The 57671-nt window shown below is 42.4% G+C and carries 53 protein-coding genes (1 of these 53 only partly in view); 49 read left to right on the top strand and 4 right to left on the bottom strand.

What is annotated here, in order from left to right; all coding sequences use genetic code 11:
* Positions 1 to 2253 carry the 3' portion of a preprotein translocase subunit SecA gene (secA, locus tag PQ474_RS08445; RefSeq protein ID WP_273841861.1) on the top strand. 264 nt of this gene lie to the left of the window's left edge, so 2253 of the gene's 2517 nt are visible here — the last part of the coding sequence; its start codon lies beyond the left edge, outside the window; its stop codon occupies positions 2251 to 2253.
* Positions 2254 to 2314: 61 nt separating this feature from the next.
* A protein-coding gene (gene prfB / locus PQ474_RS08440; RefSeq protein WP_273841859.1) for a peptide chain release factor 2 occupies positions 2315 to 3437 on the top strand; the annotation gives its coding sequence in 2 pieces (ribosomal slippage) (positions 2315 to 2386 and positions 2388 to 3437; 1122 coding nt in all).
* 59 nt (positions 3438 to 3496) lie between these two features.
* Here prfB and PQ474_RS08435 read toward each other — a convergent pair.
* A complete protein-coding gene (locus PQ474_RS08435; RefSeq protein WP_390186300.1) occupies positions 3497 to 5431 on the bottom strand; it encodes a heavy metal translocating P-type ATPase in 1935 nt (644 codons plus the stop codon).
* 500 nt (positions 5432 to 5931) lie between these two features.
* Between PQ474_RS08435 and PQ474_RS08430 the strand changes: the two genes are divergently transcribed.
* The 9 genes from PQ474_RS08430 to PQ474_RS08390 all read left to right on the top strand — a co-directional run bounded on the left by PQ474_RS08430 (position 5932) and on the right by PQ474_RS08390 (position 14951).
* On the top strand, positions 5932 to 6804 hold the full coding sequence (locus tag PQ474_RS08430) for a YitT family protein (protein WP_390186389.1): 873 nt from the start codon (positions 5932 to 5934) through the stop codon (positions 6802 to 6804).
* 71 nt (positions 6805 to 6875) lie between these two features.
* A complete protein-coding gene (locus PQ474_RS08425; protein ID WP_273841852.1) occupies positions 6876 to 7241 on the top strand; it encodes a c-type cytochrome in 366 nt (121 codons plus the stop codon).
* Between the two features lie 246 nt (positions 7242 to 7487).
* A complete protein-coding gene (gene ftsE, locus PQ474_RS08420) occupies positions 7488 to 8174 on the top strand; it encodes a cell division ATP-binding protein FtsE (RefSeq protein WP_273841850.1) in 687 nt (228 codons plus the stop codon).
* Positions 8164 to 9057 (top strand): permease-like cell division protein FtsX, encoded by an 894-nt coding sequence (ftsX, locus tag PQ474_RS08415; RefSeq protein ID WP_273841848.1) that lies wholly within the window; start codon positions 8164 to 8166, stop codon positions 9055 to 9057. The genes ftsE and ftsX overlap by 11 nt, the downstream gene beginning before the upstream one ends.
* A 143-nt stretch (positions 9058 to 9200) precedes the next feature.
* On the top strand, positions 9201 to 10565 hold the full coding sequence (locus tag PQ474_RS08410) for a PcsB-like coiled-coil domain-containing protein (RefSeq protein WP_273841846.1): 1365 nt from the start codon (positions 9201 to 9203) through the stop codon (positions 10563 to 10565).
* Positions 10566 to 10907: 342 nt separating this feature from the next.
* Positions 10908 to 12365, top strand: coding sequence for a S41 family peptidase (locus PQ474_RS08405; RefSeq protein WP_273841845.1), 1458 nt, complete (start codon positions 10908 to 10910; stop codon positions 12363 to 12365).
* A gap of 131 nt (positions 12366 to 12496) precedes the next feature.
* Positions 12497 to 13684, top strand: a complete 1188-nt coding sequence (locus PQ474_RS08400) for a PDZ domain-containing protein (protein ID WP_273841842.1) — start codon at positions 12497 to 12499, stop codon at positions 13682 to 13684.
* A gap of 351 nt (positions 13685 to 14035) precedes the next feature.
* Positions 14036 to 14251, top strand: coding sequence for a helix-turn-helix transcriptional regulator (locus PQ474_RS08395; RefSeq protein ID WP_273841841.1), 216 nt, complete (start codon positions 14036 to 14038; stop codon positions 14249 to 14251).
* Positions 14241 to 14951: a DUF3169 family protein gene (locus tag PQ474_RS08390; RefSeq protein ID WP_273841838.1), complete on the top strand. Its 711-nt coding sequence runs from the start codon at positions 14241 to 14243 to the stop codon at positions 14949 to 14951. The genes PQ474_RS08395 and PQ474_RS08390 overlap by 11 nt, the downstream gene beginning before the upstream one ends.
* Before the next feature lie 85 nt (positions 14952 to 15036).
* On the opposite strand, the gene PQ474_RS08385 is transcribed toward PQ474_RS08390, so the two are convergent.
* On the bottom strand, positions 15037 to 15360 hold the full coding sequence (locus tag PQ474_RS08385; protein WP_273841835.1) for an antibiotic biosynthesis monooxygenase: 324 nt from the start codon (positions 15358 to 15360) through the stop codon (positions 15037 to 15039).
* Positions 15361 to 15563: 203 nt separating this feature from the next.
* Here PQ474_RS08385 and PQ474_RS08380 point away from each other — a divergent pair, with 203 nt between their 5' ends.
* The 7 genes from PQ474_RS08380 to PQ474_RS08350 all read left to right on the top strand — a co-directional run bounded on the left by PQ474_RS08380 (position 15564) and on the right by PQ474_RS08350 (position 24753).
* Complete coding sequence (locus PQ474_RS08380; RefSeq protein WP_273841833.1) at positions 15564 to 15782, top strand: DUF2198 family protein; 219 nt, start codon at positions 15564 to 15566, stop codon at positions 15780 to 15782.
* Positions 15783 to 16074: 292 nt separating this feature from the next.
* A complete protein-coding gene (gene uvrB / locus PQ474_RS08375) occupies positions 16075 to 18054 on the top strand; it encodes an excinuclease ABC subunit UvrB (RefSeq protein WP_273841830.1) in 1980 nt (659 codons plus the stop codon).
* A gap of 4 nt (positions 18055 to 18058) precedes the next feature.
* Positions 18059 to 20932: an excinuclease ABC subunit UvrA gene (gene uvrA / locus PQ474_RS08370; protein ID WP_273841828.1), complete on the top strand. Its 2874-nt coding sequence runs from the start codon at positions 18059 to 18061 to the stop codon at positions 20930 to 20932.
* A 266-nt stretch (positions 20933 to 21198) separates the two neighbouring features.
* On the top strand, positions 21199 to 22314 hold the full coding sequence (locus tag PQ474_RS08365) for a DUF4097 family beta strand repeat-containing protein (RefSeq protein WP_273841826.1): 1116 nt from the start codon (positions 21199 to 21201) through the stop codon (positions 22312 to 22314).
* A gap of 49 nt (positions 22315 to 22363) precedes the next feature.
* The gene (locus PQ474_RS08360) at positions 22364 to 22567 is read left to right on the top strand and encodes a PspC domain-containing protein (RefSeq protein WP_273841823.1); all 204 of its coding nucleotides are present in this window, start codon (positions 22364 to 22366) and stop codon (positions 22565 to 22567) included.
* Positions 22564 to 22911, top strand: coding sequence for a phage holin family protein (locus tag PQ474_RS08355; protein ID WP_273841820.1), 348 nt, complete (start codon positions 22564 to 22566; stop codon positions 22909 to 22911). Before PQ474_RS08360 ends, PQ474_RS08355 begins: the two co-directional genes overlap by 4 nt.
* A gap of 336 nt (positions 22912 to 23247) precedes the next feature.
* Positions 23248 to 24753 (top strand): ATP-binding protein, encoded by a 1506-nt coding sequence (locus PQ474_RS08350; protein WP_273841818.1) that lies wholly within the window; start codon positions 23248 to 23250, stop codon positions 24751 to 24753.
* Between the two features lie 59 nt (positions 24754 to 24812).
* Here the strand turns inward: PQ474_RS08350 and PQ474_RS08345 are convergent, their stop codons facing one another.
* The gene (locus PQ474_RS08345; protein ID WP_273841816.1) at positions 24813 to 25139 is read right to left on the bottom strand and encodes a winged helix-turn-helix transcriptional regulator; all 327 of its coding nucleotides are present in this window, start codon (positions 25137 to 25139) and stop codon (positions 24813 to 24815) included.
* Positions 25140 to 25307: 168 nt separating this feature from the next.
* On the opposite strand from PQ474_RS08345, the gene PQ474_RS08340 reads away from it, so the two are divergent.
* The 30 genes from PQ474_RS08340 (at position 25308) to PQ474_RS08195 (ending at position 55018) form a co-directional block, all read left to right on the top strand.
* Positions 25308 to 26228: an aldo/keto reductase gene (locus PQ474_RS08340; RefSeq protein WP_273841814.1), complete on the top strand. Its 921-nt coding sequence runs from the start codon at positions 25308 to 25310 to the stop codon at positions 26226 to 26228.
* Between the two features lie 110 nt (positions 26229 to 26338).
* Positions 26339 to 27175 carry an aldo/keto reductase gene (locus PQ474_RS08335; protein WP_273841812.1) on the top strand — a complete coding sequence of 279 codons (837 nt, stop codon included), beginning with the start codon at positions 26339 to 26341 and terminating at the stop codon, positions 27173 to 27175.
* A 21-nt stretch (positions 27176 to 27196) separates the two neighbouring features.
* Positions 27197 to 28189, top strand: coding sequence for an L-glyceraldehyde 3-phosphate reductase (mgrA, locus tag PQ474_RS08330; RefSeq protein ID WP_273841809.1), 993 nt, complete (start codon positions 27197 to 27199; stop codon positions 28187 to 28189).
* A gap of 134 nt (positions 28190 to 28323) precedes the next feature.
* Complete coding sequence (locus PQ474_RS08325) at positions 28324 to 29508, top strand: pyridoxal phosphate-dependent aminotransferase (protein WP_273841806.1); 1185 nt, start codon at positions 28324 to 28326, stop codon at positions 29506 to 29508.
* 201 nt (positions 29509 to 29709) lie between these two features.
* The gene (gene hprK / locus PQ474_RS08320) at positions 29710 to 30648 is read left to right on the top strand and encodes an HPr(Ser) kinase/phosphatase (protein WP_273842149.1); all 939 of its coding nucleotides are present in this window, start codon (positions 29710 to 29712) and stop codon (positions 30646 to 30648) included.
* 189 nt (positions 30649 to 30837) lie between these two features.
* The gene (gene lgt, locus PQ474_RS08315) at positions 30838 to 31698 is read left to right on the top strand and encodes a prolipoprotein diacylglyceryl transferase (RefSeq protein WP_273841804.1); all 861 of its coding nucleotides are present in this window, start codon (positions 30838 to 30840) and stop codon (positions 31696 to 31698) included.
* A 25-nt stretch (positions 31699 to 31723) separates the two neighbouring features.
* Complete coding sequence (locus PQ474_RS08310) at positions 31724 to 32680, top strand: nucleoside recognition domain-containing protein (RefSeq protein ID WP_273841802.1); 957 nt, start codon at positions 31724 to 31726, stop codon at positions 32678 to 32680.
* Complete coding sequence (gene ppaX / locus PQ474_RS08305; protein WP_273841800.1) at positions 32670 to 33317, top strand: pyrophosphatase PpaX; 648 nt, start codon at positions 32670 to 32672, stop codon at positions 33315 to 33317. Before PQ474_RS08310 ends, ppaX begins: the two co-directional genes overlap by 11 nt.
* The gene (locus PQ474_RS08300; RefSeq protein ID WP_273841798.1) at positions 33314 to 33796 is read left to right on the top strand and encodes an acyltransferase; all 483 of its coding nucleotides are present in this window, start codon (positions 33314 to 33316) and stop codon (positions 33794 to 33796) included. Before ppaX ends, PQ474_RS08300 begins: the two co-directional genes overlap by 4 nt.
* 863 nt (positions 33797 to 34659) lie before the next feature.
* Positions 34660 to 36291, top strand: a complete 1632-nt coding sequence (locus tag PQ474_RS08295; RefSeq protein WP_273841796.1) for an ATP-binding protein — start codon at positions 34660 to 34662, stop codon at positions 36289 to 36291.
* Positions 36284 to 36988, top strand: a complete 705-nt coding sequence (locus PQ474_RS08290) for a response regulator (RefSeq protein ID WP_273841795.1) — start codon at positions 36284 to 36286, stop codon at positions 36986 to 36988. Before PQ474_RS08295 ends, PQ474_RS08290 begins: the two co-directional genes overlap by 8 nt.
* Before the next feature lie 9 nt (positions 36989 to 36997).
* Positions 36998 to 38053: a TRAP transporter substrate-binding protein gene (locus PQ474_RS08285; RefSeq protein ID WP_273841793.1), complete on the top strand. Its 1056-nt coding sequence runs from the start codon at positions 36998 to 37000 to the stop codon at positions 38051 to 38053.
* 152 nt (positions 38054 to 38205) lie between these two features.
* On the top strand, positions 38206 to 39282 hold the full coding sequence (locus tag PQ474_RS08280; protein ID WP_273841791.1) for a TAXI family TRAP transporter solute-binding subunit: 1077 nt from the start codon (positions 38206 to 38208) through the stop codon (positions 39280 to 39282).
* 173 nt (positions 39283 to 39455) lie between these two features.
* Positions 39456 to 41438 (top strand): TRAP transporter permease, encoded by a 1983-nt coding sequence (locus PQ474_RS08275; RefSeq protein WP_273841790.1) that lies wholly within the window; start codon positions 39456 to 39458, stop codon positions 41436 to 41438.
* Positions 41439 to 42034: 596 nt separating this feature from the next.
* On the top strand, positions 42035 to 43207 hold the full coding sequence (locus tag PQ474_RS08270) for an ATP phosphoribosyltransferase regulatory subunit (RefSeq protein ID WP_273841788.1): 1173 nt from the start codon (positions 42035 to 42037) through the stop codon (positions 43205 to 43207).
* Position 43208: 1 nt separating this feature from the next.
* On the top strand, positions 43209 to 43847 hold the full coding sequence (gene hisG / locus PQ474_RS08265; protein WP_273841786.1) for an ATP phosphoribosyltransferase: 639 nt from the start codon (positions 43209 to 43211) through the stop codon (positions 43845 to 43847).
* Entirely contained in the window at positions 43844 to 45115 is a 1272-nt protein-coding gene (hisD, locus tag PQ474_RS08260) for a histidinol dehydrogenase (protein ID WP_273841784.1), read from the top strand. Before hisG ends, hisD begins: the two co-directional genes overlap by 4 nt.
* A gap of 1 nt (position 45116) precedes the next feature.
* Positions 45117 to 45707, top strand: a complete 591-nt coding sequence (gene hisB / locus PQ474_RS08255; RefSeq protein ID WP_273841782.1) for an imidazoleglycerol-phosphate dehydratase HisB — start codon at positions 45117 to 45119, stop codon at positions 45705 to 45707.
* Position 45708: 1 nt separating this feature from the next.
* Positions 45709 to 46353 carry an imidazole glycerol phosphate synthase subunit HisH gene (gene hisH / locus PQ474_RS08250; protein WP_273841780.1) on the top strand — a complete coding sequence of 215 codons (645 nt, stop codon included), beginning with the start codon at positions 45709 to 45711 and terminating at the stop codon, positions 46351 to 46353.
* Entirely contained in the window at positions 46346 to 47080 is a 735-nt protein-coding gene (hisA, locus tag PQ474_RS08245) for a 1-(5-phosphoribosyl)-5-[(5-phosphoribosylamino)methylideneamino]imidazole-4-carboxamide isomerase (RefSeq protein WP_273841777.1), read from the top strand. Before hisH ends, hisA begins: the two co-directional genes overlap by 8 nt.
* Before the next feature lies 1 nt (position 47081).
* Positions 47082 to 47840, top strand: a complete 759-nt coding sequence (gene hisF, locus PQ474_RS08240) for an imidazole glycerol phosphate synthase subunit HisF (RefSeq protein ID WP_273841775.1) — start codon at positions 47082 to 47084, stop codon at positions 47838 to 47840.
* Positions 47837 to 48463: a bifunctional phosphoribosyl-AMP cyclohydrolase/phosphoribosyl-ATP diphosphatase HisIE gene (gene hisIE / locus PQ474_RS08235; protein WP_273841773.1), complete on the top strand. Its 627-nt coding sequence runs from the start codon at positions 47837 to 47839 to the stop codon at positions 48461 to 48463. The genes hisF and hisIE overlap by 4 nt, the downstream gene beginning before the upstream one ends.
* Positions 48464 to 48587: 124 nt before the next feature.
* Positions 48588 to 49640 (top strand): tetratricopeptide repeat protein, encoded by a 1053-nt coding sequence (locus PQ474_RS08230; protein ID WP_273841771.1) that lies wholly within the window; start codon positions 48588 to 48590, stop codon positions 49638 to 49640.
* 93 nt (positions 49641 to 49733) lie between these two features.
* Positions 49734 to 50678 (top strand): thioredoxin-disulfide reductase, encoded by a 945-nt coding sequence (gene trxB, locus PQ474_RS08225; RefSeq protein WP_273841770.1) that lies wholly within the window; start codon positions 49734 to 49736, stop codon positions 50676 to 50678.
* A 399-nt stretch (positions 50679 to 51077) separates the two neighbouring features.
* Positions 51078 to 51551, top strand: a complete 474-nt coding sequence (locus tag PQ474_RS08220) for an NUDIX hydrolase (RefSeq protein WP_273842146.1) — start codon at positions 51078 to 51080, stop codon at positions 51549 to 51551.
* Positions 51552 to 51563: 12 nt separating this feature from the next.
* Positions 51564 to 52454: an RNase adapter RapZ gene (gene rapZ / locus PQ474_RS08215; RefSeq protein ID WP_273841768.1), complete on the top strand. Its 891-nt coding sequence runs from the start codon at positions 51564 to 51566 to the stop codon at positions 52452 to 52454.
* The gene (locus tag PQ474_RS08210; RefSeq protein WP_273841766.1) at positions 52451 to 53401 is read left to right on the top strand and encodes a gluconeogenesis factor YvcK family protein; all 951 of its coding nucleotides are present in this window, start codon (positions 52451 to 52453) and stop codon (positions 53399 to 53401) included. Before rapZ ends, PQ474_RS08210 begins: the two co-directional genes overlap by 4 nt.
* A gap of 72 nt (positions 53402 to 53473) precedes the next feature.
* Positions 53474 to 54433 (top strand): DNA-binding protein WhiA, encoded by a 960-nt coding sequence (gene whiA / locus PQ474_RS08205; protein WP_273841764.1) that lies wholly within the window; start codon positions 53474 to 53476, stop codon positions 54431 to 54433.
* Positions 54434 to 54455: 22 nt separating this feature from the next.
* Positions 54456 to 54710, top strand: coding sequence for an HPr family phosphocarrier protein (locus tag PQ474_RS08200; RefSeq protein ID WP_273841761.1), 255 nt, complete (start codon positions 54456 to 54458; stop codon positions 54708 to 54710).
* Positions 54711 to 54757: 47 nt separating this feature from the next.
* On the top strand, positions 54758 to 55018 hold the full coding sequence (locus PQ474_RS08195; RefSeq protein WP_273841759.1) for a hypothetical protein: 261 nt from the start codon (positions 54758 to 54760) through the stop codon (positions 55016 to 55018).
* 3 nt (positions 55019 to 55021) lie between these two features.
* On the opposite strand, the gene clpP is transcribed toward PQ474_RS08195, so the two are convergent.
* Positions 55022 to 55606: an ATP-dependent Clp endopeptidase proteolytic subunit ClpP gene (gene clpP, locus PQ474_RS08190; RefSeq protein WP_273841757.1), complete on the bottom strand. Its 585-nt coding sequence runs from the start codon at positions 55604 to 55606 to the stop codon at positions 55022 to 55024.
* A gap of 541 nt (positions 55607 to 56147) precedes the next feature.
* Here clpP and rpoN point away from each other — a divergent pair.
* Positions 56148 to 57464, top strand: coding sequence for an RNA polymerase factor sigma-54 (gene rpoN / locus PQ474_RS08185; protein ID WP_273841755.1), 1317 nt, complete (start codon positions 56148 to 56150; stop codon positions 57462 to 57464).
* The last annotated feature ends 207 nt before the right edge of the window (positions 57465 to 57671 follow it).

Below are 57671 nucleotides of genomic sequence, written 5' to 3'. Positions count from 1 at the left end.
GGTGCGATTGCCCTTCATCAAGGGAACATCGCGGAAATGAAGACAGGGGAAGGGAAAACGCTCGTGGGGACACTTGCGGTTTATTTAAATGCACTCTCGGGAAAAGGGGTTCATGTTGTAACGGTTAATGAATACTTAGCTCGTCGTGACTGTGAGCAAATGGGAGAACTCTTCCAATTTTTAGGTTTGACGGTAGGGTTAAATGCATCGGAACTGTCGAAAGAAGAAAAACGAGAAGCGTACTTAGCTGACGTCACATATAGTACAAACAACGAATTAGGGTTTGATTACTTACGTGACAACATGGTGCTGTATAAAGAGCAAATGGTACAACGTCCGCTTCATTTCGCCTTAGTCGATGAGGTGGATTCGATCTTAGTCGATGAAGCACGGACGCCGTTGATCATTTCTGGTTCGGTTGAGCGTTCGACTCAGCTTTACCAACAAGCGAACTCCTTTATCCGCGTGTTGAAAAAAGAAGAGGACTATACGTTTGATGAGAAAACGAAGAATGTTCAGTTAACCGAAGAAGGGGTGAATAAAGCAGAGCGCGCCTTTGGCATCGAGAATTTATATGACCAAAAGCATGTTCAGTTGAACCATCACTTAAACCAGTCTCTAAAAGCATATGTCGTGATGCACCGTGACGCGGACTATGTCGTTGAAGATGGCGAGGTTGTGATTGTTGACCAATTTACGGGTCGTTTAATGAAAGGACGTCGTTACAGCGATGGTCTTCATCAAGCAATTGAGGCAAAGGAAGGCATGCAGATTCAAAAAGAAAGCATGACTCTTGCTTCGATTACGTTCCAAAATTACTTCCGTAAATATCAAAAATTAGCAGGGATGACGGGTACGGCGAAAACCGAGGAAGAAGAATTCCGTAACATTTATGGGATGGATGTTATGGTGATTCCGACGAACCGTCCGATTGCTCGTATCGATAAGCCTGATCTTATTTTTAAAACGATGGAAGCGAAGTTCAAAGCGGTTATTAATGAAATTGAAGAAAAATACAAGAGCGGCCAGCCTGTATTAGTTGGTACAGTTAGTGTTGAAACGTCAGAGCTTGTCTCGAATTATTTGAAAAAGAGAAAGGTTCCTCACCATGTGTTAAATGCGAAGAACCATGAAAAGGAAGCAGAAATCATTGAAGGCGCAGGTCAAAAGGGTGCCGTTACGATCGCAACCAACATGGCTGGTCGTGGTACAGATATTAAACTTGGTGAAGGTGTCATTGAACTCGGCGGACTTCACGTACTTGGTACCGAGCGTCACGAGAGTCGCCGGATTGATAATCAGCTCCGTGGGCGTTCAGGTCGTCAAGGGGATCCAGGGTCAACTCAATTCTACCTATCGATGGAAGATGAGTTAATGCGTCGCTTCGGTTCAGAGCGAATGGGTGCGATGATGGATCGTCTTGGGATGGAAGAAGATGAGCCGATTGAAAGCAAACTGGTTTCTCGAGCGGTTGAAACGGCACAGAAACGAGTCGAAGGAAATAACTTTGACGCTCGTAAACAAATTCTTCAATATGATGACGTCATGCGTGAGCAACGTGAAATCATTTACAAGCAGCGTATGGAAGTTCTTGAATCTGAGAATTTACGGTCCATTGTAGAGACGATGATTAAATCGGTGATTGACCGTACGGTTCGTTTGCATACACCAGAAAGTGAAGTGCCAGAGGATTGGGATCTTGCTGCGATTGTGAACTACGTAAAAGCAAACCTTCTGAACGAAGACGAGCTAACGGAAAAAGAATTAAAAGGCAAAGATCCGGAAGAAATGATTGAGTTAATCGTTGAAAAAGTAACGAATAACTACAATGCAAAAGAAGAGCAGTTCACACCTGAACATATGCGCGAATTCGAGAAGGTTATCATGCTACGTACGGTTGACCGTAAGTGGATGAACCATATCGACCAAATGGATCAGCTTCGCCAAGGGATTCATTTACGTGCATACGGTCAAAATGATCCGCTTCGTGAATACCGCTTCGAAGGGTTTGAAATGTTTGAAGCGATGGTTGATTCGATCGAGGAAGAAGTGGCGATGTACATCATGAAAGCGCAAGTTCAACAGAACCTTGAGCGTCAAAAGGTTGCTGAAGGAAAAGCGATGCAACAAAGCGAGAACCAAGAACCGAAAAAACGTAAGCCGATTCGCAAAGGTGTGACCGTCGGTCGTAACGACGCGTGTACATGCGGAAGCGGAAAGAAATATAAAAACTGCTGCGGAGCAGGCCAATAAAAAAGAAAGATGTGGATTTGCCAGTAGATGCGTCTACTGGCAATTGCCCTGAGGTGAGAAAATGGAATTAGTAGAAATTAAGCAAGAACTGGCACAAGTGGAAAAGCGACTAACTGAATTTAGGGGGTCTCTTTGACCTCGATGAGAAGCAAGAACGAATTGCGGAGTTAGACGAAAAAATGACCGATCCTGAATTTTGGAATGATCAGGATGCTGCACAGGTTGTCATTAATGAAGCAAACGCGTTGAAAGAACAAGTGAATACGTTTTTGGAAATGGCTGAGAAGTTTGAGGACTTAGAAGTTTCCTACGATCTTGTAAAAGAAGAAGCGGACGAAGAGCTGCAAAAAGAACTTGAACAAGGCGTTAAAGCTCTGACTCAAGAAATGAATGACTATGAACTTCAAATGCTACTAAGCGAGCCTTATGACAAAAACAACGCGCTATTAGAGCTTCATCCAGGAGCGGGTGGAACCGAGTCACAAGACTGGGCTTCGATGTTACTGCGGATGTACACGCGTTGGGCGGAGGACAAAAGCTTTAAAGTGGAAACGATGGACTACCTACCTGGAGATGAGGCTGGCGTGAAAAGCGTGACTCTTCTTATTAAAGGGCACAACGCATATGGCTACTTAAAAGCTGAAAAAGGCGTGCATCGCCTTGTGCGCATTTCGCCATTTGATTCTTCTGGTCGTCGTCATACATCATTCGTTTCGTGTGAGATCATGCCAGAGCTAGATGATAATGTCGAGATTGACATTTCACCGGAAGATTTAAAAGTCGATACGTACCGTGCAAGCGGGGCCGGTGGTCAGCATATTAATACGACGGATTCTGCTGTTCGGATCACGCATTTACCGACCAATACCGTCGTGACGTGCCAAACGGAACGCTCTCAGATCAAAAACCGTGAGCGTGCGATGAAAATGATGAACGCGAAGCTTTACCAGCTGAAGATTGAAGAGCAGCAAGCACAGCTAGCTGAAATTCGTGGAGAGCAAAAAGACATTGGCTGGGGAAGCCAAATCCGCTCATACGTTTTCCATCCATATAGCATGGTGAAGGATCACCGGACAGGATTTGAGATTGGAAATACGAATTCCGTCATGGACGGCGATTTAGATGGGTTTATTGATGCATACTTGCGTCTGTCGTTAGGACAGGGGCGGAATGAGACCAATTAATAAACTCGCAAAAAACGAGTGTGAAATCATATTGATTTTACACTCGTTTTTATTTTGCCTTAGCCTCTTAATAGTCTTAGTCCGTTTAGAATAACGAGGAGGGTGCTGCCTTCGTGTCCGATTACACCGAGGGGCAGTGAAACGTGGCCGAGGAAGTTTGAGATGATTAATAAGACGATGACCGAGATCGAGAAGGCAATATTTTGTTTGACGATTCGGTTTGTTCGCTTGGATAATTGAATGGCTTTTGTGATTTTGGTTAAATCATTTTTCATTAAAACGACATCAGAAGTCTCAATGACGGCATCGGTTCCTCCACCCATGGCAATGCCGACATGCGCTGTAGCTAGAGCGGGTGCGTCGTTAATACCATCCCCAACCATTGCACTCATTTGATAGGTTTCGTTCAAACGTTTGATTTCATGAACTTTTTGTTCGGGTAAGCAATTTGCCACATACTCATCTAAGTCGGTCATCGCTTGAATCGCGTTAGCTGTATCCTCGTGATCTCCTGTTAACATGACGGTATAAATGCCTTGCTTTTTAAAGGATTGGATCGCGTCAATCGTTTCTTTTCGGATCGTATCTTGAAGAGCGAGGACCCCGGCGATACCGGTCGCGTCTGTTACGTAGACAAGCGTTTTTCCTTCCTTTAATAGTTGGCTCGTTTGTTCATTGAAAAATAAATGAGCGTTTTCTTCTCCTACAAAACTACGCTTTCCGACTTTCCAATTCTCACCGTTAATGGTGGCGTCAAGCCCAAAGCCGATGACATCTTCCATCTTTTCGACTTCACCAAAAGAGATGACACCATTCTTTTTCCCATAGTTAACGATGGCCTCTGCTAGCGGGTGGTTTGATAAGTTCTCAATGGAACAGGTCATTTGTAAAAAGTAGTCTTGGTTCATATCCTCGCGGAGGATCAGGTTAGTTACCTCGGGTTTTCCATTTGTGAGCGTCCCTGTTTTATCCAAAGCGATGACTTTTAATGAAGCTAATTTTTCAAGATGAGTTCCGCCTTTAAATAAAATCCCTTGGCGTGCGCCGTTCGAGATAGCAGATAAGGTAGCTGGCATGATTGAGGCAATGAGGGCGCAAGGGGAAGCGACAACGAGTAGAACCATTGCACGATAGAAGGTTTCTGTCCAGCTCCAGCCGAGCAAATAGTGAGGCATGAACATCATTAAACCGACTAATAGTAGAACGACTTTGACATAGGTTCCTTCAAATGTTTCAATGAATTGCTGCGAGGGCGTTTTTTCGTCTTTGGCCGTTTGAACCAGATCAATGATCTTTTGAAAGAGGGATTGGTCGCTTTTTTTCATAACGGAAATGACGATGAATCCGTTTTTATTGACTGTTCCAGCGAAGACCTCGTCGTTGATCTTTTTTTCGACGGGAATCGGTTCTCCACTTAAGGCGGCTTCATCAATCAATGTATGACCGCGCAGGATTTTACCGTCAGCAGCCATTCGCTCTCCTGGTTTGATGAGAACATGATCTCCAATGGAAAGTTCGGAAACGTGAACGGTACGCTCTTGTTCATTGACAAGCAGAGTGGCAGTTTCAGGCTGTAAATCCATGAGGGCTGAAATCTCACGGTGACTCTTATTGACTGTATACGTCTCGAGCGCGCCACTAAGAGAGAAGATGAAGATGAGAATGGCCCCTTCCATCCAGTAGCCGATCAAAGCAGATCCGATGGCTGCTAAAATCATCAATAATTCTACGTTCAGGGTGCGATTGTCAATGAGATCTATTAGCCCTTCTTTCGCTTTGTAGTACCCACCTATTACAAAGGCAGCGAGGAAGAGAGGCACAGATAACGAGTAATAATGGAAGTGTTGGAGTAGCCAGGCGCTAAGGATGAGCGCACCACTTGCTAGGGCAAAAATAAATTCGATACGGGTAGTAGAAGGGCTCTTGGAACCCCGTTCTGTTTCGTTGGTCACACGATGACAAGACTTTGATGAAAGCTGTGTATCGCTGTTCATAGCAATTCCCCCTTTTTAACGCTTTATCCATTTAAATGAATTGATAATGATTATTATTTATAATTATTATAAATAAGTGGTTTCTTGTTCTTTATGTTATAGAGTTAGATGGCTGAAGTCAACGTGTTTTTGGTTAAATGGGCAATGTATTTTAATTGATAAAATCTAAATGTAATTGATAATCAGTTGCGATTAGATCGGAGTCAACTCGATCCAAGCTCTTTTAGATAGAGCAAGAAGAAAGCACTTAATCGCAACTTCTGAAATTGATTAGCGACTTCGTGTTTATTCGCAACCATTTCGCTGTCATGAACATTCAAATGGTTTTATCCGTCCATTTTATGAAGATATTTGCAAGTAGACCTAACTCCACCGCCCCACTTCACCGATTCACCTCAACACCGTATTAGCGGAGTGTCATTTACACATTTCAAAGCTGGTGCTATACTACGCAAGGATTATCTGGTTATTCTAAAGGTAAGGAGTGAACGAGCATGATGATGATGAAACAACGTAGAGGGCAGCCACCTCCTAGTACAACCGTGCAATTATTGATGGATTATACATATATCTTAGTTGGGGCAGCGGTTGTCGCGATTGCCTTTAACTTGTTTTTACTTCCGAATAAAATTGCTTCTGGTGGCGTGAGTGGGATTAGTACAATCATTGCTCATGTGTTTGGGGTCGAGCCTGCTTTTACGCAATGGGCGTTTAATATTCCTTTGTTCATTTTAGGGATTGCGTTATTGGGTGGCTTTAAGTACGGGCTAAAAACGCTTGTTGGGACGATCTTTTTACCACTTGTTGTTTTTGTGACAAGAGACTGGTCTGTTGGCTTTGCTGATCCGTTGCTAGGGGCTTTGTTTGGCGGGATTGGAGTAGGGCTTGGAATTGGACTTGTCTTCCGTGCGAGTGCGAGCACAGGAGGAACCGATTTAGCGGCGCAAATCATTCAAAAATACACAGGGCTTTCACTTGGAGTCGCTGTTTTCATGATTGATGGGTTGATTGTGATGACGTCGGCACTCGTCTTTGGAATCGAACTGGCCCTTTATGCGTTAATTAGTTTATTTGTTACTGGAAAAACGGTTGATATTGTACAAATGGGGGTAGGATATGCAAAGGTAGCTCTCATTATTTCCAATCACCAAGAGGATGTACGGCAAATGATTTTGCGTGACATTGATCGTGGCGTGACAAAGTTAAGTGGGTATGGTGGTTACACAAATGAGCAACGCGATGTGTTAATGTGTGTCGTCAACCAAACGGAAGTCACAAAATTGAAACAAGTCGTTAAAGCGGTTGATCCAAAAGCGTTTGTCATTGTTGCCAACGCAACGGAGGTTCTTGGTGAAGGGTTTAAACGCGCTTAAAAGATGGCAAGAGGGTTATAATGCTAAGGGAGTTTCTCCTTAGTTTTTAAAAATGAAAGGGGGTTAAAAAAATGAAAAAGATGTTACTTGCACTAGGTTTGGTTGTCGCTTTATCGGCATGTGGAGGCGGTGACGAAGCAGCACCTGCACCTGAAGAAGCAGCACCAGCTGATGAAACAGTAGCAGAAGATGAAACAGTGGCAGAAGAGCCTGCTGGTGATTTTGATGCAACAGCTGCTCGCCAGACGTATGAAACGAGCTGTATTTCTTGTCACGGAGGGAACTTAGAAGGCGCTATGGGCCCTGCATTAGCAGGTGAAGGTCATACAGCAGAACAAATTGTTTCCGTTATCCAAAATGGACAAGGAACGATGCCTGTTATTAATCTTCCGGCAGAGGAAGCAGAAAATCTAGCAAATTGGATTGCTGCACAATAATCACCAAAAACCCATTCTCACATTTTGAGAATGGGTTTTTTTACGTTCATTACAAGATTTTTCAAGTAGTTGAAATGAAATTGTAACATAAATGATCAACCTATTTTTAGTTAGAGGTGTTATAATGATTTAGGAAACGACATAAGTTGCGAAATTCCAACAGCCTTTTTTGTCGTTTTTGGACAAGCGCGTTAACCTGTGCTTCATCGTAGCACAACTTTTTAGAAACGCAGGGATGTGATAGTAGTGATTGAAATGAAAGATGTTTGGAAGTCCTATCCCAATAACGTAAAAGCGATTAACGGGATTACTATATCGATTAAAAAAGGTGAATTTATCTACGTAGTCGGTCCAAGTGGAGCGGGGAAATCTACCTTTATCAAAATGATGTATCGTGAAGAAAAGCCGACAAAAGGCGACATCTTGATCGATGAAACCAATTTATCTACATTAAAAGAAAGAGCCATTCCCAAGCTTAGAAGAAGAATGGGAGTTGTCTTTCAAGACTTCAAGTTGCTTCCAACTCTATCAGTCTATGAGAATGTAGCATTTGCTTTAGAAGTAATTGAAGAAAGTCCAAGTATGATTAAACGTAAAGTAATGGATGTACTAGATATCGTTCATTTGAAGCATAAGGCTAGATCGCTGCCGAATGAATTATCAGGTGGAGAACAGCAACGAGTGGCGATTGCCCGTGCGATTGTGAATAGCCCAGAAGTATTAATTGCGGATGAGCCAACAGGAAATCTAGATCCAGACACTGCTTGGGGAATTATGGACATCTTAGATGATATCAACCACCGTGGGACGACGATTATTATGGCAACTCATAATAAAGATATCGTAAACACCATTAAGAAACGCGTCATTGCCATTGAAGGTGGACGAGTGGTCCGAGATGAAGTAAGGGGGAGCTACGGCTATGAAGCTTAGAACCCTTGGTCGTCATGTTCGAGAAGGTACACGTAACTTAGGGCGAAATGGTTGGATGACATTTGCTTCAATCAGTGCGGTTGCTGTGATGTTGTTTGTTGTTGGAGTCTTTCTACTTCTGATTATGAACGTCAACAATGTGGCAAGTGGGATTGAAGACGATGTTGAAATTAAAGTTTACATTGAGCTAACAGCAACAGAAGAAGATCAAGCGGAACTACTCGCTGAAATTGAGCAAATTTCTAATATTGATACGGTGACGTATGTCGATAAAGAAGAAGGGCTCAATCAATTGATTGATAGTTTAAATGATAGTGGACAAGTGTTTGAATCAATTCGTGAAGAAAACCCGTTGAATGATTCTTATGTCGTCCGCGCAACGACACCTCAACTAACAGAGCAAGTCGCGAGCAAAATTGAGCAACTCACTTTCGTTGAGCGTGTGAATTATGGTCGAGAATATGTCGAGCGCCTCTTTATGGTGACGGATTTCATCCGAACTGTTGGGTTGATTTTAGTGGCTGGGATGATGTTCACGGCAATGTTTTTAATTGCTAATACGATTAAGTTAACGATTGTGGCGAGAAAAAGAGAGATCCAAATTATGAAACTCGTTGGAGCGACAAATAGTTTCATTCGTTGGCCGTTTTTTATTGAAGGAATGTTATTAGGTGTAGTAGGAGCCTTAGTTCCTATTCTCATTATTGGGTTTGGTTATTCGTATCTCTATACTAACTGGGGATCGCGGATTGAGATCATGCTCTTCTCGTTAGTTCCTGTATTCCCATATATGTGGCAAATAGCAGGGTTGTTAATCGCGATAGGTGCTTTTATCGGGGTATGGGGAAGTATGATGTCGGTTCGAAAGTTTTTAAAAGTATAAACCATAAAGTAGCTGCTGAAAAAAGGGTGTGAGGGCAGACTCACACCTTATACATAGTCGGCTACTGCTCAAGTAGCCAATGCAAGGATAAAAGAAAAGGTCTGATCAAATAAAAGGAAGCAGGAAAAAGGGGGAGCGACTAGATGAAAAGGAAAATCGGGCTAGTAGCTGTAGCTGTATTACTGACCGTTGGATCTTTTGGATTAGAAGGGATTAGTCCAAAAGTTTTAGCAAACAGTGAGCTTCGTAATGAAATATCGGATGTCGAAAAAGAACGTCAACAATTGAAGTCGGAGCAAGCAAAAGCTCAAGCCGAACTAGACAAGCTTAAAGAGGAAATGCAGGAATTAACGAATGAAATTAAACGTATAGATGAGGCAGTAGCTGAAACGAATCAAAAAGTACGTGAGAAGCGAAATGAAATTGAAGAAGTACAAGCTGAGATTGAAGAGCTTCAAGAAGAAATTAAAGTATTAGAAGAGCGAATTGCAGAACGTGATGAGCTTCTAAAAGATCGTGCTCGCTCGATGTATCAAACGGGTGGTTCGGTTAATTATTTAGAAGTTATTCTTGGTGCGAAAACGTTTAGTGATTTCCTTGACCGTGTGAGTGCGTTATCTGTTATTGCTCAACAAGATCGCAATATCCTAGATGCGCATATTGAAGATCACCTATTGCTTGAAGAAGCTAAGGCACAGGTTGAGTTAAAACTTGAAAAACTAGAAGGTCATTTAGAAGAATTAGAGAATCTAATGGCTGAATTAGAATCACAGCGCAAGGAAAAAGACCGTGTTATGGGTCAACTGCAAGATAAAGAAGGCGAACTTCATGCTGATCTTCAAGGACTTGAAGGCGAAGATGAAATTTTACGCTTACAAGAAGCGGCTTTGAAAAAAGAGTTAGCGGCAGCTGAAGCTGCAGAAGCAGAGCGTAAAAAACAAGAAGAAGAAGCAGCTGCAGCAGCTGCAGCAGAGTTAGCATCACGTAGCTCGAGTGGTTCAAGTTCAAGTTCGAGCTCAAGCTCAAGCTCAAGCGGTTCGTCTACAAGTTCGAGCGGCGGTTCTACACAAGTTCATAGTGCACCTGCTGTAACGGGTTCTGGCTTCATGCGTCCGGCAACAGGTTCGATTACGTCTGGCTATGGTCCACGAGCGTTCTCAGGTGGTCGTATGCACTATGGAATTGATATTGGTAAAAATGGTCGTACTGGTGATGTACCAGTCGTAGCTGTTCAATCTGGAACGGTGGTTCAATCTTATTATTCTTCTAGTTACGGAAATACCGTTTTAATCGCTCACCAAGTGAACGGTCGCTTAGTGACAACGTTATACGCTCACTTAGAGAATCGTGAAGTTTCTGCTGGTCAGAGCGTTTCAAAAGGCCAACGTCTTGGTCTAATGGGGAACACAGGTCATTCATTTGGCGCGCATCTTCATTTTGAAGTTCATGAAGGCGGCTGGAATGGGGCAAAATCAAATGCTGTTGACCCTATGCGTTATCTACCCTAATTAGCCTATAGTTAAACCTCATCGCTCTTATTTATGGGTGATGGGGTTTTGACTTATTAAAAATTCTTTACTAAAATAAAGAAGGAACATAACTCGTACAAGTAGAACATACAATTTAATGACCCTTAAATGTGTCGTGGTTTCTAGCTGGGTTTTATTAAAAGGGCACGCTAGAGTGAGAAAAGGATAGCGGAGGCATTGCACGATTGGTGTAGTGCCTCTTGCTTATAGAAGTGTGTCATGTAATCGCTCGTTTGCTTAATAAAGGATGGATCGTCCATATATGAGCGTGAGTATGGCATTATCATTTGAATGTTCTAGACATGGTGGGAGTTGGTAGAAGTGAATAAGAAGCAGTTGTTGATGATTGTAGCTGCCGTGATGGTTTTGGGCGCGTTTGGCTTTTATTTTCAAACAGCGCAACCAAGTATTGAAACGGATTCTGCTGCCACAGGCAGTTCGGAAGTGAAGTCGGAAGCATCGAATGAAGAACTAGTAGCAAAATTTGAAAAAGCGTTAGCGATTATTCAAGAGCAATATGTCGAAGAAGTGAGTGAACAAGAACTATATGAAGGTGCGATTGAAGGAATGCTCCGTACCCTTGATGACCCTTATTCGGTGTATATGGATCAGGAAACAGCGACTCAATTTGTCGAATCACTCGGTTCTCATTTTGAGGGGATCGGCGCTGAAGTGAGTATGACTGACGGAAAAGTAACGATCGTTGCTCCATTCCGCGAGTCTCCAGCTGAAAAAGCAGGATTGCAACCGAACGACAAAATTATACGAATTGATGGGGAGTCGATTGAAGGGCTTTCTCTTTACGAAGCGGTTTTGCAAATTCGCGGTGAAAAAGGCACGACGGTTAACTTGACGATTGAACGTGCTGGATCTAGTGAGCTATTCGACATTCCCGTGGAACGAGGATTAATCCCGATTGAAACGGTCCGTTCTGATGTGATTGAGCAAGATGGCAAAACGTTAGGATTATTAGAGATTACATCGTTCTCTGAAGATACAGCTGAGCGTTTTAAAGAAAAACTAACAGAACTAGAAGCACAAGGGATGGATGGACTGCTTATTGATGTTCGAGGAAATCCTGGTGGCTATTTAAATGCAGTTGAAGATATTGGGAAACTCATTATCCCAGGTGGTACACCTATCGTGCAGATTGAAAACAGAGACGGCGAGAAGGTTCGTTATGTATCCAATCTAGACGAGAAAAAGCCGTACCCGATTATTGGAATTACGGATCGTGCTTCCGCTTCAGCCTCTGAGATTTTAGCGGGTGCCTTAATTGAAGGTGGCGGTTATGATGTTGTTGGTGAGCAAACGTTTGGGAAAGGAACGGTCCAACAAACCATTAAGCTGGGTGATGGCAGTGAATTAAAGTTATCGTTATTCAAGTGGTTAACATCAGCAGGAAATGACATCAACGGAGAAGGGGTTATGCCAACGGTGGAAGTAAAACAACCGGATTACTTCTATACGGCGCCATTATCTGTCGGTGATGCAGGTGTGTGGCGAGTGGATATGATGAGCGAACAAATTAGAAATGCGCAAATGATGCTAAAGGGTCTAGGATTAGAGCCGGGTCGTGATGATGGTTACTTTAATGAGCAAACGAAGCAAGCCGTAACCGCCTTCCAACGTGATCATGGTTTGGATGCGACGGGTGAAATCGACGAAGAGACAGCCTCACTCATTCAACAAAAGGTGGTCGAGCAAGTTCGCGAGCGCGACAACGATCTACAGCTTCAAACAGCCATTCAATTATTGGTCAAACAAGTTAGTGAATAACTTTTAATAAAGGAACCGACCAAGTTGTGTCGAATCTATAAGGTACATCCTTCTATCATTTGAAGGATGTACCTTTTTGCATAAATATGGTACGTTAAGCACAGGAACAAATAGTTGAAGGAGTTACAACTATGTTAATAGATATTCTACAAACGATAGGCATCTTTTTCTTTTCTTTTCTTTTCAACCCGATTTTGTATATAGGCATGCTCGTTATTTATTTTCTAGCACGAAAACGAGTCCAAGAAGAACGCCAATCCTTTCACACAAAGGTATTTAAAGAGGTGGCTGATTTCTCGATTCCTTTTTTGCCTGCTTTATTGGCAGGGGTGTATGTGTCCATTGTGACGATTGCCCTCGGAATTGTGATTTCATGGGAGTGGGTAGCCGCTCTAGCCGTTGTCTATCTCTTGCTTTTGGTGACGAGGCAGATCCAGTGGTTGACATCTACATTTGCACTTGGGTTATTGTTGCTTTTTTATGGAATGGAACCACTGCTTGTCCATGTGGATGTGTTCACGCCGATTTATGCCGAGCTGACGCAAATTCCTCTTCAAGCAGTTGCGAGTTTGCTAGTTTTGCTCATGCTTGCTGAAGGCTTTCTCATTCGCTTTAACGGGGCAACCTATACATCCCCAAGGCTTGAAAGAAGCAAGCGTGGGAAATGGATTGGGCTTCATGTATCGAAACGACTATGGATTGTCCCGATCGTGTTGTTTCTTCCTGATGGGATCATTCCGACGATTCCGTATTGGCCGACTCTATCAATGGGCGAAATGACCTTACAGCCTGTTTTCATCCCATTTTTAATTGGCTTTCATCAACGGGTTAAAGGGTCGATCCCTAGCTTACCCGTTAAAGCAACAGGGGTACGTGTCATTGGTTTAAGTTTATTTATGGTGATCTTTGCGATTGGAAGCTTTTTTGTACCGATTTTGGCTGTCGTCCTAGGAGGACTGGCGATCGTTGGCCGTGAGTGGCTCTCGTATCAAGCGAAAGTGCGTGAAGAAAAGCAACCGATTTATTTTGCGACTCAAGCAAAAGGCTGCATCATTCTTGGTGTGCTTCCTAATAGCCCAGCTGAAAAGATGAAGCTTGCCATCGGGGAGAAGATTGTGAAAATAAATGGTCGAGCGGTTAACAACGAAACGACTTTTTATGAGGCTTTGCAAATCAATTCGGCTTATTGTAAATTAGAAGTGTTGAATCACGATGGGGAGATTCGTTTTGCCCAAGGAGCACTCTATGACGGTGAACATCATCAATTAGGCGTGCTGTTGGTGAAGGATGATGTGGTGTTGCAGGATTCGATTACGTGAGAGTTGAGACTAGCCCGTTTAGGGTTAGTCTTTTTTTGTTGTGGGGGGGGGGGGCGTGTGGGGTGCGGATTACGGGTTACGTGCTGCCGAATATAGTAAGCAGCTTCTGAGTGGACATCTATCCCGTTAGTCGGCATGTTTATAGAGGAATTTTGATTGTTTTGGGCAAATAAGGGATTCTATGTCCGCCAAAGTAAATATAGGTCATATAACTCTTAATCTCTTTTTCTTTTGTGAACCGTTTATTGAAGGTTAATCTTTATATTTGACAAATAGCATAGTCATTTTGACAATTATAGTTGTCAAAATGACTATGATCATATATATTATTAGTGAGGTAGGTGGAAAAAAGTGTTAAAAAATCGTTTGAAAGCACTACGTGCGCGTGATGGCTATAATCAAACGACCTTGGCTAAGAAAATTAACGTATCTAGACAAACGATTAGTTTGATTGAGCGGGGCGATTATGCACCATCCGTTACGATTGCGCTAGCTTTAGCGAGATTATTTGATGTAACCGTAGAAGACATTTTTCAGCTTGAAGGGGAGGATTTAGATGAAGAATAGAACGATAAAAGGTGTACTAATCATTTTGGGTTCTGCAGTGTTAGGTTTTTTAGCATTTTATTTTGGACTGTTTTTAAGAGATTCAGATCTGGTTTTTGACAGTGAATTTGTTGGATCAATGATTTTATATGGGGCAGTGGCCATGTTTTTTCTTTTGATTTTGCTATTTATCCTTACTCGGAGACAATTGAGAAAAGAAATACTGATTGCAGATGATGATGAGAAGGAAGAATACGTCATGAATAAAGTGTCTGATTTAATTGGCTATAGCTCATTCATGCAATTATTAAGTATTCTTATATTTTCGCTAACGTTAATTAATTTGCTTCATTCTGATGGTCTAAGCCAGATTTTCATTCTCGCTGGCTCATGGTTACTAATTGTAATAGCCAATTTCTTTTTAAGAATGAGTTTCAAAGACAATAATTATTATCTCCCAGATTTGAAGTACTTTTATAAAAAGAATGAGTCGATCACCAGTTATGTAAGTCGTTTGGATGAGGCACAGAAGTGGCACGTCTATAAGTATTGTTTTTCAATCGTAGAAAAGCTGAAAATCCTATTTCTTGCTGCCTTTGGGATCGCTGTTTTTGTAACAGTTGCTTTTGATCTTTCGCTTCACTTGCTACTTGGTGTTATGACGTTATGGTTTATTTTTCAATACATCACCATTCGTGAAAGTAAAAGAGCGAGAATTTAAGAAGAGTGGGGGATTGCGACAGGCAAGTCTATTGGAGGCTTGCCTGTAGGTTAAAGCAGAATAGATATTTAATAAGCACAAAGAGTTAGTTTTTAACCGCCGTCTTCACCGCTTTCACTTCATATAACGCTCCTTCAGACGAAAGAACATAATCCGGCTTTGGCTTCCCGAGGTTCGCTTTATGTCCGGCAATATGAGCATCGCTCTTTTCCCATTGCTTCCAATAAGCCTCTGATTCCCAGCGGACTTGGATGACGACTTCTTCGTCGCCGCGTCTCACTTTTTTGACCAAAACGGTTAGATCAACAAAACCTTCTTGTTCTTCGATGATGCCAGCTTGACTAAAGCGTTGCACGACTTGATTAGAATGACCTTCTGTGACGACCGTTTTTCTAATTTGAACAAACATTTAAACAAATCCCACCTTTTCTTCTTTTCACCATTATAAATGAAAATGATAATCATTGTCTATTATTTTGTGCGACGTAGAAACGGTCAGACATAGGTGGAATTCATTTACTTACATGACGAATGCTTAGTATTATATTATGAAAATATGTAGTATGATAGTAAAGAGCAAAAAGATCGTTTCAAAGGAGTTTGAATAGTTGAATGACGGACATAGTCCTTGCGCTAATCATTCCTTTTCTATTAATGGTTGTGGTGACAAGAGTTGCCTTTAGTGTCATAGGAGCAAGCATAGTAACCTGGATGGTCTGCTTGGTTGTTTTGCCGGTGCAATCATGGATAGTTGGAATTATTGCCTTCATATCATTTGTAATAGGTTTTTTCGTATCAAAAGAAAGACTAAAGAAAAAGCCAGGCATGTAAGAGAGACGGTTGATATCGTCTCTTTTTTTTTGCGTTGGAGTGCAGGTTGGCTAGTTCGAATGCGGAATGCGATTAATAGTCGGGACGGAGAGATTTATCATTCAGATCGCTAGTTTATAGTCGGAACCGAGTCATTTATAATCAGGAACCACGTATATAATTGAACCGTACATCCAATCAACCTAATTTCTGTAAAAAAACTAAAACAGATGTTCGTATTATTTGCTTTTCATCTAGTGAGCTATGGTATAATACAGCTACTTATGAACAGTTCGTTAGGAGGTTATTTGTCTTGAGTGAAACGTTTGAACTTCAATCAGCTTATCAGCCAGAGGGAGACCAGCCAGAAGCGATTAAGAAAATAGTAGAAGGCATTAAAAGAGGAGAAAAGCATCAAACGTTGCTTGGGGCAACGGGGACAGGGAAGACGTTTACGATGTCCAATGTTATTCAACAAGTCAATAAGCCGACGTTGATTATGGCTCATAATAAAACGCTCGCGGGTCAGCTCTATAGTGAGTTCAAGGAGTTTTTTCCGAATAATGCGGTTGAGTATTTTGTTAGTTATTATGATTACTATCAGCCAGAGGCGTATGTGCCGAGTTCCGATACGTTCATTGAAAAAGATGCGAGCATTAATGATGAGATTGATAAACTCCGACACTCGGCGACGAGCGCTCTTTTTGAGCGAAGTGACGTCATTATCATTGCGAGTGTGTCGTGTATTTACGGTTTAGGTTCGCCGGAAGAATATCGTGATCTCGTCGTATCCCTCCGTCTTGGAATGGAGTTGGATCGCAATGAGCTTCTTCGCAAACTAGTTGACATTCAATATGACCGTAATGACATTAACTTTACTCGCGGTACGTTTCGAGTGAGAGGCGATGTTGTTGAAATCTTTCCTGCATCAAGAGATGAGCAATGCATTCGAGTGGAGTTTTTTGGAGACGAAATCGACCGGATGACAGAGGTTGACGCTTTAACGGGTGAAATCAAAGGTGAACGAAATCATATTGCAATTTTTCCAGCTTCCCACTTCGTAACGCGTGAAGAAAAGCTTAAAAAGGCGATTGCCAACATTGAAGTCGAGCTTGAGGAACGTTTGAAAGAGCTTCATGAACAAGGGAAGTTACTAGAAGCCCAGCGCCTCGAACAACGGACTCGTTATGATATTGAAATGATGGCAGAGATGGGCTTTTGTTCGGGTATCGAGAATTACTCTCGTCATTTAACGTTGCGTGAAGCTGGGGCAACTCCTTATACATTAATTGATTTCTTTCCTGAAGACTTCCTTTTAATTATGGATGAGTCACATGTTTCATTGCCGCAAGTACGAGGAATGTATAACGGAGACAGAGCGCGAAAGCAAGTTCTAGTCGATCATGGTTTCCGCTTACCGTCTGCCCTTGATAATCGACCTTTGCAGTTTGCAGAGTTTGAGAAAAAAGTCAGTCAAGCGGTTTATGTATCAGCGACGCCGGGTCCTTATGAGATGGAGCATACGCCGGAAATGGTCGAACAAATCATTCGTCCGACGGGCTTACTTGATCCGACGATTGATGTTCGGCCGATTGAAGGACAAATCGATGATCTCATTGGTGAGATCCATGCACGGACAGAGAAAAACGAGCGGGTTCTCGTGACGACGTTAACAAAGAAAATGTCTGAGGATTTAACCGACTATTTAAAAGAAATAGGCATTCGAGTGCGGTACTTGCATTCGGAGGTTAAGACGTTAGAACGGATCGAGATCATTCGTCAGTTGCGGATGGGGACGTTTGATGTGTTGATCGGGATTAACTTGCTGAGGGAAGGTTTGGATATCCCGGAAGTATCGCTTGTAGCGATTCTGGATGCGGATAAAGAAGGCTTCTTACGTTCTGATCGCTCGTTGATTCAAACGATTGGACGTGCGGCACGTAACGCGAACGGACATGTGATTATGTACGCCGATAAAATCACGAAATCGATGAATCTTGCTCTAGAGGAAACAAAGCGTCGTCGTACGATTCAGCAAGAGCACAATGAAAAGCATGGCATTACGCCGATGACGATTCAAAAGAAAATTCCAGAAGTGATTCAAGCGACACACGTAGCTGAAGACGGTGAAACAGTGACCTACGCCGCTCCTGCCCAGAAGCTCAATAAGAAAGAAAGACAAGCAATGATTGAGCGGATGGAAAAAGAAATGAAGGATGCAGCGCGTGAATTGAACTTTGAACGAGCCGCTGAGCTTCGCGATCTCGTTCTTGAACTAAAGGCGGAGGGGTGAGGAAATGGCTTTAGATAACATCGTAGTAAAAGGAGCACGCTCTCACAATTTAAAAAATATAGATGTGACGATTCCACGCGATAAGCTCGTTGTGTTAACGGGCTTATCGGGCTCGGGGAAATCGTCCCTTGCGTTTGATACGATCTACGCAGAAGGGCAAAGGCGCTATGTCGAGTCGCTCTCTGCTTATGCGCGTCAGTTTTTAGGCCAGATGGACAAGCCAGATGTTGATGCGATTGAAGGCTTGTCGCCTGCTATTTCGATTGACCAAAAAACAACGAGCCGAAATCCTCGTTCCACAGTTGGAACGGTGACGGAGATTTTTGATTATTTGCGCTTGCTATATGCGCGTATCGGAAAACCGGTTTGTCCGAAACATGGCATTGAAATATCGTCGCAAACGATTCAACAAATGGTTGACCGTCTGATGGAATATCCAGAGCGAACGAAAATGCAAATCCTTGCTCCACTTGTGTCCGGTCGCAAGGGCACGCATGTCAAAGTGTTAGAAGACATGAAAAAGCAAGGCTATGTCCGTGTGCGTGTTGACGGAGAAATGCGTGAAGTTGCGGAAGAGATTGAATTAGAAAAAAACAAAAAGCATTCGATTGAAGTCGTCATTGACCGAATTGTGATTAAAGAAGGGATTGAGACGCGGTTAGCCGATTCATTAGAATCGGCACTGACGCTTGCAGATGGTCGCGTATTGGTGGATGTCATTGATCAAGAAGAACTATTATTCAGTCAGCATCATGCTTGTCCGGAATGTGGTTTTTCGATTCCTGAACTTGAGCCAAGAATGTTCTCGTTCAACAGTCCATACGGAGCGTGTCCTTCTTGTGATGGACTTGGGCACAAGCTTGAAGTCGATGTCGAAATGGTCGTGCCTGATCGGACGAAAACCTTGCGAGAACATGCGATTGCGGCTTGGGAGCCAACAAGTTCACAGTATTATCCGCAGCTGCTTGAAGCGGTGTGTGAGCATTATCAAATAGATATGGACCTACCTGTCGAGCAAATACCAGAAGCGCTTTTTGATAAAATTTTATATGGCAGCGGCACGGAACGAATTTATTTCCGCTATGAAAATGAATTCGGTCAAATCCGAGAAAATTTAGTCGCATTCGAAGGGGTCATCAGCAACATTGCCCGTCGCTACAAAGAGACAAGCTCCGATTACATTCGCGAGCAAATGGAAGGGTATATGACGCATAAGAACTGTCCGACTTGTAAAGGGTATCGCTTGAAAAAAGAAGCGCTCGCCATTTTCATTGGTGGTAGTCATATTGGACATGTGACCTCACTTTCTGTGAAAGATGCTAAAGTGTTTTTTGAACAGCTTGATCTGTCTGAAAAGGATGTCGCGATCGCGCGATTAATTTTAAAAGAAATCAATGATCGACTTGGATTTTTAATTAATGTCGGACTTGATTATTTGTCGTTAAGCCGTTCAGCAGGTTCCCTCTCAGGTGGAGAAGCACAGCGGATTCGTCTGGCAACACAAATAGGTTCCTCGCTAATGGGAGTGCTCTATATTTTGGATGAGCCGTCGATTGGACTTCATCAACGAGACAATGACCGCTTAATTGAGACGCTTGAGCATATGCGTAATCTCGGCAATACCCTGATTGTCGTTGAGCATGATGAGGATACGATGATGGCCGCTGATTATGTTATTGATATCGGTCCAGGTGCAGGTGTCCACGGTGGTCAAATTACTGCCCAAGGAACGCCAGAGGAAATTATGAACGATGATAATTCGCTAACCGGTCAATATTTATCGGGTAAGAAGTTTATTCCGGTTCCAAGTGTTAGACGTGAATCCGATAATCGCTCGTTTACCGTCAAAAAAGCAACGGAAAACAACCTCAAAGGAGTTACCGTGGAATTTCCACTTGGTTTGTTTATCGCTGTAACGGGCGTGTCGGGTTCTGGCAAGAGTACGTTGATTAATGAGATTCTTTATAAAGCATTGGCGCAAAAGCTTCACCGTGCCAAAGAGAAACCAGGTCAGCATAAAGAGATTATTGGCCTTGAGCAAATTGATAAGGTCATAGAGATCGACCAATCGCCTATCGGACGGACGCCGCGTTCCAATCCAGCAACGTATACGGGTTTGTTTGACGACATTAGAGACGTCTTTGCGATGACAAATGAGGCGAAGGTACGTGGGTATAAAAAAGGGCGCTTCAGTTTTAACGTGAAAGGCGGACGTTGTGAAGCGTGCCGTGGCGATGGAATTATTAAAATTGAGATGCACTTTTTACCGGATGTGTACGTGCCTTGTGAAGTGTGTGAAGGGAAAAGGTACAACCGCGAAACGCTAGATATTACGTATAAAGGCAAAACCATTGCGAATGTGCTTGAGATGACGGTGGAAGAGGGGCTTGAGTTTTTCGCCAATATTCCAAAGATCAATCGAAAAATTCAAACGCTTGTGGATGTTGGTCTCGGTTATATTAGACTTGGTCAACCGGCTACAACTTTATCAGGTGGAGAAGCGCAGCGTGTAAAGCTTGCCTCGCAGCTTCATAAACGAGCAACAGGCCGGACGATCTATATTTTAGATGAACCGACAACCGGTCTTCATGTTGATGACATTGATCGTTTGTTAAAAGTGTTGCAGCGTTTAGTTGATAATGGAGATACCGTCCTTGTCATTGAGCATAATCTTGACGTCATCAAAACGGTCGACCACATCATTGACCTTGGCCCTGAAGGTGGCGATAAAGGGGGCCAACTTGTTGCACAAGGAACCCCAGAAAAAGTCGCAGAAGTCGCAGGCTCTTACACCGGAAAGTACTTGAAGCCTGTCCTAGAACGGGACAAAGCGCGGATGGATCAATGGATTCAAGAAAAACAATTGCAAAAAAGTTAACGAGTTTTGTAGAACATAATCGTGGGCAATGAGGATTATGTGTCTGCATTAGTGTATTCTCATATCCTTAAAACTAGCTCTGAGTATTTACTTAGGGCTAGTTTCCTATAGGGAAAATAAAAAAATAAAAAGTGAAACATTATTTGCGCTACTATCGTAATACAATAGTGTGAGAAGAAATGATCGATGTGAGTCATACTAAGAGGATGAAGCTATATTTGTAAAAAAGCCGATGAAATTGTTCAAATCAAATAAGGGAGTGAACGATGTTGGAAGAACGTAAAATGATTTTGAAGATGATTGAAGACGGGAAGATTACGGCTGAAGAAGGACTTAAATTACTAGAAGCGATTGATAAACCGGGTCCGACAAGTCAAGCAGAGCCTCAGGCGAAAGAGGTATCAACGAAAGTGAATTGGGATGAAGGCGAGAGCTACCGGGAGCGTGCACGTCAAAGCGCTTCGTCCACGACCAATTTGTTTACTTCTTTTATTGAGAGTGCGATTCAAAAAATTAAAGATGTCGATTTAGACTTTAATTTTGGCCCTCATGTGGTCGTTGATCATATTTTTCAGCATCGTGATGTTGCTCCGACTTCGATTGATGTGTCTTTAGAGAATGGGTCGATTACGTTTAAGCCATGGGAAGAAAAAGATATTCGTGTCGAGTGTCAAGCGAAGGTTTATCGAGTAAGGGATACAGAGGAAGCAAGACGTGTATTTTTGCAAGAGACGTCTTTCCGTGTCGATGAGCGAAAAATGTTGTTTCATACAAAGACGAAATCAATCAAAGTACAGACAACGGTTTACGTTCCAAGAGTGACGTTCTCCCATCTCAAGCTTTATACGTTCAACGGCCAAATTACGGGTGAGAAGATTGATGTGGATACGTTTGATGTTAATGCGGTGAATGGCGCCCTAACGTTTACGGGAGTGAAAGGCAAGAAAGTTATTGCTGAAACGGTACACGGTGCGATTGATTTCAAGCAAATCACGATCGATGTATTTGATGCTAAAACGATCAACGGTGGCATAACGATTGCCGGTCAAGTTCAGGATGTCGACGTGGAAACCGTGAATGGTTCCATCACTTATAATCTCGATGATTTAGTTGAATCAGGTTATGCCGATCTGAAAGCAACAACGGGCAGTATTCACTTATTTATTCCTAAATCAACAAGAGTCGAAGGAAAGCTGAAAACGAATGTCGGCGGCTTCACAGTTGATCTAACGGACTATGAAGTACTCGAAGAAAAGAAAGAGTTTGCACAAAAAACGATGAATTTCCTGGGAAATCAACAATCTTCGCCAAGATTGAAGTTAGTTGCTGCGACCAATACAGGTTCGGTGTTAATCCGAGATCAGAACGAAGGAAATAGATAGATCATAGATATGGTCTCTTACAAAACAAACAGAAAGTAGGTGAACCGAAATGAAACGATTGTTCCGATCACAATACGATCGAAAATTAGCTGGCATATGTGGTGGGCTTGCTCAATATATGAATATTGATCCAACCCTTGTACGATTGCTAGCCGTTATTTTATTTTTTGTTTCTGGGGTGTTTCCGTTTATTCTTGGCTATATCATTGCCGTATTCATCATTCCAAATGAAGAGGACGTGAGAGAATCATGAGATGGTTGATTGGTCTCATTATTAACGCCGTCATTTTAATGGGAATTGCCTATGTATTTGATGGGTTTGAACTGTCGGGTTTTGGAGCTGCTGTTATTGCCAGTTTGCTTCTATCGATTGTAAACGCGATTGTCAAACCGATCCTTGTCATTCTGACGCTGCCGATTACGGTGGTAACCCTTGGTTTATTTTTATTCGTGATCAGTGCACTGACGTTAATGCTAACAGCGGCTTTAATGGGAAGTGCGTTTATCATTGATGGCATTGGTATGGCTATTTTAGCTTCGATCTTGATTGCGATTATTCAAACATTTGTCGTGAAACCGCTGAGAAAAAGATCTTAAACAAAAATCTGACTCTTCCTGATAAGAGTCAGATTTTTTGATGTGAACGATAAGCAATACGCAGTCTTCTTGCATATCTTTTTTTGCTAAAGACAAATTAAAGGGTGGCACATCCGTATTAGTTTCTATACTCTTACGATTACCTTTCTCATTTCACGTGGATTTATAGCCTTAATAAGAAAAGCGAATAACACTCCAGTTCCAGAAAATGAAAGTGGGATTGGAGTATTATCATTGTAATAAACCAATAAAACAACTCGGAATAGAATGTTTTATAGCTATCCAACTATTTACATGATAGAATAGTTGGAAAAGGGAATAAAGGGGTTAATCGTTTTGTTGAATCGGATGTTCAAGTCAAAAAAATCGATTTTCATCTATTTAATGATTACGCTGTTACCTGCCATTGGAATTAGTTACGTATTAGCTCTTTCTGATATGCAAGAGCAGGAAAGAGAGTATAGGAATCAAGCATATAAATATGCGAACCAGCATGTGAATGACATAGAAAGATTAATTGGTGAAACGGTTAGTCGGCTAGATATGTTAGCGACTTTAACGAATCTGAGCGCTGATCATTTAGATCACATAGAAGAAATCTTAACGAGAACCCATGAAAAAGACATTCGTTTTTCTGGTTTTTACTGGGGGAATCCTGAAGGGGATTTATTAGTAGGATCGAATGGCCTTTCTGCACCCATTAATGTGTCAGATCGAAAGTATTTTCAAGAGGCAATGAAGCGAGGACGTTATACAATATCCCCAGCGCATATCGGCCGGGTTACAGGACGATTTATTATTACGATCGCCACACCCGTTTTTCAAAATGAGAACATTAGTGGCGTATTATTTGCTAGCTTAAGAATAGATAAAATCGAACAGGCGATTAAGCAAAACATAAATGGTGAGATCATTTCTGTCTCAGATGATATTGGACAAACTTTAGTCCAAACAAGTAAATTACCATTTGAGGGAAATGTGTATAGCGAGACAATTGAAATGTCCATCTTACCATGGACAATTACAGCATATGTCATTCCAGAAAATGAATCCTTTTTTGAACGAGCACTTCTTAAGAACTTGGTGATACTCCTTGTTTTGACTCATATCGTATTTTTGATCTTGCACTATTTCCTCTTAAAGCAAAGAATAATACGGGAAAAAGAGCAAAACGAAAGACACAAAATCGTGTTGGTTGAAAATCTAGCAGCAAGTACAGCTCATGAGATAAGAAACCCTTTAACGGGCATTAAAGGGCTCATTCAATTATTAAGTGAGAAGTACAAAGATGAGAAAGATCAGCTTTATTTTAATATCATATTAGGTGAAGTTAATCGGATTAACACCATCGTTAGTGAAATGCTGTTATTAGGAAAACCAACTGCCCATTCGTTAGCGACTTGCAACATCAATGACATTATTCAAGAAATTGAACCGATTATCAGGTCGGAGGCTAATTACAGCAGTATTCGCGTGTCGATCGAGTACTCTACAAAGGAACTTCCGATTTCGTGTGTAAAAGATCATATGAAACAAGTGTTCTTAAATCTAGTGAAAAATTCTCTAGATGCCGTCAATAGCGAAGGTGAGGTTGTCATATCGATAGACAAAGAAGGGGATCATTGTTTGATTAAAGTGGTTGATAATGGAGGCGGGATGTCGGCACAAGTTCTAAGACAAGTATTTAATCCATTTTTTACGATGAAGGAAAATGGTACAGGACTAGGATTAGTTGTTTGTAAACGAATCATTGAATCCTATGGTGGAAAAATTGCGATCAACAGTGAACTCGATAGAGGGACTGTCGTTGAACTCCGCATTCCACTAGTAGAAGAGCGTTAAAAACACCAAGACACCCTTTTAAAGAGGTTGTCTTGGTGTTTTTACTTTTTAATTGTGTCCTATGCCCAATAAGAACCCCAATGCTTCATTTCTTTAATGATTTTATGTAAGGAATGACCTTTTTCTGTTAGCTCATATTCAACGGTAACGGGTACGGTCGGATAAACGGTTCGAACTAATACTTCTTGGTTTTCTAAGTGTCTGAGTGTATCTGTTAAAGCCTTTGGACTGACTTTTGAAATCGCTTTTTGTAATTCGCCAAAACGCTTCCGTCCGCAAAATAATTCTCTTAATACGAGAAATGACCACTTTCCCCCAATAACACTCAGCGCTTTTTCAATGGAACATTCAATCTCTAACGGTTCTTGTTCTTTTACATTCGCCATACAGCACCTCTTTTTCTATTGTATAGTAGCTATAAACTTTATAGTAATGCAAGTTGATGTTATTATATCAAAAATTGTTGCGTAATGGTTTAACCGTTTTAGAAAGCGTATACTTTTTTTGAGAGGTTTTTTGTTGCACTCAATTTTTTATAAAAGGAGAGTAGCCAAATGAAATACCGTAAGCTTGGTAAAACCGATTTACATGTGTCTGCCGTTGGAATTGGAACCTGGCAATTTGGTGGTGAATGGGGAAAAGAATTCACTCAAAAGGAAGTCGATGAAATCCTTGAGAAAGCCAAGGAAATGGGAATCAACTTAATTGATACAGCAGAATGTTACGGAGACCATCTTTCTGAGTCCTTAATCGGTCAGTATTTAGCACTAGGAAAAAGAGAAGATTGGCTCGTTGCTACGAAGTTCGGACATCATTTTCATGAGAATTTCACGCGTACGAGTCATTGGTCTGCTAAAGAGGTAGTCAAACAGTTAGACGACTCTTTAAAAGCTCTTCAAACCGAATACGTTGATCTTTATCAATTCCATTCAGGGAGTGATGAGGAATTTAAAAACGACGACTTATGGACGGCGTTAGATAAGCAAATTGAAGCAGGAAAAGTTCGTCATCTCGGGGTGTCGATTGGAAGCAATGATAATCTCCTGCAAACAGGCTTAGCAAGTGAAGTGAATGCACAAGTCATTCAAGTCGTGTACAACCGTTTGGACCGAAAACCTGAAGAACGGGTGTTTCCTTCTTGTGAAAAACAAGAATTAGGTGTGCTCGCACGCGTTCCATTAGCGAGTGGATTTCTAAGTGGGAAGTATAAGCCAGGAGTTGTCTTTGAGTCAAACGATGTTCGCCATAGACAAGAGGAGCAAGAGGTAGCCAAGCAACTTAAATTAGTGGAAGAGATTCAACGTCATGAAGTTCCTGAAGGCGTAAACATGGCGGAATGGGCCCTTGCCTGGTGTTTGCGACACCCAGCGGTCACGAGTGTCATCCCTGGCTGTAAAGATGTCAAACAAGTCGAACTGAATGCAAGAGCTGCAACCCTTGTTACGGATAAGCATCCACAAGCGGTTGCGCTATAAACGAGGGGATTCATTACATTTTAGAGCATAGGTATGATGTGGTCCATGCCGTTATAAACATCTCAAAAACACCATGTCGACATTTTAATAAAAACGAGGAGAGATCATTCATGAAAAATTTACAAAGTACAACGACCTTACATAATGGAGTGAACATGCCATGGTTGGGCTTAGGGGTTTTCAAAGTCCAAGAAGGCGAAGAAGTTGTCGCATCAGTGAAAGCGGCGATCGATGCGGGGTATCGAAGCATTGATACAGCGGCTATTTATCAAAATGAAGAAGGCGTCGGTCAAGCGATTGCAAAAGCGAGCGTACCACGTGAAGATTTGTTTATTACGTCTAAAGTATGGAATTCGAATCAAGGATTTGATCAGACATTAGCTGCTTTTGATGAAACAATGGGGAAATTAGGATTAGACTATTTAGACCTTTATTTGATTCATTGGCCAGTTCCTGCGGAAGGGAAATTCGTTGATACGTGGAAAGCACTTGAGAAGCTTTATAAGGATGGGCGAGTTCGTGCGATTGGCGTGAGTAATTTTCAGATTCATCACCTTGAAGAGTTGATCGCAAATAGTGAGATTACACCAATGGTTAATCAAGTCGAATACCACCCAAGACTAACACAAACAGATCTATTAGCCTTTTGTAAGCAAAACAAAATCCAACTTGAAGCATGGTCGCCACTCATGCAAGGGGAACTTCTTGATGAACCAACGTTAGTCGAAATCGCAAACAACCATCAGAAGTCTACGGCTCAAGTGATCCTTCGTTGGGATTTACAAAATGGAGTGGTGACGATTCCAAAGTCAGTCAAGCCACATCGAATTGTTGAAAATGCCGATGTCTTTGATTTTGAATTGACCAAAGAAGAGATGGATCGCATTAGCGCGTTGAATCAAGACAAACGAGTGGGTCCCAACCCAGATGAATTTAATCGAGTATAAGCAATAGGAGGAGGATGTTTCTTGGTCTATCAAGCTAGTGACAAACGTTATGATAAAATGAAATACAACCGAACAGGACACTCTGGGTTATTGTTACCAGCCATTTCATTAGGTTTATGGCACAATTTTGGCGGGGTCGATACATTCGAAAATGGTCGTGCGATGCTACGTCGTGCCTTTGATTTAGGGGTCACGCATTTTGATTTAGCTAACAACTACGGCCCGCCTGCCGGTTCAGCGGAAGAAATGTTCGGATCCCTATTAAAAACGGATTTTGCTCCGTACCGAGATGAGTTAGTGATTTCAACGAAAGCGGGCTACTATATGTGGCCAGGTCCATATGGCGAGTGGGGTTCTAAGAAATATTTAATTTCAAGTCTTGATCAAAGTTTAAAACGCATGGGACTCGATTATGTCGATATTTTCTACTCTCATCGTCCAGACCCGAACACACCGCTTGAGGAAACAATGGGCGCGCTCGACCAAATCGTTCGTCAAGGAAAAGCGCTGTATGTCGGTATTTCGAGTTATTCAGCGGAACAAACGGCAGAAGCGATTCGCATTTTAGATGATCTTGGGACACCGCTTTTAATCCATCAACCGAATTATTCGTTGCTAGATCGTTGGATTGAAAATGGTTTACAAGATGTGTTGCAAGAAAATGGAGTCGGTTCAATTGCTTTCTGTCCACTTTCACAAGGACTTTTAACAAATAAGTACTTAAACGGCGTTCCTGCTGATTCAAGAGCAGCAAGTTCAACAGGAGCTCTAGGGGCAGATCAAGTATCAGAAGACGTTATTAGCAAAGTGAGACAACTAAATGACATTGCTGCAGATCGAGGCCAAAACCTTGCTCAAATGTCACTTGCTTGGGTGCTACGAGAAGGACGCGTCACATCGGCGCTCATTGGTGCGAGCAAAGTGAGTCAAATTGAAGAAAATGTGGCGGCTTTGAATCGTCTTGATTTCTCTAAGGAAGAATTGGCGAGAATTGAAGATGTGTTAAAAAGTTAGGTTAGAATAAAGATGACTCTACGCTCCTTTTTGCATAAGGAGCGTGGAGTTTTTTCAGCTACATAATCATCGCCTAATCGATCGCTTATCTGGTATGATAGGGGAAGCATACATATAGAGAATGAGGTGCAAACATGATTGCAAAAGAGATTGAACAAAATTTAACTCAAAGTTCTTGGATTCGTAAGATGTTTGAAGAAGGTCAACGTTTAAAAGCGATTCACGGAGAAGACAAGGTCTATGATTTTTCATTAGGAAATCCAATTATTGATCCCCCTCCTGCTTTCTTTAAAGCGTTGCAAGACTATGCTAACCATCCGTTAAAAGGTGGACATAGTTACATTCCGAACCAAGGCTTGGTCGAAGCGAGACAAAAGGTAGCAGCCCATCTAGAAGGTCGTTTTGGTTCGATTGGTGTCAATGAAAACACGGTCATTATGACTTCTGGAGCAGCGGGTGCATTAAATGTTGCTTTGAAAAGTATCCTAAATCCTGGCGATGAAGTGATCATCTTTACACCTTTCTTCGTGGAATATAGATTTTACGTTGGCAATGCGAATGGACAAGCTGTTTATTGCCCGTTAGCGGAAGACTTTACGATTGACTTGGACCTACTTGAGTCGAAGATTACCGACAAAACGAAAGCGATTATTTTAAACAATCCTCATAATCCTACAGGACAATTGCTGCCAGAAGCTGACTTAGTGGCATTCAACCAAGTGTTGCGGAAAAAAGAGGAGGAGCTTGGCACAGGCATTCATGTTTTATATGATGATCCTTACAGCCAGTTGATTTATGACGGGAAGGTACCGAATCCGTTTAATGCGATTGATAAATTATTTTACATTTCTTCGTTCAGTAAGGATTTAGGTCTTGCAGGGGAACGCCTTGGGTATATTGCGATTAGCCAATCATTGCAGGAAGCTGGAAACTACATGGCTGCGTTTGTGTTCTCAAACCGCACGCTTGGGTTTGGAAATGCGCCTGTGACGGTTCAACGTATGATTAGCAAGCTTGACTCGTTAACGGAAGAACAGAGTGAATACAAGCAACGTCGTGACGCGATGGTAAACGTGCTTGAGGAGGCTGGCTTTGACTTTGTTCAGCCAAAAGGCGGCTTTTTCATTTTCCCCAAATCGCCGATTGAAGATGATCAAGAATTCTGCCGCATCGCTGCAGAAGAATTTCAAATCCTACTCGTACCAGGAAGTGGCTTTGGTCGTGGCGGTCATTTCCGCTTGTCTTACAGTGTTCCATTTGAACAAATTGAACGAGCTAAAGATGAGTTTAAGCGCCTATATGCGCATTTTGCCAAATAAAGTACAAGCAGGGGGACACGAGGAATCGTGTCCTTTTCTGACTTAAAACGAGAACGATCATAAAAAAAGATGAGTGAAGTATGAAATGAATTAGGTTAAAACATGCTAAAATGGAAAACGTACTCCCTTATTTATATGGATATAGTTTGGTTCGAGTTCAACTTCAAAAAGCATAGAGATGATGAAGGTGGGATTAGAGAAGTGGCAAAAGTGACAGCAAATGACTTACTAGGACGTTTTAATTTAGAGTTAATCGCAGGAGAAGAGGGGATCTATCGCCCGATTACAACGAGTGACCTTTCAAGACCGGGGATTGAGATGGCTGGATATTTCACGTATTATCCGGCGAAACGATTGCAGTTATTAGGAAGAACGGAGCTTTCTTTTTTCGAGCAACTTAAACAACATGAAAAAGAAGAAAGAATGCTGAAGCTGTGTACATATGATACGCCTGGGATTGTGATCTCACGTGGATTAGAAGTGCCGCCTGAATTGATTAGCGCAGCAGAAAAAGTGGGAGTGCCTTTGCTTCGTTCTAATATACCAACAACACGATTAAGTAGTAGTATTACAACCTTCTTAGATAGTGAACTAGCGCCAATGACTGCCGTGCACGGGGTGCTTGTTGATATTTATGGGATTGGTGTGTTGATCACAGGAAACAGTGGTGTCGGGAAAAGTGAAACGGCTCTTGACCTTGTTCGCCGTGGTCATCGTCTTGTTGCCGATGATTCAGTTGAGATCCGCCAAGAAAATGAAGGGACACTCGTCGGTCGTTCGCCTGACTTAATTCAGCATTTACTTGAGATCCGTGGGTTAGGAATTATCAATGTGATGACTCTGTTTGGTGCCGGAGCGGTCCGTCCATTTAAACGAATTGTACTATGTATTAATCTAGAGCTTTGGGATCAGAAAAAAGCGTATGATCGTTTAGGATTAGAAGAAGAAAAAATGAAAATCATTGATACCGATATTACGAAGCTAACGGTTCCGGTTCGACCTGGACGTAACTTGGCTGTTATTATTGAGGTGGCAGCGATGAACTACCGTTTGAAGCGTCTTGGTTATGATGCAGCTCAAGAATTCTCACAGAGACTAACAGGCGTCATTGAAGAAGGAGATCATGACGAGTTTCATTAATGGAGTCTGTTCAAAAAGGGGTGATTTTTCCCTTTTTGAACAGACTCGAAGCAATGAGAGGAACCGCTACAGGGTTTTGAGCCTCTAGGAGTGGGGTGCTCCTAGAGGCATGTAGCGTGTGTAGCCATTGCCATCTTTTGAACTCGCTCTAATAGCAAAATGAAAAATAGAAGTAGATGAGGTGAAACCGTGGAAGAAACCATTCAACCATTAAGTAGAATCTTTTTAGAATTTGGTCCTTTTAAAATTTATTGGTACGGGGCCTTGATCGGCTTAGGTGTGTTTATTGGGTATTTAATTGCAACAAAGGAAGCAGTCAAGCGAGGGTTTCCGAAAGAAACCTATGCGGATTTGCTTTTATTCGCCCTCCCCATCGCGATTATCTCAGCTAGAATTTATTATGTCATTTTTAGATGGGAACAGTTTGCAGATGAACCGATCCGTGCCTTATATATATGGGAAGGCGGCCTAGCGATTCACGGCGGGGTCATTGGGGGGATGTTGACCGCGTATTTCTTCTGTAAAAAACGTGGATACTCGTTTTGGCAAATTGCCGATATTACCGCACCGAGTTTGATCTTAGCGCAAGCGATTGGCCGTTGGGGCAATTTTATGAATCAGGAAGTGTACGGGGGGCCTGTGACAAGGGAGTTTTTAGAAGGACTCATGCTACCTGAATTTATTATTAATCAAATGTATATAAATGGAACGTATTACCACCCGACGTTCTTGTATGAATCACTTTGGAACATCCTTGGCTTTGCTATATTGATTTATTTACGAAAATTTAACCTGAAACAAGGTGAAATTTTCATGACCTATATGATTTACTATTCAGTAGGACGTTTTGTGCTTGAGATGGTTCGTCTTGATTACTTATTAATTGGTGGCGTCTTAAAAACGGCTCAGGTTGTTTCCATTATCGCGGTAGTCGCGGCGATTCTTTTAATCATCTATCGTCGTATGCAGCCGCAAACACCGAGATACTGGGATCCAGCATTACCGGTCGTTGAAAAGAAAGCAACCAAAAAGAAGAAAAAGAAAAAATAGAAATAACTGGAGTGGAGGGGAGAGCATGGGGATGTTAAAACGTGGATTACTCGTTGGTCTCCAAACGACGTGGACACTTGGGAAAATCATTTTTCCGATTACCCTGATTGTCACGATTTTAGGGTATACCCCTGTTTTAAACTGGCTTGCCGGGTTGTTAGCTCCTATTATGGGCTTTATTGGATTGCCAGGGGAAGCGGCGATTCCGCTTGTACTAGGGAATGTACTAAATTTATACGCAGCGATTGGGGCGATCTTGACGCTAGAATTGACGGTAAAAGAAGTGTTTATTTTAGCGGTCATGCTCTCGTTCTCGCATAACCTATTTGTCGAGTCAGCCGTAGCGACAAAAGTCGGCATTCGCATGTCCGTTGTGTTAGCGGTTCGAATGGGTCTAGCGCTGTTCTCTGCCTTTGTCATTAACTTGCTCTGGAGCGGTGGGCAGGAAACGGCTCAATATGGTTTCGTTTCAAGTGGAGGCGATCAACCAGTTGTGGATGGTTGGCTCGCCATCGGTTGGCAAGGTGTGATGAGTGCAACACTTGGAATATTGCAGCTTGCGATGATTGTCATTCCACTCATGATGGTTGTACAGATTATGAAGGAGCGAAACTGGCTGCAGTTTATTTCAAAAGGGATGAGACCTTTTACGAAAATGCTAGGGATCAAGGAAAATACATCTACGACCCTCGCATCTGGTTTGTTATTCGGCCTTGCTTTTGGAGCAGGCGTGATGATTCAAGCGGTGAAAGAGGACGGTGTCGCCAAAAAGGATTTATATTTGGTGTTCATTTTCCTGGTTGCCTGTCACGCCGTCGTGGAAGATACGTTGATTTTCATTCCACTTGGGATTCCAGTTTGGCCACTGTTAATCATACGTGTGGTCACTGCGATTATCCTGACGATCGCCATTGCCTACGTTTGGAAACAAGTTGAGAAAAAACAAGAGGTAGAGAGAAAGGAAGCCACTTATGAAAATTGATACACTATTGTTTGATTTAGATGGGACGCTCATTAATACAAATGAATTAATTATTGCGTCATTCTTGCATACGTTAGAGCATTATCGACCTGGTGAATTTACAAGAGAGCATGCGATTGAGTTCATCGGTCCACCGTTAACAGATAGCTTTGAGAGCGTCGATCCTACTCGTGTAGATGAAATGATTCAAACGTACCGTACGTTTAACCATGATAAACATGATGAGCTCGTAACCGAGTATGAAGGCGTTTATGAAACGATTGAACAGCTACATGAAAAAGGCTTTAAAATAGCGATTGTCACGACAAAAATTCGTAAGACTGCTTTAATGGGACTAAAGCTAACCGGCCTAGATAAGTTTTTTGATATCGTTGTAGGGTTAGACGATGTTGAAAAAGCCAAGCCAGACCCTGAACCGCTCGAAAAAGCGCTGAAGGCACTCGGTTCGTCAAAAGAAACGGCGATGATGATTGGTGATAGTCACTTTGATGTACTAGCAGGTAAAAACTTAGGTGTGCCAACGGCCGTGGTCGGTTGGTCGATCAAAGGCGAAGAGAAAATTCGTACATATGAGGCGGATTACATCCTTTCAAACATGCGTGATTTAATGGCAATCGTTGGAGCAGATCAGTCGTGAGTCGAAAAACGGAGCGATACCCAGTCACATCAGCAAACTCGCTCTGGCACATCTACAAAACGGTTCCTTTTTGGAAAGTAGTCAAAAACTTCATCGTCATCCAACTAGCGAGGTACACCCCTTTCATCGGAGTAAAAAATTGGCTGTACCGCACTTTTTTACGGATGAAGGTCGGAGATGAAACCGCCGTCGCTCTAATGGTGATGATGGACATTATGTTTCCAGAACGGATCTCGATTGGCCGCAACTCAATCATCGGCTACAACACAACGATTTTAGCTCATGAATACCTGATAAAAGAATATCGCTTAGGCGATGTGGTCATCGGAGACGAAGTGATGATCGGCGCCAACACGACGATTCTACCAGGTGTCACGATTGGCGACGGTGCGATCGTATCCGCCGGAACTCTCGTACACCGCGACGTTCCAGCAGGAGCTTTTGTCGGTGGAAATCCGATGCAAGTGATACGAGAATAAAAGAATGAGATCGCTCTGGCTGAGGCTAGAGCGTTTTTTGTTGTGCGGGTGGAGGAGGGAGTAGGTAGTTGCCGGAAAGCGAGCGAGACTTGTTGGATTTGAAGGACCTAAACCCGGTTTAGTGCCTTCAAATCTTGTTTCAGCGTGAATAGGAGTAGCTAAATCCTCGTTTAGTGCCTTGAAATCTTGCTACTGAATGATTTGGAGTATCTAAAACCCCGTTTAGTGCCTTCAAATCTTGTTTCAGCGTGAATAGGAGTATCTAAATCCCCGTTTAGTGCCTTCAAATCTTGTTTCAGCGTGAGTAGGAGTACCTAAAACCTCGTTTAGTGACTCGAAATCTTGCTACTGAATGATTTGGAGTAGCTAAAACCTCGTTTAGTGACTCGAAATCTTGCTACTGAATGATTTGGAGTATCTAAATCCTCGTTTAGTGACTCGAAATCTTGCTCCTGAATGATTTGGAGTATCTAAATCCCCGTTTAGTGACTCGAAATCTTGCTACTGAATGATTTGGAGTACCTAAAACCTCGTTTAGTGACTCGAAATCTTGCTACTGAATGATTTGGAGTATCTAAATCCCCGTTTAGTGACTCGAAATCTTGCTAGTGCGTGAATAGGAGTACCTAAATCCCCGTTTAGTGCCTTCAAATCATGCTACTGTGTGAATTGGAGTGACTAAACCCCGGTTTAGTGCAGGAAAACGAGTTCATGACGTTGTTAGGAAAACAATTAAGGAGAGAAGCTGCCGATCGAGCTAGAACCAATTAGCTCTCTCTCAAAAATTCCATAAATAAGCCGGTCCGACAATCCAATCCTGTGTTATAGTAAACGTAGAAAAAAGTCGAATGAGGTATAGCCTAATGAATAAATTGGTTCATATACCAAATATACCAACTCGTTGGAAAATAACAGGATTAGCATTTGGAATTGTGGCTTTTACGTTGGTGATCATTGGCATTATTTTGATTGGCTATCTTCTTAATGTAAAAGAAGATCAGCTCTCTCATCGGGCGATGATTACGGGTCAGTTAGTCGCACAAAATCCGATCGTTCAGCAAAATATTGAATCGGAACATGCTGCTGACATTCTTCAATCGGTTGTTGAGCGGATTCGCGTGATTAACGACCATGATTATATCGTCATTTTAAATATGGAACGTATTCGTTTGACGCATCCGATTCACGGTCGGGTGAATACGCCGTTTGTCGGGGGAGATGAAGGACCTGCTTTTACTGAGCATATTTATGTTTCCAAGGCACAAGCAAATGGGGAAGCGATTTCAGTTAGAGCGTTTGTTCCAATCAAGAAGCCTGATCAAATTCAAGAACAAATTGGTGTCGTCGTGGTCGGAAATGTGCTACCGACGGTAAAGGATATCCTTTATGAGTTTAGACACACGATATTTGTAATCGCTTTCATAACGTCTCTTTTCGGTGTGTGGGGAGCCTGGTTACTAGCGAGCCATATCAAAAAGCAAACATTTGAAATGGAGCCAGAAGAGTTAGCTCGTGTCTTGGTCGAACGAACGGCAACGTTTAACGCGATGCATGAAGGGGTTATTGCCATTGATGATCAAGAGCGGATTACGATCATGAATAGCGCAGCGATTGAAATGATGAGCTTAAACAAGGATCAAAAGATGATTGGTGCAAAAATTCAAGATGTGATCCCAGATACGCGGTTGCCAGAAATTTTAGAGATCGGAAAACCGATTTACCAACGTGACTTATACGTGAGAAACCGAGCGATTTTAAGCAACCGGATTCCAATCACGGTTGGAGATAAGACGGTTGGAGCTGTTGCGATTTTCCAAGACCGAACAGAGGTGAACCGTTTAGCTCAAGAGCTAACAGGCGTTCAAGCTTTTGTGGAAGCCCTGCGTGTGAAAAATCACGAGTATTCGAATAAACTGCATACGATTGCCGGTTTGATTCAGTTAGAAGAGCCGCAAAAAGCGCTTGAATATATTTTTGAATTAAATGAAGAACAATCCGGGTTGTCTCAAATGCTGATGCGACAAATTCACGATGATAATGTCGCAGGATTATTGCTAGGAAAAGTGAGTCGAGGGAAAGAACTGGGAATATCGATCAAAGTCAATAAGAGCAGTGAATTCATTGATTTTCCTGAAGGAGTCACGAATCACGATTTAGTCGTCATTCTTGGGAACTTAATTGATAACAGTTTTGATGCCTTAGCGGATTCACCCAAACTAACAAAGGAAGTCGATGTGCTCTTAAAAGGAAACGAACAAGAATTGCTTGTTCAAGTCACTGATAACGGTAGTGGAATTCCTGCTAATATCATAGATCAAGTGTATGTAAGAGGGTTTTCGACGAAACAAAAAGAAGGAAGAGGAATTGGTCTGTTCTTAATTCACTCTATTGTTTCCCGCGTGGACGGCAAGATTGACATGACTAGTGATGAGGGCGGAACGGAGTTTACGATCTCATTGCCAATGAAGAGAGGGGTTGAGGAGATCAATGAGTAAGAAAACAATTGAATCCATTCAAGTATTGCTTGTGGAAGATGATCCGATGGTCCAACAGGTCAACCGGATGTTTATTGAAAAAATAACAGGTTTCTCAGTGGTTGGCGTCGCATCGACAGGACTTGAAGGGAAAAGGCAGATTGAGAAGCTCAAGCCGGATCTTGTCTTATTAGATATTTATATGCCGGGACAGGATGGTCTCTCCTTAATTCAAGAGCTACGACAAGAGCAAATCGACGTCGACATTATTGCCGTGACAGCTGCCAATGACACGCAAACGGTGAAAACGCTGTTGCGACACGGCGTCATGGATTACATTGTCAAGCCGTTCACATTTGAACGCTTGCAACAAGCGTTTAAGCAGTACAAAGATATGTACCGACAGCTTAATCAGGCTGGCGAGATCTCTCAGGATAAACTAGATAAAGTGTTGTCTGCAGCGAAAATGGACCAAGCAAAAGCAATGGCCGATTTGCCAAAAGGGCTACACGAACAAACATTAAATCAAATCTATACGTATCTTTTAAACACAGGAAATGAAGCGAAATCTGCAGAAGAAATAGGTACCGATGTAGGACTTGCTAGGGTAACAGCAAGAAGATATTTAAACTATTTAGAATCGGTTGGAAAAGTAGAAATGGAGTTAACGTATGGCACCATTGGCCGTCCGATTCAAATGTATCGGTTGAAGGGGTAGGTGAAGGCAATGAAAGGATTCGTAGCCATCATGTCTTTTTTACTCATTGGAATCATAACCGCCTATCATATTGGATTTGGCATTCATATAAATAGCGATCCAACAGCTGTCGATAAAGAGATAGAAGGCTTGAATGAGAAGTACGTCTTAAAGTTCAGTCATGTCGTTGCCGAAAATACGCCAAAAGGAATTGCGGCCTCAATGTTTGCTGAGTTAGTTAGAGAGAAAACGGATGGCTGGGTAGACGTGCAAGTATTCCCTAATGGCATTTTGTACGAAGCGCAAGAAGAGTTTGATGCGCTTATGAAAAATGAAGTGCAAATGATTGCTCCTGCTTTTTCTGAAATTACCGTTCATGATTCAAAGTGGAAGGTGATGGATTTGCCCTTTGTGTTTGATAGTGAAGAAAAGGTTATGGAAGCTTTCGACGGGAAAATAGGAGAGTTGTTGTTTGAGAGCATTGAAAAACAGGGATACAAAGGAATGGCTTATTGGGATAACAGTTTCAAGCAAATAACGAACAACACTAGGCCCATCATTGAGCCTGATGACGTAGATGGCATGTCCTTCCGAGTAATGCCCAGTGAAGTATTAATGGATACGTACCGCACATTAGGGGCGCGGCCACGAGTCTATTCTTTTAATGAAGTGTACGAGATTCTTAGTGATGGAATAGTAGATGGCACCGAAAATACGCTTTCTAATATTTATTCAAAAGGATTTCATCAGAAGCAAAAATACATGACTATCAGCAATCATAATTATTTAGGGTATGCGGTCTTAATGAACGACAAATATTGGAGTACGTTGCCAGTTGAACACCAAGAAAATATCAACCAAGCGATGAAAGAAGTGACAAGGTGGCTTAGATTATACGCAAAGACGCATAATGCTGAGATGTTAGATCGCATTGATGCTAGTGGGTTAACAACCATTCATTATTTGTCCGTGGAAGAAAAAGAGTTGTGGAGAGAACAACTAGACCCCGTTTATCAAAAATACGCTGGAACGATTGGCGAGGAAATTATGAATGAAGTTTACCTGAATATGAAGAAAGAGGAGTGAAAAATCGCAATCGATTTTTTACTCTTTTTTTGTGAACACACTAAAAGACCAAAAAGATCAAAAAGAATCTTAAGTTCAAATCCAGACAGATCTTTGAAAGCGCTTTATACTCAAAATAGTTAGAAAAAGCATAAACCAAGGGGGAACGAGAGATGAAAAAGTTTTTTAAACGTTCATTAATGACAGCGGTTGCAAGTTTAGGGTTAGTCGTTGCTACAGCTTGTGGAGGTAGTGATACAAGTGCACCAGCTGATAACGGAGACACAGGAGCGGACAGCGATACGGAAGTAACCGTTGAATATCAAGACGCACCATCAACAGTTGTGATTGGTACAGCTTCTCAAGGTGGCGTTTATTATATTTATGGTGGTGGACTTGGACAATTATTAGAAAGCAAGCTTGGCGTTTCAGCAAACGTAGAAGTAACTGGTGGACCTGTTGATAACATTCGCTTAATTCAAGCTGGAGATCAAGATCTTGGGATGATGACAACGGGGCCAGGATATGAAGCGATTAACGGCGTAGGGTCTGAATTTGAAGGAAATCCACATGATGACATTCGCGTTGTGTTTCCAATGTATTACACGCCGTTTCACTGGTGGGCTTTAGATTCAAGTGGTGTGGCTTCTCTTGATGACATGGCTGAAAAAGGAATTAGCCGTTCGGGAGTAGGTCCTATGGGCGGAACGTCTGGAACGTATTTACCACTTATTCACGAGCTTCTTGGCTTAGATGTAACACCCGTTTATGCAGGCGCTGGTGACATGACTAGTCAGCAACAAGATGGTCAGCTTGATGTTATTGGATTTGCTGCAGGTCTTCCAATCCCAGCGGTTCAAGAAGTAGCTGCATTACGTGATATCAACTTGTTTGGTGTGGAAGGTGAACAACGTGACCAGATCATCGAGCAATTCCCATTCTTCACTCCATACACGATTGAAGCTGGAACGTATGAAAACATCGACCATGATGATATTGAAACGATCGCTCAATTCAACTTCGGGATTGTTCACAAAACGATGAACATTGATTTCGTTTATGAGTTAGTAAAAGCGTACCACGAAAATAACGATCTTTTAGTAACGACACACTCTTCTGCAACAGAAGCTGTTCCAGAAGCGATTTTACTAAACGAATCTGTGCCATTACACCCTGGTGCGATTAAGTACTACGAAGAGATCGGTATTGAATTACCTGAATCTGTGTATCCAGCAGAATACCAAAACTAAGGAACAGGTTCACTCTCCTCTTTTTTAGGAGAGTGAACCTCCTATTTCAAAATGATATTCAAAAAGGTATCAAAGGGAAGTAGATTCCTTTTTGAATACCATTTTTTAAAACCTTTCACTCTAGAGAGGTGTTCTTTGATAGGTAGAGAATGTAAAACGGGGAGGTCATTTCAGTGAGTAAAAATAAAAACAACAATCTGATTGAACAAGAAGAAGTGCAGTCGATCGTCAGTGACGAAAAAGCAAAAGAATTAGAAGAAGCTGTTGATGGCAATTCAAATATGAGAGTCTTATCGGGGTGGCTGAAATATGCCTTTATGGGAATTGCCGTGTTTGGAGCATTGTTCCATCTTTATATCTTAAATTTTCATCCGATTGATCCATTAATTTTTAGAAGTGTTCACTTAGCTTTCGGGGCGGTACTAGGATTTATTTTATTTAAAGGATGGAAGTCGAACTCCAATAAAGTTTCAATCTTTGACTGGTTGTTAATTGCAGCGATTCTGTACGTCACATTCTACATTTATACGAATCTAACAGCAGTATTAAGTCGTTTTGGAACCGTTCCACAAACACATGATACGATCGTCGCTGTCTTAGGTTTTATCGTAGTATTAGAATTAACGCGCCGTACAAGTGGTTGGACGCTTCCAATCTTAGCGGGGATCTTCTCGTTATATGCGTTTGTAGGTCCCTATTTACCTGGTATTTTAAATCATAGAGGCTACAGCTTCGACCGTTTTGTTACTTATATCTTCAAGGATAACGGGATTTTCGGTGTGACATTGGATGTTTCATCTAAATATATTTTACTGTTCATCGTTTTCGGTGCCTTTTTACAAATGTCTGGTGTCGGTCGGTACTTCATCGACTTTGCGTTCTCGCTTGCAGGTGGAATGCGCGGGGGCCCAGCAAAAGTGTCGGTTATTTCAAGTGGATTAATGGGAATGATGAACGGGACGTCGGCGGGTAATGCCGTTGCGACAGGTTCCCTCACGATTCCTTTAATGAGACGTGTCGGATACAAAGGCCAATTCGCAGCCGCAACGGAAGCAACGGCTTCAGCCGGTGGTCAAATCATGATTCCGATCATGGGTGCCGGTGCCTTCATCATGGCAGAAGTAACAGGAATCAAATATTCAGAGATTATTATTGCCGCAACGATCCCAGCCTTGCTTTACTTCTTATCGGTTTACTTTATGGTCGATTTCCAAGCGATCAAAAACAACATGAGAGGCTTAAAGCGCAGCGAATTGCCTTCTTTAAAAGGAATTTTAAAACAAGCTTACTTGTTTGTTCCGATTATCATCTTAATTGGAGCGTTGTTAATGGGATTCTCCGTTATTCGCTCAGGTACAGTCGCGATTATTGCTTGTCTAGTCGTCAGTTGGATTCAGCCATCAACTCGTATGGGTCTGAAAAAAATCGTAACAGCCCTCGAACTCGGGATGAAAAATACCATTCAATTATTAGCAGTCTGTGCATGCGCTGGTATTATCGTAGGGGTCATTGCCTTAACGGGAGTCGGTCAACGTTTTAGTTCGATGCTACTTGGTATCGCTGACAACAACATGCTTCTTGGCTTAGTGTTCGCGATGTTCATTTCGATCATTTTAGGAATGGGTATGCCAACAACAGCCGCTTATGCCGTTGCTGCATCGGTTGTCGCACCTGGCCTTATTCAAATGGGACTTGAGCCATTATCTGCTCATATGTTTGTGTTCTATTACGCGGTTATGTCCGCAATTACGCCACCAGTGGCACTAGCTGCTTATGCCGCAGCAGGTGTAGCCGGTACCGATCCATTTAAAACCGGTGTCACTGCGTTTAAACTTGGAATCGCTGCTTTCATCGTACCGTTTATGTTTATCTACAGCCCAGAAATCTTGATGGTTGGTTCTGCAGGAAGCATTACACTAGCCGTCATTACCGCCTCTGTTGGAATCTATTTCTTAGCAGCGATGGTTCAAGGCTGGTTTGCAGGAGCAACAACAAACTGGATTGTACGAATTTTATTACTAGCGGCATCGATCACATTAATCAATGCGAATATCTATATGGACTTAGTCGCAGTCGGGATTGCCTTAGTTGCGTTCTTTATTCAAAGAACCAAACGAGGAAGCGATTCAAGTATGCGTACGGATCAAGCGGTCTAACAAAAATGAGAGCCTCAGCCCAACTGTTGTTGCGCTGAGGTTTTTTTGTTGTGGCGAGAGGGCGAGGGAGAGGAACTGACTGATATGTGAGTCGGAGTGACCGATAAAATGGTATAACAGACCGAAAAAAGCGGAGTGCCTTTTACAATAGCGAAAGTCTACCTCGGTATAAGGTGAATTGCCGGAAACGTATTTAGAACAGCATAAAAAGTAAGTCATCCACACTGAGTAATGGAGGAAATCAAAAATGGAATCTCTGACACTGTGTATAACTCCGGTTTACCCACAAGATATCCACATTATCAACAGTTATACACAGAAAATACTGAATTATTAGTTGAGTTCAAATTTTTCTACACAATTGATTAGAAAACTAGCACAAAACGGTTGACGTTGTTCACACCTCCATGTAAACTAGGTACATACTTTATCTTATTAGCACATTAGCGAACTAAAGCGAAATGTTTTAAACAAAAAAACAGGTATTTTGACAAAAAAAGCGAATGATAGGAAAGATAGAAAAAGAGGATGTTCTTGATACATCTCGGGGATCTGCAGCAAGCAGACAACGGAGACCATGAAGGAGTGACGAGTCAGTGTCTAAGCCATTTATGTTTGAAAAGCCACTTGGAATGCGGGATACATTGCCAGAAATGTATGAGATGAAAAAGCAAGTAAGAGAGCAACTTGAAGATGAAATGACGAGTTGGGGTTATCAAATGATCGAAACACCGACGTTGGAATATTACGAAACAGTCGGATTAGCGTCAGCTATTTTGGATCAGCAATTGTTTAAATTGCTTGATCAACAAGGGAATACATTAGTGCTTCGACCGGATATGACTGCACCGATCGCAAGACTTGTTGCATCGAGTATGAAGGGGGAGGCATATCCTCTCAGACTATCTTATCAATCCAATGTGTACCGCGCGCAGCAGCATGAGGGCGGCAAGCCAGCTGAGTTTGAGCAAATCGGTGTCGAGTTAATTGGCGACGGTACGGTAAGTGCCGATGGCGAAGTGATTGCGCTCATGGTGTCATCACTGAAGCGTGCAGGTTTAGGTGATTTTAAAATTGCGATTGGTCATATCGGGTATGTGAATGCATTACTAAATGATATCGTCGGAGAGCGGGCAGATGCTCTTAGACGTTTTCTATATGAAAAAAATTACGTAGGATTCCGTGAGCATGTGAAGAACTTGCCACTTTCCTCGATTGATAAAGGCCGACTGCTTGGTCTAATGAAACTTCGCGGTGGGAAATCGATACTGCAAGACGCCGCTAAGCTTGTTCAAAATGAGCAAGGGACAAAAGCATTAGCAGAGCTTGAAGAACTTTGGCAAGTGCTAGAAAGCTACGGCATCGAAGACTACGTCAAGCTCGATCTTAATCTGGTCTTACACATGAGCTATTATACAGGAGCTGTGTTTGAAGGCTACGGCAGCAACCTAGGTGTGCCGCTTTGTAGTGGTGGTCGTTACGATGAATTGCTTGGAAAATTTGAGCGCCCAGGCCAAGCGACTGGATTCGGATTAAGATTAGATCTGCTTGTTGAAGCGATCGGAGAAAAAGCATCAAAGAGGAAAAAAACCTGTATCATTTTCAGCAAAGAAAGACGAGCGGAGGCCTTTCAAGAGGCACAAAGCTTAAGAGAAGCAGGAGAAGCCGTTGTCGTTCAAGACATCGCTGGAGTGACGGATGTAGACGGAATGTCGGAACAATTTACTGAGGTTCACTATTTCATTGGGCAGAAGAAAGGAGAGGCGTAACATGAACGAGTGGTTAACAGTTGCGATGCCGAAGGGGCGAATTTTTGAAGAAGCGCTTGAGCTATTGCGCAAAGCTGGCTATAACTTACCGGCTGAGTTTGATGATTCGCGCAAGTTAATTATAGATGTACCGGAAGAAAAAATGCGCTTTATCCTTGCGAAGCCAATGGATGTACCTACTTACGTGGAGCACGGTGTGGCCGATGTCGGAGTAGCGGGTAAGGATACGATGATCGAGGAAGAACGAGTTGTGTATGAAGTGCTTGATTTAAAAATTAGTGAGTGCTACTTAGCGGTTGCGGGCCTACCAGGCTATGAAAAGAAAGACATCAATCCAAAAGTCGCTTCGAAATATCCAAACCTTGCGACGCAATATTTTAAAGAGCAAGGCGAGCAAGTTGAAATTATCAAATTAAATGGTTCGATTGAGCTGGCGCCACTAATTGGTCTAGCTGATCGCATTGTCGATATTGTCTCAACAGGACGTACATTAAAGGAAAATGGTCTAGTGGAACTGGAAACGATTGTGCCAATTACGTCACGTTTAATCGTTAATCCTGTGAGCTATCGCATGCAGGATGAGCGGATTGATCAAATGGTTGAACGTCTCTCGCTAGTCATCGAGGGGGAAGAAGCATGAAGATCGTTCCTGTAACAGCGAATGTGAGCTTAACGAGAGACCTCGATACTGGAACAGAGGCGCAACGCGCGGCGGTTGAAGCAATCATCCAACAAGTGAAAGAAACCGGCGATGAGGCGGTTCGTGCCTACACGAAACAATTTGATGGCGCGGATCTACTCAACCTAAGAGTGACCAATCAAGAGTTAGAAGGGGCTTATGCCGAGATCAATGACGACCTCATTCAAGCTCTAAGAGAAGCGATCACGAACATCCGTGACTTCCACGAACGTCAAAAACGACAATCGTGGATGACGACGAAAGAAGACGGAACGATTCTTGGTCAAAAAATTACGGCGTTGGATTCAGTCGGTGTCTATGTGCCGGGTGGAAAAGCGGCGTATCCGTCATCGATTATGATGAACGTCATTCCCGCTCAAGTAGCTGGTGTTAATCGGATCGTCATGGTGTCACCGGCGGGAGCGGATGGCAAGCTTCCGGCGAGTGTACTTGTAACAGCGTCAGAACTCGGGGTAAAAGAAATTTACAAAGTCGGTGGAGCCCAAGCGATTGCGGCCCTTGCCTATGGAACAGATTCCATTAAACCGGTTGATAAAATTACGGGTCCAGGAAACATCTACGTGGCGCTTGCGAAAAGAGCGGTGTTTGGCAAAGTCGATATTGATATGATTGCTGGACCGAGTGAGATCGTGGTGCTAGCCGATGAAAAGGCAGACCCTCGTTTTATTGCAGCAGACCTGCTTTCTCAAGCGGAGCATGATGAGCAAGCATCTGCCGTTTTAGTCACTACATCAAAACAACTAGCGGAGCAGGTGGCAACAGAAGTAGAACGGCAATTAGCAACATTGCCAAAAAAAGCGATTGCTGAAGCATCCATCCGTGATTATGGCGTCATTTATGTCGCTCATGACCTAGTGGAAGCGATCGATGTCGTCAATCAACTGGCACCAGAGCACCTCGAAATCCTAACAGAAGAGCCGATGAATGTAATCGGGAAAATCCGTCACGCCGGAGCCATTTTTGTTGGACCATACAGCTCAGAACCGGTTGGTGATTATTTTGCGGGACCGAATCATGTCTTGCCGACCAATGGGACCGCTCGTTTTTCAAGTCCATTGAATGTCGATGATTTTACGAAGAAATCAAGCATCATCTCATATAGCAAGCAAGCATTAGAAGAGAATGGCCATAAAATTTCTGCACTAGCTCGCTTAGAAGGCTTAGAAGCTCACGCACGTGCAATTGATATTAGGTTGGAGGATAAATAAGATGACGGAAAGACGCGCACAAATCGAAAGAAACACAGGGGAAACACAAATTAAAATGGATTTCACGATCGATGGAGAAGGGAAATCAGAGTTAGAAACGGGTGTCCCGTTTTTAACGCATATGCTTGATCTTTTTACCAAGCACGGTCATTATAATTTGAAAGTCGAGGCAAATGGTGATACCGAAGTCGATGATCACCATACGACCGAAGACATTGGCATTTGCCTGGGTCATGTACTGAAAGAAGCGTTAGGTGATAAAAAAGGAATTCGTCGGTACGGAAATGCGTTTGTTCCGATGGATGAAACGCTCGCTCAAGTGGTTGTGGATTTAAGTAACCGTCCGCATCTGGAGTTTCGAGCTGAATTCCCAAGTCAAAAGGTGGGGACATTTGATGTGGAGCTTGTTCACGAATTCATGTGGAAGCTTGCGCTCGAAGCTCGAATGAACCTTCATATTATCGTTCACTATGGTCATAACACACACCATATGATTGAGGCGGTCTTTAAAGCATTAGCGCGTGCGCTGGATGAAGCAACAAGTATCGATGAGCGGGTAAAAGGGGTCCCGTCCACGAAAGGAATGTTATAGGATGATCGGCATTGTTGATTACGGGATGGGCAACTTGCACAGTGTGAGTAAAGCACTGGAGCGTTTAGAGTTAGACTATGTGTTAACAGATGATATCGAACAGTTGAAAAAAGCAGATGGACTATTGCTTCCAGGTGTGGGGGCATTTCCAGATGCGATGAAAACGTTAAATGAAATGGGCATGAGCGACTTTTTAAAAGAGTGGGCAGCAAGTGGCAAACCGCTTCTTGGCATTTGTTTAGGGATGCAGCTTTTGTTTGAAGAAAGCACGGAGCATGGGGAGACAAAAGGGCTCGCTCTTCTTCCAGGACGAGTGGAACGTTTTGTCGGACATGACGCGGGTGGCGTAATGTATAAAGTGCCTCATATGGGCTGGAACAAGCTTACGTTCAGACAACCTGAAAACGACCTCTTAAAAGATGTGGAAGAAGGTCATGTGTATTTTGTTCATTCATATGTCGTCCAAACTGAGGCAGAAGATGTCTTAATTGCGACAAGTGAGTATGATGTAACCGTACCAGCTGTTGTCGGACGTGAGAATGTACTTGGTACGCAGTTTCACCCAGAAAAAAGCAGTCATGTCGGAATGGCGATTCTCAGAAATTACGGAGAGCTTGTCACACAAGGAGGAAAAACGCGTGAGTAATTTTGTGATTTATCCAGCGATTGATATGAGAGACGGCAAATGTGTTCGTTTGGTTCAAGGAGATTATGATCAAGAAACGGTTTATGGAGATTCTCCATTTGATATGGCAAAAGTGTTTGCTGATGCGGGTGCTGAGTGGATTCACATGGTTGACTTAGACGGCGCAAAAGCGAAAAAACGTGTGAACCATGAGCATGTGCTTCGTGTGGCCAAAGAGTTAGAGGCAAAAGTGCAAGTCGGCGGTGGCATTCGCACAGCGGAAGATGTTGCATTTTACCTTGATCAAGGCGTAGACCGTGTGATCCTAGGGAGTGTGGCGGTCAACAACCCAAGTTTTACAAAGGAAATGCTCGCTACATACGGCGGAGAAAGAATTGCGATTGGTTTAGATGCTCGTGATGGATTTGTTGCGACAGAAGGTTGGCTTGAAACGTCTTCTGTGAAAGCAGAAACGCTCGCGCAGGAGCTTGCTCGTCACGGGGCAGAGGTGTTTATTTTTACCGATATTTCTCGTGACGGCATGCTTTCAGGCCCGAATACAGAAGCGATTACGAGTTTAGCAGAAGCGACGGGCAAGCAAGTGATTGCCTCTGGTGGCGTGAGCTCTTTAGCCGATTTAACAGAGTTGCGTGAACGTAAAAATCGTGGTGTGAGTGGAGCGATTGTGGGGAAGGCGCTTTACACGAACCAATTTACATTAGAAGAAGCGTTGCAAGGAGGCGAATAGGATGTTAACGAAACGAATCGTGCCTTGCTTGGATGTAAAAGAAGGACGTGTCGTCAAAGGCGTCCAATTTGTGGATTTACGTGACGCGGGCGATCCTGTGGAACTAGCCGCGTTTTATGATGAACAAGGAGCAGACGAGCTCGTTTTCCTCGATATCTCTGCATCCCATGAAGGTCGCGCGACGATGGTCGAGGTGATCGAGCAAGTGGCGGGTACGCTTTCGATTCCTTTTACCGTTGGTGGAGGAATCAACGCACTTGAAGACATGAAACGTGTCCTTCGGGCGGGTGCGGATAAAGTGTCTCTGAACACGGCAGCGGTGAACCGTCCTGAACTTATTAAAGAGGGTGCTGATTTCTTTGGCTCGCAATGTATTGTCGTGGCGATCGATGCGAAATATGACGAAGAGTTAGGGTCGTGGCGCATCTATACGCACGGCGGACGAAAGGCAACCGATTGGGAAGTCACCGCTTGGGCGAAAGAAGTTGTACGTCTAGGTGCGGGAGAGATTTTATTAACAAGTATGGATCAAGACGGGGCGAAAACAGGATTTGACCTCGCTCTAACGAAAGCGGTCAATGAGGCTGTGACGGTACCCGTTATCGCTTCTGGCGGTGCAGGAAAGAAAGAAGATTTTGCCGATGTGTTTGAAGATGCGAAAGCAGATGCAGCACTGGCCGCATCGATTTTTCATTACAAAGAAACCTCGGTCGCCGAAGTGAAGACCTATTTAAAAGAAAAGGGTGTGGCCGTACGATGACAGTTGAAAAGATTACATTTGATCAAAACGGACTTGTTCCTGCAATCGTTCAAGATGCAGGGAGCAAGGAAGTGTTGACACTTGCTTATATGAATAAAGAATCACTTGAGAAATCGCTTGAAACGAGAGAAACGTGGTTCTACTCCCGTTCGCGCCAAGAGCTTTGGCATAAAGGAGCAACGTCAGGAAACACGCAGCAAATCATTGATATGCGCTATGATTGCGACGCGGATTCCCTTGTGGTGTTAGTCGTTCCGGCTGGTCCGGCTTGTCATAAAGGGGAGTATACATGTTTTGCTGATTCTCTTTTTGCAGAAAACATAGTCCGGACGAATCCGACTCGTTTTGCGATTCTTGATGAGCTTGAGCAAGTCATCGCAGAAAGAGAAGCGGAAATGCCAGAGGGCGCTTATACGACTTATCTTTTTGAAAAAGGCGTCGATAAAATTTTGAAAAAAGTCGGAGAAGAAGCGGGCGAAGTGATTATCGCCGCGAAAAACCGTGACCCAGAAGAATTAAAATGGGAAGTCGCCGATCTGTTGTATCACGTATTGGTGCTTCTTCGTGAACAAAAGCTACCGCTTGATGAGGTGCTCGCTGTACTTGAAGAAAGACATAAATAAGAAACAAGCATGCCTCTCTGGAAGAATCAGGGAGGTGTCTTTGTGTGTGAAAACAATACCCCACACTCCTGAAAATGTTGTATACTGAAAGGTATGAATGAGAAGCTGGAGGGAACGAAACTTCATGGGATTATCACCTAAAAACGAACATGAAAAAAGCAATGTCGTCCCGCTGTTCCAAACGGGGGATTATTTCTTTCATCGTGGGATAGAGGCATACCGTAAAAACCATCTGCATCGTGCGATTAAGCTTTTAGAAAGAGCCGTTAAGATCACTAATACAGAACCGGTTTTTCATGTTCAGTTAGCAGCAGTTCTCTCAGAGATCGGGGAGTACGAGCGCTCGAATGAAATATTACAAAATGTATTAGACGAAAGAGAAGATCAAGTAGATGAATGTTATTTTTTCATGGCAAATAACTACGCTTATTTAGGTCTTTTTGAAAAAGCGGAACGGATGATTTTGCGCTATTTAGAATCGAGTCCGAATGAGCGGTTTACAGAGGATGCAAAAGATTTATTAGAATTGCTTCATTTTGAGCGAGAGGAAGAAGATGACTGGGATGAGTTAGAGGACGATGAAGATGAACTCATTGCTCAGCATGAACGTGCTCGGACTTTGCTTCGAAAAGGTGAGATCGAAGCGTCCATTCCCCTTTTGCAAGCCATCATCCTTGAACACCCAACGTATTGGGCTGCTCATAATCACTTGGCTGAAGCTCTCTTTAGACTCGGGGATGAGTCTGCCTTTGATATCTGTTCATCCGTACTAGAACAAGATCAAGGAAATTTATTCACGATCGCCAATTTAGCTTTGTTTTACATGAAAGATGGAGATGCTAAAAAAGCCGAACCGTTTATCGACTCATTACGCAGAGTGTATCCAATTGATGGAGATCATTATGTGAAAGTTGCTGAAACGCTTTGCGCTGTCGGAGAATATCGTTTATCCTATGAACGGTTAAAGGACTTAGGAAGATTTGAGCTTGAGTTACGTCCTGAATTGCTCTTTAGCTATGGAGTCGCTCTCTATCATGTAGGAGAGCAAGTGAAAGCAAAAGCGACGTTTAAAAGAGCGGCTGAGTTAGGATCGAAACAAGCGAAAGTTCTAGTGAAAAAACAATTGACGGGCGAACTGGACCCAAGCGAGATTACGTACGATATTTGGGTTGATTAAGCTGAGCAGAACATTAGACAACTTTAAGGTTATTCGCTACGATATGAGTGTGTAAACGAAGTGAAGAGATTGTTGCTAAAAGGAGTGAATAAAATGAGTGAAGAAAAAATTTATGATGTTGTGATTGCAGGAGCGGGTCCAGCTGGAATGACAGCTGCCGTGTATACCTCTCGTGCGAACCTTTCAACGATTATGATAGAACGTGGAATTCCTGGTGGTCAAATGGCCAATACAGAGGATGTAGAGAACTACCCTGGTTTTGATCATATCCTTGGACCAGAGCTTTCAAACAAGATGTTTGAGCATGCGAAAAAATTTGGTGCTGAGTATGGCTACGGCGACATCAAAGAAATCCTTGATGAAGGCGATTTGAAAATCGTGAAAGCAGGAAGCAAAGAATACAAGGCTCGTGCAGTCATTGTATCAACAGGGGCTGAATACAAAAAAATTGGCGTGCCAGGTGAAAAAGAACTTAGTGGCCGTGGGGTTTCCTATTGCGCGGTATGTGACGGAGCCTTTTTCAAAGGGAAAGAGCTTGTCGTTGTAGGTGGAGGGGACTCTGCTGTTGAAGAAGCTGTGTATTTAACACGTTTTGCTTCAAAAGTAACGGTCGTTCATCGTCGTGATGAGCTTCGTGCCCAAAAGATTCTACAACAACGTGCGTTCGATAACGAAAAAATAGACTTCATCTGGAACCATACGGTGAAAGAAATCAACGGTGAAAACGGAAAAGTTGGAAGTGTGACTCTAGTCAGCACTGAAAACGGCGAAGAAAAAGAGTTCAAAACCGACGGCGTGTTCATTTACATCGGCATGCTTCCGCTTAACGAAAGTGTCAAAAATCTAGGCATCACGAATGCGGATGGTTACATTGAAACAAATGAAGAGATGGAAACGAAAGTACCTGGTATTTTTGCAGCAGGTGACATTCGTGAAAAATCGCTTCGCCAGATTGTAACAGCAACGGGTGATGGTAGCCTAGCTGCCCAAAATGCTCAGCATTATCTTGAGTCTTTAAGTGAGAAGACGAAGGCGTAGTTGAAGCTAGCATGGCTTATAGCGAAACAGTAATGTTTCGTCATTCGTTCTTAATGGTTCTGTAACACAGATGAAACATAAAAAGGGTAAGATATAAATAAGTAATTGACCCCCTTTTTTATATACTTTTAGCACGGACTTCTGTCCGTGCCCTTTTTTTCTCTTTTTTCACCTTCACAAAACGTACATATATATGAAAAAAGCAACGTTCCCTTATTCTAGCAATTGTTAGACCATTTAATTAATTGTATAATAAAACAATAGAGCGTGTTTGCAAGGCAAAAAAATGCCCTTATAGGGTTAATTTTGCAATCCATTGCCAGTGTAGCGGCTGCGCTCATTGCTGCTTCGTTTGTTCGAAAGAATCATCACGAGCAAGCTCTAATAGGAGAACGTGAGGTGACGCGGTTGCAACGGATTACAAATTGTGTACTAACCAGCGGAGATCAAGCATTACTATTACAAAAGCCAAGGCGTGGCTGGTGGGTGGCACCAGGTGGAAAGATGGAACCAGGTGAAACGATCAAGGAGTCAGCAGAGCGAGAATTTCGTGAAGAAACCGGACTTAACGTTTCGGATGCTGAACTGCGAGCCGTTTCCACCATCGTGATCATGGACCAAGGCCAACCAGTAGACGAATGGATGATGTTTACCTTTCAAGCTACAAGCTTTAAAGGGCAGCTTTTTGAACAATCTCCTGAAGGAAAGCTAGAATGGAAACAGATAAAGAACATAGCCAAATTACCGATGGCAGAAGGAGATGCATGGATGTTTCAACATGTGTTAAATCGCCATGGGTTATTGTATGGAACCTTTTATTATACGAAAGAGTTTAAGTTGATTTCGTATCGTTTGACCCCAGAATTTGCCTAAAGGAGTGATAGGATGACGGTCGAGCAAGAAGAAATTCAAATTGTCATAATTACAGGTATGTCAGGAGCCGGGAAAACAGTAGCGGTTCAAAGCTTCGAGGATCTTGGCTACTTTTGCGTCGATAACCTTCCTCCTGCTTTGATTCCTAAGTTTGTCGAGCTCATTGAGGGCTCCAACGGTAAAATGAATAAAGTTGCACTTGTAATCGATTTGCGCGGTCGCAAGTTTTTCGATCACTTATTTGAAGCGATTGACTCTATTAGTCTCTCCTTAAAACTAAATTACAAGTTACAAATTTTATTTTTAGATGCCAAGGACGCTAAGCTCGTTCAACGCTATAAAGAAACAAGACGTTCTCATCCGCTAGCCTCAAACGGTTTACCGCTTGAAGGCATTCGTTTAGAGCGAGAAATGCTAGAGGAAATGAAAGGTCGAGCTCAGCAAATCATTGATACAACTGAGATGAAGCCGATCCAACTACGCGAGAAAATCATTCAACGTTTTTCCTTAGATGAGAAACATCCGTTTACGGTGAATATGATGTCGTTTGGCTTTAAGTATGGGATGCCAATCGATGCCGACCTTGTGTTTGATGTTCGTTTTTTACCGAACCCGCACTATATTGATCATATGAGACCGAAAACAGGACTGGAAGAAGAAGTGTCCTCTTACGTGCTAAAGTGGACGGAAACGCAGCAATTTATTGAGAAGTTATTGGATTTATTAAAATTCATGCTCCCACAATATAAAAGAGAAGGAAAAAGCCAAGTCGTGATCGGGATCGGATGTACTGGTGGAAAACACCGATCTGTAACGTTAGCAGAGTATTTTGGCAACGCCTTTGCGGATGAATATACTGTGCATAGAAGTCACCGTGACATTGAAAAGGATGGTCATAAGTGACAAAGAAGAAAAATGTAGTCGTTATTGGGGGCGGAACAGGGTTATCGGTTTTACTGAGAGGGCTAAAGAAATTTCCTGTTGATATATCAGCAATTGTCACAGTAGCCGATGACGGTGGAAGCTCAGGAAGACTTCGGAAGGAACTGGACATTCCTCCACCAGGGGATGTCCGAAATGTGTTAATCGCTTTATCGGAGGTCGAACCTCTAGTAGAAGAATTGTTCCAACATCGGTTTGCAAATGGAAACGGTTTATCGGGTCATTCGCTAGGAAATCTCTTGCTGGCTGGAATGACGTCGATCACGGGTGATTTTGCGAGAGGGATTGCGGAAATAAGCAAAGTATTAAATGTGCGAGGGAATGTGTACCCGGCTTCGAACCGAAGCATCGTTCTTCATGCAGAGATGACAGATGGCACCGTTGTTACAGGGGAATCGCTCATCCCTCTTGAGAAAAAGCAGATTAAACGAGTGTTTTTAACACCAGAAAATATTAGGCCATTGCAAAATGGCATACAAGCGATTAAAGAAGCCGATTTAATTGTATTAGGACCAGGAAGTCTATACACTAGTGTTATTCCAAATCTACTTGTTCCTGGTATGGTAAAAGCCATTCAAAAGTCAAAAGCGAGAAAGGTCTATATTTGCAATGTGATGACTCAAGTAGGTGAAACAGACCATTACTCAGCAGGTGATCATATTCAAGCAATTATGGATCATTGTGGAGTAGAGCTTGTCGACGATATTTTAGTTCATGGGTCACCGGTTTCTGCGGAAGTTCAAAAAATTTATGCAGAAGAAGGAGCGGCGCCTGTCGTTGTAGATGAAGAACGCTTAGCTCGTTTAGGGATTTCGATCATAAAAGATCACTTTGTCATCGAACGAGAGAACATGCTCAGGCATGATGCCATAAAAGTTTCTAAGGCTATATTACGAGTATCAAAATAGGCAAATATACGTGTAGTGAAATCCACTAGATAGTTGCAGCAACATGCTACACGGCTGAAAGGAGTGAGGACGATGTCCTTTGCAGCCAAAACGAAAAAAGAATTAACGCAGCTTGAACATGAGGATTGTTGCGCACAGGCAGAGCTAGCTGCATTAATTCGGATGAATGGATCGGTGTCATTCAGTCAAATGAAACTCAGCTTGGATGTCACAACAGAAAATGCGGCTATCGCAAGAAGGATCTACACGTTAATTAAACGAGTGTATCCTACTATGTTTGTGGAGCTGCTTGTTCGAAAAAAGATGAGACTGAAAAAAAACAATGTCTACCTTGTTCGCATGCAGCATGAGGCAAGGGAATTATTAGAGAAGTTGGACATTCTAGGTGAAGGTTTTGTCTTTATTCGAACGATCTCCAAACAACTGACGAAAGATGCCTGTTGTAAAAGAGCATACTTAAGAGGAGCTTTTTTAGCGGGTGGATCAATTAACCATCCGGAAACGTCTTCTTACCACCTCGAAATTTTTTCTTTATATGAGGAGCACAATGATTCGATATGTGAACTGATGAACGAATACCATCTTAATGCAAAACCATTGGAACGTAAGAAGGGGTTCATCACGTATATGAAAGAGAGCGAAAAAATCACAGAGTTTCTCAACATCATTGGAGCGCATCAAGCGTTGCTGTATTTTGAAGATGTTCGAATCATGAAGGATATGCGTAACTCCGTCAATCGCCTAGTCAATTGTGAAACCGCTAATTTAAATAAAACCGTCGGGGCAGCGCTGAGACAAGTGGAGAACATACGCTATGTTGACCGCGTCATGGGTCTTGATCAACTGCCACCAAAACTAAGAGAGATTGCAGAATTACGCGTCTTACATCAAGATGTAACATTGAAAGAACTAGGGGAAATGGTGGATGGTGGCACAGTCAGTAAATCAGGAGTCAACCACCGCTTAAGAAAAATTGATCAAATTGCAGATAAATTACGAAATGGTCAAGCGTTTGAAGAGGTAGAAAAATAAAAACATGAGAGGATGATTTACCATGATTAAAAAAGAACTTACCGTAAAAAGAAAAACAGGATTACAAGCAAGACCCGCTGCTATCTTTGTCCAAGAAGCATCAAGATTCGTAGCTGAGGTGTTTATCGAAAAAGATCAGAAAAAAGTCAATGCCAAAAGCATCATGGGCCTAATGAGCTTAGCACTAGGCCACGGCACAACGATTACATTAATCACAGACGGAAAAGATGAAGTTGAAGCGCTTGAAACATTAAGCACTTTCATTGAAACAGAATAAAACCTGAGACACCGAACAACCGAAAGGGGAAACGGTGTCTTTTTTTTGTGGTGTGTAGCGCTGGTATCGAGGGCGGAGAGGAGGAGGTTGCCGAAAAGAGAGGGAAAGTTGCCGGAATAACAGGGAAAGTCGTCGAAAAAATGAGAGTTGCCGGAATAACAGGGAAAGTCGTCGAAAAAATGAGAGTTGCCGAAAAAAGAGGGAGAGTCGCCGGAATCGGTCAGGAAGTCGACGGAATATTGGGAAATGTCGCCGAAATACGGACCGATAAAAAACCACTGCCAAACATTCAGCAGTGGTCCCTTTAAAAATTATTTTGAAGCTGGAATAACTTTATCAATCAAACCGTACTCAGCCGCTTTAGCTGCGATCATGAAGTTGTCACGATCTGTATCGCGTTCGATTACTTCTAGAGGTTGGCCTGTGCGTTCAGCTAAAATTTTGTTTAAGCTTTCGCGCATTTCGATAATACGTTTTGCGTGGATTTGAATGTCTGACGCTTGACCTTGTGTCCCACCTAGTGGTTGGTGAATCATCACTTCACTATTTGGTAGCGCAAAGCGTTTTCCTTTTTCACCAGCTGCTAGTAAGAACGCACCCATTGATGCAGCCATACCGATACAAATAGTAGATACTTTTGGCTTTATGTACTGCATGGTGTCATAGATCGCCATACCAGCAGTGATGGAACCCCCTGGGCTATTGATGTAAATGGAGATGTCCTTCTCAGGATCTTCAGCTTGTAGGAAAAGCAATTGAGCAACAATGGAGTTTGCTACATTATCATCGATTGCACTACCTAGCATGATGATACGGTCTTTTAATAAACGAGAGTAAATGTCATAAGCGCGCTCTCCGCGGTTTGTTTGCTCAATAACTGTAGGGATTAAATTCATTGAAAAATTCCTCCTTTAAATTGGGTGTTGTGTGGTGCGTTGATAATAAGCAGAACAGAATTCTTTCTACCTATATCATTAAGTTATGTATATCATACAAAAATGGTCAAAGAAGGTCAAATGATAAGCCTTCTTTATTAGAAGTTAAAAAATGAATTCCGAAAGCTCCATTTTTAAAACCCCTTATACATACTATTCCATATCAAGATAATTAAACCCTCCTTTCATAATAACCGTTTTAAAAATATCTAAACGAGTTTCTCCAATCATTAACATAGTTTTGAATTTATTAATCTTATATAATAAGATTAGGAATGAAATAAACAATGGGTAGCATACAGATTAGAAAGCGCTTACAATAGAGAAGAGAGAAAATATATGGTGGGAAGTTAGGCTCCTCCTTTCTATAAAAATAAATAAGGGGAAGAAAGTAGGATGTTTATCGAGCGTAAGAGAACCATAAATTCATTTGCTTTTCAAAGCTTCATATTTGAAAAGAGCTTATGGAACATTTTTTTTCTAAGTAAGGGAGGGGACGATTGTGCAATTTGGTCTTTACCAACAGCAGACAACGAGTCTAGTTATGACTCAAGAGTTGCGTCAGGCAATTCATTTGTTACAGTTTTCGGCAGTGGAGTTAACGAGTTTTATTAATGATCAAGCACTTGATAATCCGTTGTTAGATGTGAAAGAACCACCCAAAACGGAAGATTTTTCATATTCAACGTATACACGTGCTAATACGGAAGACCACCCCTCGCCAATTGACTATGCCCATGTAACTAGAGCGAATCTAAGTGATCATCTTCTATTACAAGTTCAAGAGTTAAGATTAACGGATAAACAGAAAAAAGATTTTACCTATCTAATATACAGCTTGCGTGAAGATGGCTATTTAGCCCGTCCGCTCGAGGAACTATGTGAAGAGCTTGGCATTGATATGGAAGAAGGAGAAGATCTATTATTTACGCTACAAAGTTTTGATCCGGCTGGAGTGGGAGCGCGTGATCTACAAGAATGCCTCCTCTTGCAATTAGAACGACTAGAAAATAGGAATTTTTTAGCTGAACAAGTTCTTACACATTTCATGGAGTCATTTGCCAAAAGAAAGTGGAAAGAAATTTCCTTAGAATTAAGCGTGAGCCTTGCTGAAATTCAAGAAGTGAATGATCTTATTCAAACATTGGATCCGCAGCCAGGGACACAATATATGTCTGAACCGGTTCAGTTTGTGAAGCCTGAGCTAAGGATTGTTCCATACGAGGGAGATCTTTTGGTTCATTTAGAAGATGATTTGATTCCAAATGTCGGATTAAATCGTCATTATGAAGAACTGTTAAAAAATGAAGCTGATTTTGAAGCTACTCAATATGCGAAACAAAAAATCCAACAAGTTCAATGGCTGATGAAAAGCATTCAGCAACGGAAACAAACAATTGTGAAAGTAGGCGAAGCGATCGCACGCCATCAAAAAGATTATTTCTTAAATAAAAACGGGGCATTAAAGCCTTTGACTTTAAAAGAAATTGCCGATGAGATTGACGTTCATGAGTCGACAGTAAGTCGAGCGACAACGAACAAGTATGCGGATACACCAAGAGGAGTCATTGAGTTAAAATCATTATTCTCCTCATCTGTTCAAAACGGATACGGAGAATCAACATCAAGTCGCTCGATTAAAGATTGGATGAAGGAGCTTATTGCAAGTGAAAATAAACAAAAGCCACTATCCGACGCCAAAATAGTCAGCTGGCTCCAAACCGAAAAAGATACCACAGTATCCAGAAGAGCCATTGCCAAATACCGCGATGAACTAGGAATCCCATCCTCCTCCAAGAGAAAGAGATTTGAGAAATAAAAGAAAAAAGACGAACTTAACTTTTTTCTTTTATTTCTCAGCAATGAGCGAAGCCGCTGCAAGGTTTTAAGCCTGTTTGAGTGAACTTCTCAAACAGGAGCGCAGCGTGCGTAGCCATTGCAAAGCTTTAAAAAAAGACGAACTTAACTTTTTTCTTTTATTTCTCAGCAATGAGCGAAGCCGCTGCAAGGTTTTAAGCCTGTTTGA

The organism is Halalkalibacter alkalisediminis (assembly GCF_028610705.1).
Taxonomy (GTDB): domain Bacteria; phylum Bacillota; class Bacilli; order Bacillales; family Bacillaceae_D; genus Halalkalibacter; species Halalkalibacter alkalisediminis.
This window is presented reverse-complemented; position numbering and strand designations above follow the sequence as displayed.

Coding starts and splice junctions, on each gene's coding strand:
- PQ474_RS08435 (WP_390186300.1), bottom strand. CDS start 5,431: ATGAACAGCGATACACAGCTTTCATCAAAGTCTTGTCATCGTGTGACC.
- PQ474_RS08430 (WP_390186389.1), top strand. CDS start 5,932: ATGATGAAACAACGTAGAGGGCAGCCACCTCCTAGTACAACCGTGCAA.
- PQ474_RS08425 (WP_273841852.1), top strand. CDS start 6,876: ATGAAAAAGATGTTACTTGCACTAGGTTTGGTTGTCGCTTTATCGGCA.
- ftsX (WP_273841848.1), top strand. CDS start 8,164: ATGAAGCTTAGAACCCTTGGTCGTCATGTTCGAGAAGGTACACGTAAC.
- PQ474_RS08410 (WP_273841846.1), top strand. CDS start 9,201: ATGAAAAGGAAAATCGGGCTAGTAGCTGTAGCTGTATTACTGACCGTT.
- PQ474_RS08400 (WP_273841842.1), top strand. CDS start 12,497: ATGTTAATAGATATTCTACAAACGATAGGCATCTTTTTCTTTTCTTTT.
- PQ474_RS08390 (WP_273841838.1), top strand. CDS start 14,241: ATGAAGAATAGAACGATAAAAGGTGTACTAATCATTTTGGGTTCTGCA.
- PQ474_RS08385 (WP_273841835.1), bottom strand. CDS start 15,360: ATGTTTGTTCAAATTAGAAAAACGGTCGTCACAGAAGGTCATTCTAAT.
- PQ474_RS08380 (WP_273841833.1), top strand. CDS start 15,564: ATGACGGACATAGTCCTTGCGCTAATCATTCCTTTTCTATTAATGGTT.
- uvrA (WP_273841828.1), top strand. CDS start 18,059: ATGGCTTTAGATAACATCGTAGTAAAAGGAGCACGCTCTCACAATTTA.
- PQ474_RS08365 (WP_273841826.1), top strand. CDS start 21,199: ATGTTGGAAGAACGTAAAATGATTTTGAAGATGATTGAAGACGGGAAG.
- PQ474_RS08360 (WP_273841823.1), top strand. CDS start 22,364: ATGAAACGATTGTTCCGATCACAATACGATCGAAAATTAGCTGGCATA.
- PQ474_RS08355 (WP_273841820.1), top strand. CDS start 22,564: ATGAGATGGTTGATTGGTCTCATTATTAACGCCGTCATTTTAATGGGA.
- PQ474_RS08345 (WP_273841816.1), bottom strand. CDS start 25,139: ATGGCGAATGTAAAAGAACAAGAACCGTTAGAGATTGAATGTTCCATT.
- PQ474_RS08340 (WP_273841814.1), top strand. CDS start 25,308: ATGAAATACCGTAAGCTTGGTAAAACCGATTTACATGTGTCTGCCGTT.
- PQ474_RS08335 (WP_273841812.1), top strand. CDS start 26,339: ATGAAAAATTTACAAAGTACAACGACCTTACATAATGGAGTGAACATG.
- PQ474_RS08325 (WP_273841806.1), top strand. CDS start 28,324: ATGATTGCAAAAGAGATTGAACAAAATTTAACTCAAAGTTCTTGGATT.
- PQ474_RS08310 (WP_273841802.1), top strand. CDS start 31,724: ATGGGGATGTTAAAACGTGGATTACTCGTTGGTCTCCAAACGACGTGG.
- ppaX (WP_273841800.1), top strand. CDS start 32,670: ATGAAAATTGATACACTATTGTTTGATTTAGATGGGACGCTCATTAAT.
- PQ474_RS08295 (WP_273841796.1), top strand. CDS start 34,660: ATGAATAAATTGGTTCATATACCAAATATACCAACTCGTTGGAAAATA.
- PQ474_RS08290 (WP_273841795.1), top strand. CDS start 36,284: ATGAGTAAGAAAACAATTGAATCCATTCAAGTATTGCTTGTGGAAGAT.
- PQ474_RS08285 (WP_273841793.1), top strand. CDS start 36,998: ATGAAAGGATTCGTAGCCATCATGTCTTTTTTACTCATTGGAATCATA.
- PQ474_RS08280 (WP_273841791.1), top strand. CDS start 38,206: ATGAAAAAGTTTTTTAAACGTTCATTAATGACAGCGGTTGCAAGTTTA.
- hisG (WP_273841786.1), top strand. CDS start 43,209: ATGAACGAGTGGTTAACAGTTGCGATGCCGAAGGGGCGAATTTTTGAA.
- hisD (WP_273841784.1), top strand. CDS start 43,844: ATGAAGATCGTTCCTGTAACAGCGAATGTGAGCTTAACGAGAGACCTC.
- hisB (WP_273841782.1), top strand. CDS start 45,117: ATGACGGAAAGACGCGCACAAATCGAAAGAAACACAGGGGAAACACAA.
- hisH (WP_273841780.1), top strand. CDS start 45,709: ATGATCGGCATTGTTGATTACGGGATGGGCAACTTGCACAGTGTGAGT.
- hisF (WP_273841775.1), top strand. CDS start 47,082: ATGTTAACGAAACGAATCGTGCCTTGCTTGGATGTAAAAGAAGGACGT.
- hisIE (WP_273841773.1), top strand. CDS start 47,837: ATGACAGTTGAAAAGATTACATTTGATCAAAACGGACTTGTTCCTGCA.
- PQ474_RS08230 (WP_273841771.1), top strand. CDS start 48,588: ATGGGATTATCACCTAAAAACGAACATGAAAAAAGCAATGTCGTCCCG.
- trxB (WP_273841770.1), top strand. CDS start 49,734: ATGAGTGAAGAAAAAATTTATGATGTTGTGATTGCAGGAGCGGGTCCA.
- rapZ (WP_273841768.1), top strand. CDS start 51,564: ATGACGGTCGAGCAAGAAGAAATTCAAATTGTCATAATTACAGGTATG.
- whiA (WP_273841764.1), top strand. CDS start 53,474: ATGTCCTTTGCAGCCAAAACGAAAAAAGAATTAACGCAGCTTGAACAT.
- PQ474_RS08200 (WP_273841761.1), top strand. CDS start 54,456: ATGATTAAAAAAGAACTTACCGTAAAAAGAAAAACAGGATTACAAGCA.
- clpP (WP_273841757.1), bottom strand. CDS start 55,606: ATGAATTTAATCCCTACAGTTATTGAGCAAACAAACCGCGGAGAGCGC.